The following is a 57,671-nucleotide window of genomic DNA, read 5'->3' as shown; positions in this document are numbered from 1 at the left end:
GTCGTACATATAGGTGGTTATACTATTATTTTGGAGTTTTAAACAAAATAAAAAGGAAACTGTCCCCCTCTTATTTGCGTCTGTATATATGAGGTGATTTGATGAACAGAATTTTAGCGTTTTCCATTTTGGGAATGGGTTTAACTGGTGCCGTTTTAATCTTCTCTGTTGCTCTATGGTTTAATCCACCGATAGGAAATGTGTTAAAGATGGTTACTGCTGCTTCAACATTATCTTTTATTATATTTGCTGTCTCGGCTTTGGTATTTCGTCGGCGATTAGATCATGAAAAAAGAACTTAATATATTCACACTACTTTCTCCATCCAAGACAAATGGTTTTCAAGAGCAATGTCGTAAGTTTAGCTCACACGCAGAACTAACATAAAAATGAAATCTGAATCGTGAAGCGACATAGGAAAAGTCCTGTGCCGTTTCTTTTTTTGTGTATAAAGAGATTCTCACATATGACGCAAAAAAGACGAGGCAAAAAAATCTCTGCATCGTCTTTGTATCATATCTAGCGTATTGGTGACCTGTTCCAGTCCTCCATGTTCCTCGCCCTTGATTAAAATAGAGGGCTTTCAAAATTGCTTGTTTATATCTACTTCACTCATCACATATCGTACCTATCTACTTGCTACGCCGGGCTTTTGTCATACGGTTGAACATAATCAAAGCCACAATAATCATGGCAAGCATCGCAATATTGCTGGACACCTCTTGCGACAATCCAAACAGCATACACACGTTTGTTACTAGTCCTCGTACGATTAATGCCACGACAATCAGCAAAATCGGACTTAAATAATTGTATCTCTTCATCGTTACCACACCCCTGACTCCATTATTCTGTTTGACCACGATCCCGTAATTCGATCATAACAGCCTGCTCCGCTGGTGACAACAAAAGGACACTGCGCGCAGTGTCCTTCCTTATATCGCTACAATGATTTTATCACTGTATGGTTACACTTCTTCTTTCAAACCTCCAGCCAAACAACAGCCAATTCACATAAAAATTTTATCTCAATTGAGCTTAGAGAGTTAAACCCAATTTACTTAACCTAACCAATTACACTTGCTTGAATTCAATCCAATCAATCTGCAGACCTGGTTTAGTAAAGTCCAGCTTGAGTTCATACAGCCCAGCCTCCAGCTGCACTTTCACCAGCTTTTGTCTGATCCATTTGCCCTCTGTACCATTCGTTTGAATCGTCGTAGCGAGCTGACCATTCAGCAACACATTACATGCACTTTGTGCCAGTTCAGGCTCAGGTGACATGATCTGCACAATAATCCGGTATTGGCCTGCTTCATCCACTTTCATATATACAGGTTCGGCTACTTCAGGTTTCACCTTCGCATTCTCAGCCAGCACCTGAACATCTGCCGCAGACAAGGATGCATTCGCCTGGAATGAAGCCACACTCTCCACAATCTCATGTTTGCGTGAGGATACCGGCGCGTTCATGATGAATTTGCAGATGTTGATCGCGGAGCGTTGTAGTTCACCGCGGGTCAAGGTTCCATTTTCGAGCGATTCCATTGTATTGTCATCCCAGCCGTTGATCTCTGCGCCATAGTTTGGCACAACCATGTAGAGGTCGTTCTGAGCGCGAACCATCCAGTTCGTGAACTTGCGATCAGCTTCTCCGCCTTCAACCACATCGTTCATAATGGCCCACCAGTCGGTCATCACAATGCCGTCGAAGTTCCACTCTCCGCGCAGAATCGTTGTGTTCAGATCGTAATTGGATGCGGCCCAGTGTCCGTTAATCGGATTGTAAGAGGTCATGATGGAGTTCGCTCCACCCTCTTTCACCGCAATCTCGAATCCTTTCAGATAAATTTCACGAAGAGCACGTTCGGATACAACGGCATCGACTTTGCTACGGTGTTTCTCCTGATTGTTGCAGGCAAAGTGTTTCAGAGTGGCGTTAGAGCCGCCCTTCATAATGCCTTTCGTACATGCTGCGGCAAATACACCAGAAATCAGCGGATCTTCCGAGAAGTACTCGAAGTTACGACCATTCAGCGGACTGCGGCGGATATTAAGTCCAGGTCCGAGCAAGGTGTCCACCTGATTGCGAAGCAGCTCTTGTCCTTCCATCACATACAGTTCTTCTACCAAGTCTGCATTCCACGTTGCCGCCAGCAGCGTTCCGATAGATACTTGTGTTGCTTTTTCCCCACTATCCATACGGATACCGGACGGACCGTCTGCCGTACAGGCCACAGGAATGCCATAGTTAAACAGGCTGTCACTCACACCGCCAAACGCCGATGCGGTTCCCGAAGTGACCAGGGGACTGCTCATGCCTTCCCCACGCACAATTGCAGCCAGATCCTGATCGCTCAGTTGAGCTACAAAGGCTTCCAGACTGACTTTACCCGCCTTCACGTCGCTCAGCTTGTAACCCTGATTGCCCGTTTGCTCCAGCGTCTGTGGCAGGTTCTGCTTGATGCGATCCGCGATAGACACTTTACGTTTCGGCACGTCCACGTAAATCAGCTCATACGAACCATCTGCCTTGCGAATGCCCGGTTTCATGCGTGTGAAATCTTCCGTTGGTGCCATCGCTTCCTGCAATTGCTCCACCAGTTGAACCGTGTCCACAACATAGCCGTCTTGGCCATCGATGCCAACGTGTTCGACCTGCTTCACGCTTGTACCCACATGCAGGCGGTACGTTCCCGCTTCAAGCACATAGGCAGAAGCATATCCAGTTACACCCGCATCATCATACGAAGCCATGCGATTTACGGGGAAACGGATCGTTAGCAGCTCGGAATCGCCGGGCTGTAGCAGTCCTGTTTTGCCAAAAGCGGCCAGTGCCTTCACGGGTTGTCCCAGTTCCCCTTGCGGTGCTTCATAATACACCTGTACCACTTCTTTACCTGCATAGGTTGTACCGGAGTTGGTCACGTTCACACGAACCTCGATCGATGTCTCACCGTTCTCGTTCACCGTGCGAGCTTCCTCGGTTTGAATCGCAAATGTCGTATAAGACAGACCATAACCGAACTCAAATTGCACCTTTTCAGGTCGAAACGTTTCGAAAAAACGATAACCCACATAAATATCTTCCTGATACAGGTTCTTAAACTCATTTCCGTAGTTGCTTGTAGAAGGGTAATCTTCAATCGAATAAGCAATCGTATCCGTCAGTTTACCGCTTGGTGTCACGTCTCCAGCCAGTACGTCTGCAATCGCATTACCGCCTTCCATGCCCCCGTGCCAGGAGTAGATCACACCTTGAATCGGATGTAGAACCGTTTCGTTCAACCAGCTCATATCCATAATATTAGAGACGTTAAGTACCACAATCGTATGTTCAAAATGGTTCGTGACATGCTTCAGCATTGCCTTTTCATCGTCTGTGAGACGATAACTTCCGGGTGCATCTGCATTATCCTGATCTTCCCCTGCAGTACGTCCAATGACCACAATGGCTTTGCTGGATTTACTTCTAGCCTGTGCAACCAGTTCGTCTGTAAGCGGCATTTCCCTCTGGTTCCATGGCTCGGCTGCCCAGACTTTCCCACCATCGTCAAACGGATTTTCCTCGATCCATTTCTCATAAACGGCTGCCAGGTCTTCGTTAACGTTGATGTTCTTTTTGCTACGTAGTCCATCCAGCAGATTGGTTGTGTACGCGACATGAACACTCCCGCCTGAACCTGTACCACTGCGATAATAATCCACTTGAATTCGGCCAAAAACTGAAACGTTTTCGGAATGACCAAGTGGAAGCACCTGTCCTTCATTTTTAAGTAAAACTGCTCCTTCGGCAGCCACTGTACGGCTAAACTCTGCAAACCCTTCCAATGGAACACCAATTAGATTTGTACTCAAGTGATTTCCCTCCTGAAATGTCATCTCCATATCTGTGAACCGGCTATTTATAAAACAAGATTAGATCGTACCCCAATTTACTACGATGGCAAAATAACCTTAATATCGTTTTTTTCCCGACTAAGCTCATTTAAAAATAGAACTAACTTCATGGATATGGCAGATTTACTTGTACCTATTCCCATCTTAACAGATTGCAGACATGAAAATATATGAGAAATATTCATGTTCAGATAACAAATATTAAAGCCACGAACAAGGGCTGTTCGTGGCTCTCTTTTTATATAAAAAAACACAGGTCAGGTCGTCAGCTTCGCATACACCAGAAAGAACAGCATATTCTCACCCATAATCACATATCCGGGAACATGGTAGATCAGATCCACCACTACAAAAGCAACTAACAACCCTACCATAATTATCAGATGGAGCGGCCCGAGGCGAAGATGCGGATGTCTGTAGCGATGAAACACAAGTGTTGTCGACAGGAAGTACAGCAACACCGAGCCAAATACAAACGCGAGCATAAACTCATAGCTCAGCAAATTTTGGTATAGCAGTTGGATCGAAGCGGCGATCATACTTAGGGAGATGTAGATAAATAGATGCCCGTAGATAATAGCCTGCCCGGCGGTCTGCATCTCTTTGCTCACTTTTTTCTCCACGTTATCGAAGTACTGCCACCACATAGCGATCACAAACAAGGATGTGAAGACAGCAAACAGGATTGATTCCAGATCCCAGTGATCGGCTGACAACACCGCGATGATGCTGACAACAGATTCACCGAGTAGGATGAGTGTAAAGAGAGCAAAACGTTCCAGCAGATGATGGGTCTGCACAGGCACTTTCACCAGATTTTTACGACCTAGTAGTGGCAAAATAATATCGATGGCGATCCCGGCATACAGAATCACATAACGCACCCAAGAATCAAAGAACAGGGAACCCGATGAGATTACGATGCCAAGGATAAATGAGTAACCCAGGAAACGGGCAGCCTGCTGTTGATGCTTGCTTTTCGACTTGTGGATCGTCAGGTACTGAATTGCGGTAAACGCTCTGGAACCGATGTAACCTATGAAGAAGGACAGATAGTGTTCATCAAAATGAGTAGAAAGACTCGCCGTCATGATGAGAACGGACAGCAGTTGAAGGATGAGAAAAATCCGATGGCTCAGAATATCCTGACCGTAACGGTTGATAAATAAGGTCTGACCGACCCATGCCCACCATACCGGGATGAAGATTAACACGAATTTCAATAGATATTCGAACGTAACGACACCATGCTCGGCATGTAACAAGACATGGCCTGCTTTGGAGACTGCCGCGACGAAAAGTAAATCATAGAACAGCTCCAGCCAGGTGACCTTTTTCTCCATCATCCCTCAATGCTCCTCTGGTTTAGTCTCATATTAGTTGAAACAAATGTGTTTACACATACACTTCGAGGACAGAATAACCTTCTCATATCCTTTGTATATCTCTACCTCACTCCATCACAGTTGCTGCAGCAGTAAGTGTTCTTACCTGAATCGGTTGCAGATTATTTTCGATCTGAGTGCGGTACTGTTCAAACCACTCTGGCAGCATCAGTTTCTGCCCAAGTGCTTCGGCTGGTTCGTCTTTGGCAAAGCCTGGAGGATCAGTCGCAATTTCGAACAAAATGCCGCCAGCTTCTCTGAAGTAAATCGCGTTGAAATATTGGCGATCTCGGACTGGCGTCGGCTGATACCCGTATTCACGTACAGCTTCGCTCCACTGTGCATGTTGTGCATCATCGACTGCGCGCCATGCAATATGGTGCACTGTTCCTGCACCACCCATACCCAGCGGTACACGGGTAACAGGCACATCCACGATGTTGCCGATATCACCGATCGAACGGAAGCGGGCATATTCTTCATTTTCGTCCACTTTCACAAATCCGAGAATACGCTCAAGTGCATCCATCGTACGCTGTGGGTTCACACTGAACAGCACTGCCCCACCAAAACCTTTAATTGCATGTTCAGTCGGAATGCCTTCCTGCACCCAAGTGTTCGCAGCGCCCTCTTCCCGCTCAACAAGCTCCAGACGCAAGCCTTCGCTATCTTCGAATTGTAGCAATTCTTCATCGAAGCGGCGGGTTCTGGTCACTTCGATATTAAACCCTTCCAGACGGTTCTGCCAGAAGTTTATAGAGCCCGGTGGAATTACATATGAGGTGATGCCGACTTGACCGCCGCCAATCTGGCCTCGTGGTGAACCTGCCGCCGGGAAAAAGGTGATGATGGTTCCCGGACTGCCGTGCTCATCTCCGAAGTACAGATGGTATACATCCGGTGCGTCGAAGTTTACTGTTTTTTTCACCAGACGAAGTCCGAGAACTCCGGCGTAAAAGTCAACGTTAGCCTGTGGATCTCCAGCAAAAGCAGTAATGTGGTGGATGCCTGTCGTTTGAATGTTCATGATTATTTCCTCCTTGGATTGAAAAACTCATTTATTTTTTATGTTTAAATTTCTATTATCTTTAAATTAAGATATATGATCTGTACCACTCATGCAGAATCGTAATTCAAACCTGCACTAATGGTACAGTAGTTGTATTAGCCCTCTCATTCAGGGAACGTTTGGTGCCCCTACTGCTTCTGCACAAACCCTATGGATTCTGTCTGGATGCCTGCTCTTGTTTCAATTTATCTGGAGTCACGTCATCGCCGTTTGGATCGTAGATGGTGGCATTCAGTAAAATGTCGTTGACCGAACCACGGAAAGTCTGCAAATATTCTTGGCGAAGGCGAGTCTGTTCTGCTTGCTCCATCTCCGTCAGTCCACCCGTTTTAGCTTTTCTCGCGAGTTCATTAATTCGTGTCAATGTTGGAATCATCATCTGGATCTCTCCTCCTATCAATCAACTGTAGATATTTATTTGAGTATATTCTTCAGCTCGTGTTGCTGTCAATTTCATTCAAATTAAATATCTTAATATAAAGATAATTTATTTTATTTCGCTTGTCAACACTTTGTTTCTGTAAAAATAGAGCTTACCTTTCGCTAAATCATGAGCTTACATGTCGTTAAAATCAAAAAGGTCAGTCCCACAGGTGTTATCATTCCTGTAGAACCAACCTTTAAACTACTCCTCTATTCCATCCTGACGTTGCTCGAGTCATAACTATCACACACTACAGATGATCTACACGGACGTACCGATAACAGATATACTCCCAATCATCTGTATGCTCTATGCCAGCTTTTGTCCGCAGTTCGGACAGAAATTGGCTCCTTCGTTTTTGGCACCACAGTTCGGACAGAAGTTTGGCTTTTTGCCATCACCACCAGAAGACTGAGATGCACCCGCATTACTATGCTGCTGCTGACCTTGGCTATTTGAGCTTTGATTATTTGAATTCTGGCTATTCTGGTTCATGTTTTTCATCATCTCATTTGCCATGTTCATACCCATCATCATACCTGCCATATCCGAGGCAGCACCGCCGCCCTGTACCTTACCAGAGGAGATACCGTCCGTCATACTCACCTGCTGGTACTTTTGCAGATTGCCAATCATCTCGTGAGAGGCCGTTTTGGTGATCATATCCTGAATCTCCTGCGGATAGTTGAAACTCATCACCTGGAAACCGGTAATACCAATCCCGATATCCATCATCTGCATATCCAGATCCTCTTGAATACCGCGTGCAATATCCGAAGCATTCGCTTGTAGATTGAACATGTCCTTGCCTTCACGGCTGATCCACTTCATCAGCAACTGATCCAGCACAGATGTGATGCGGATTTTGACATCATCGACCAGGTAGCTCTGTTTGATGCCTGCAATTTTATCAATCAGAGTCACATAGTCACTCACTTTAAAGTTAAACGTTCCGTTCGCCCGAATCGGCATGCCGCCTGGGAGCTGTGGTGTTGGAATCAAGACCGGACTTTTCGTGCCCCAGCGTACGGTGAACTCTTTGGTATTCACAAACAATACCTCAACCCGCATACCGCTGTTGAATCCGAACTTGAACCCTTTTAACGTGGACAGAAACGGAATAATCTCCGAGTCGATATTAAACGAACCTTCGTCCTCAAAAATACCTTCCACCTTGCCGTTATTCAGGAAAATGGCATCCTGCCCTGAGCGGATAATCAGCTTACTGCCTTTCTTGATCTCACGATTACTCCACTTCCAGAAGATCATATCATCTCTGAATTCTTCCCATTCCACCACGTTAGAGAACTGATTTTTAAAAAATCCCATGTTTAATCCCGTCCCTTCTATAATAAACCTGTCAGGCTTTATCTACGTTGTGCCTTCTTTCAATACATGTTGACGATGTATCTGGTGATTAAAGTTAGAACGACCGACTGCTACCGCTGTGTGAATGTCCACCTGCGGTCGTACCTCCACCGCCGCCTCCGCCATTATTGTTGTTATTCTTCTCAATTTTGGTCTTCGTGACCGTTGTACGAATATATCGATCCTGACGATCAATCACATGCGAGTTCTCCGAATCCTCATAGGTTGCACGATTTACCGTGACACGCCCACCCGAACGATACATCATGACACCAACAACAATACCACCAATAGCTACGGATGCAGCAAGTTGAAACCATGTTTTGAATAAAATATTATCCGGGTTCACCCCAGGCTTAAGGTCCAAATATTCGTAAGACAGATTCAAAAACTTTTCAAAAGCCATCCGATAATTTCCATCCGACAGATCTGGAGCAATTTTTTCTGTAATTTTATCTACCCTGCTGTTATCAACGTATTCTTCACCTTTGTAGTATCCAGCTGCGTATACTTCACGATGATACATATCCATGGTCAGGATAACAGCATTCCCATGCGGCTTATCGTATCCCGGTGCCCGGTTATCATAGAACTCTTCGGCAAGCAGTTTGTCACTCTTCTGTTCCTCATTGTTAGAGGTGTAGATAATCAAGTCCGTCTGCCGCTCGGCCGAATACTGATTCGCCAGTGCGTTCAATTCAGTCCGATCCTGTTCACTTAACAGGTTAGCCTCATCGTAGATGAGGTTTTTGTTCTCTGCTGCGGATACCGATGATACTGGGAAGATCGGAGCGAGCATGGTCACTAGAAGTACGATTAGCGCTGCTATCGCAACTAAGGGTCTCTTTTTGCTCACAGGAATCCGCCTCCCATCATCCACGACACCAGCTTCAGCGACAACAGTGAAACGGCGGCGACACCCGTGAACCATCCGGCCACTTTAGCTTTACTGATTGGCGGTTTGCCGACCACTTTTCCCGTCTGTCCATTCATGGCAAAGGTATATTGTTTGCGGTTGTAATCATAGTTGACCATCCATACAGGTAACAGCACATAGTCTGCATTTTTGAGCTTGGTATCGATCTCTTTATTGGTGTAGCTCACGCTGGTATATCCCGATACGGTAGAGGCGATGTACGAATCAATGTAGGATTTCGTTTTATCCTTGGCCCGTGGAAAAAGCTCATCTTCGGTATAACTATATTTTTCCGCAATATATCCCGCCAGATACGGGGTTTTGAACAATTTCAGCTCATTGTAGGGAAAAGGCTCCAGCTTATCCATCAGCTCGTCATTCATTTTTTCAGATGCATCGATGGGCAGATTCACGTATTCCAACCGAATTTTACGATAAATATCAAAATGCTGCGTCTCCGTATATCGGTAGTCACCCTGCGTATAGGAGCGTACCTTAGTGCCTTGAGCATGAACCTCAATTCGGTTATGTAGATCATACAGCCAGAACGGCACGTATATACCGGTAACGCTCTGGATGCGATCAGCGGTCATGAAGCCACCAGGAGTGAGCAGACCGTTTCTGCACCATTTTTTAAATGCCTGTTTCGCTTGCTCTTTATTGATGGAAAAAGGAATTACCATCGCCGGGGCCAAATTGCCCGTCAGCCGGTCACTCAGTACCACCGCCGCACCGCAGAAACTGCATGTCGTTGCACTTGTCTCCGGCTCGGTTACGATATCTGCTCCGCAGCTGTTACAGTGATATTCCTTCACTTCCCCCTCGGTGAATACCTGCTTCTTCAAAGGATCAGGAAGCTGTTCAATGTTGTCCTGACGTCCGCAGCTCGGACAGGATAATGCACCGGACACACTATCAAAAATCATGCCGCTGCCGCAGTTCGGACATTTATACTCTAATACCGGCATCTGTTCACCTCCGTGCTAAATCGGATGTCTTACTTCCCTAGTTTCTCCTGAATCGCAGCCAGTTCCTCGTCCGCACTTGGAGCCTGATTCTCTCTCTCCCTATTACCCGCATCTGCGTTCATATCCCGCTCCAGCTGTGCAATAAGTTCATCCAGATCATCTTCCTGTGCGCCTGCGCGAAGCTCTGCAAGTGCTTCCGCTTCGTTCAGTGCCTGATTCGCTTGATCTTCCATTGCTTTAAACGCGGATTCCGCGCGGCTTGCAGAGGAATTTTGTTCATTCAACTGCTGCTTTGCCTTCGCATCAGCCATTCGGCCTTTCAGTTCTGCGTGTCTTGCTTCCAATTTCCCCAAATCTGCAACAAGTTTATCGTTCATATGTTTCATCATCTGTGCTTTGGCGGAAGCCCGGTCATATGCCGCTTGCAATTCATTGCGTTTACCCGTCAGTTTCACTTTTTTCTCCAAAAAGCTGCGTGCCTTATCCACATCACCTGACTCCGCCGATTTCTCAGCATAACGATGCAGCTTGTTCACCTCAGCCTGGCACTCATCCAGTGCCCGCTTAGCCCGATTTTCATCCGCCAGCACCGCAGCTGTCTCGGCCTTTACCTGACCCAAGTCACTACTCAAGCTGCGCATATACTCATTCACCGTTTTCTCCGGGTCGTCTGCCCGGTCCAACATATGATTGACATTGGCCTTCATCACGTCTCTAAACCTCGATAAGATTCCCACCATTTGTTCCTCCTTCGGGTATGTTCATATGAATATAATACATGAATAACACCGCATGCGTTTCAGTTTTCATAATGAACTCTTTATAACTCTGCAATATACTTCGCACTTTCCTCCGCTATTTGCTCGGTATTCGTATTATGTAGATAATGTCCGCCGTCAATGATCAGGTATCTGCCATTATGCAGTTTCTCGCTATACTTTATAAGATCAGCCTGCCAATGATCTACGGGCAATTCGTCACCACTCGATATAAAAAAGTACATTGGCACGTCCGGGGTTCCTTGTTTATCGACTTTTTCGGCGTTCGCCTTAATCATCTTTATTTCCTCATTCATGTTAACCGTTTGGGTGTTTTTATAAAATAATGCCCGGTACAGCTTCACATCATGGGTAGATAACCGATTCTCTTGAATGGCTGCAGAAGATTCTGCAATTCCCGGAAAAAAACGAGTAACTCCTGCTCTTGCAGCCAAAGTTGTGACATTCATCATCAGTTTCGAGGGAAGCGGGTACGTCTCATACACTTCTGGAACCGTAGAATCTAGTCCAATGATAGCTTTTACTTCATCAGGATACTTCTGCGCCCAATATAATGCCTCAATACCCGACATGGAATGTGGAAATAATATGTACGGCGGGTTCTGACCAGCTTTAGTTAGTGCTGTACGGGTCTCTTCTAATATCGTGTCGATATCCCTTGGAATGTCAGCTGTTTCGCTAAAACCATAACCCGCTTTCTCTACTACAGCAATTCGGTGTTGTATGGCTAATTTCGAATAAAGTGCTTTGAAATCCAGTACTGGTGCCGATGTGCCCCCACCTGAAAGAAAGACCAGTGTCTGTGGGCCAGAGCCCTCGGTGTAGACATGCATTTTATGGTTATGTACATTAACTAAGACACCCGGTGAGGCCAAGAGCGCGGATTCCTTCTTCAATTGGATAAGATGGTTAACAAAGCTGATGACTATAAACAATAACAAGGCTCCAACTATGACGGATGCTGTATATGCTATTCTCTTTAACGCTGTTTTCATATCATCTCCTCTGGCAAGCTCTCCACCGCCGTAAAAAAGACATCCAGCAGTTCTACACCGTATGCATTTCTCACGTATTCCGTTATCATCGCGACATCCTCTTCCTTCTGATACTCCAGGCAAGGACGCCCCTCACTCCACAATACTCTGCAGGGAAATCGCTCTATCACACACTGGATAATGTGGTCTGGGTCGGCGGCTTTATGTATGTTGGGCATATGTCTGCACTTCCTTTCCTCCATTACTTGATCATGACGGACTTATTCTATCTTAATCGTTTAAACGCTTTGCTTCCATAATGCTTTAATTTTGAAATAGATGATCATTCGATTCAGTGCAGTTCGTCACATCGTTCTTCAAACCTCGCTTCACTCCCCCTTCAAGGATGCCTTTCTTCTTCAAATTAGCTATAATAAAGGGATCAATGATTTTATAAAAGGCAGGAAAATTATGCGTACACGAGTTCATTTCATCGCTCCTTATGAATCGATGGTTCCTATTATAGAAGAATGCATCCCGCGCTACCCTGAGCTATCCATCCAGACCGATGTAGGTGACTTGGCAAAAGGTGCCGAGCTGGCGATTCAGGCCGAAAAAAACGGTGCAGAAATTATCATTAGCCGCGGCGGAACCGCGCAACTCATTAAACAAGCGGTGACCGTGCCGGTCATTGATGTGCAGCTATCTGGCTACGATATGATTCGTTCCCTCACACTGGCAAGCCAGTTCAACGGACATACGGCCATCGTTGGTTTCTCCAACATCACGTCTGGCGCGCAGTCCATTATCGACCTCATGGATCTGCCGCTCAAAGTGTATACGATACATAGCTCAGAAGATGTAGCTAGGCTACTGCTGGAGTTGAAAGCGTCTGGCTACCAGCAAATTGTAGGTGACGTGATCACAGTGAGCACCGCTAAGGCCTACGGTCTGGACGGTTTGTTGATCCAATCGGGTACGGAGTCCATTCTCAGAGCTATGGAGGATGCACAGCTAGTCTATCGGTATTTAAGCAAAAATCAGACCGTGTCCGTCTTACTCCATGATCTCGTGACCCAAGAGCATCCGAATCTGCTGATTTTGGGAGAGCAGGATGAAGTGGTGTTTGAAAACTGGGCCGACTTTAACCATAATCCACTCACCGAAAATCATCTATATCTAATGAACACAAGCCTGGAGTTCCATCAATCCAAAATTCAGAACGTCTTCATGGTCGATGAATATCAATTGACAGTGCAAGCTTATGAAACCAAGCTGGATAACAAGAGCTACAAGGTGTATATGCTTGAAAAAGGAGAGCCTTATGCCTTTGCACAATTCGGCATCACTACGTTTACCGATTCCTCGATGGAACCCATCGTTGCCGAATCACCTGCCATGCAGGCTGTATTAAAGAACATCCGCACACTGTATGCTCATCATGAACCCATATACTTGTTGGGTGAAGCCGATTCAGGGAAATCCTTCTTGGTCAAACATATGCATCAGATGCACGCTGGCAGCGGACTTTTGCTACAGATTGACCTCTCTCAGGTTCCTTCTGGTCATTTGCACAAAATTCCGCTAAACAAGGTGAAAACAGTGGAGCTCAATCAAATTGAATCACGTCTGCAAGATCCCGAGCTGCTGACTTTCATCGAGACTTGTCTCCAGAACAGCATCGGCCTGTTTATTCTAAGCGAGCATGTGCCTGATCCGAATTGGACACTTAAGCTGAAGCTGAACACACTTATCATGCCAAGCCTTGCCGACCGTACGGAGGATCTTGAACCGTTGATGCAGCACTTCCTGACGAGTTATTATCACAAATACGGCACGACAGCTGTACGAATTAAAGAGGATGCACTACAGCTAATCCGGGATCAAGCTGCATATATGAACATCAATCAACTGAAACATCTGATCAAACAAGCCGCGCTGAACGAACCGGATTATGTCATTACGAGCGGAACTTTAACTCGCTTACTACATCAGCAGTCTGCGGCAAATACAAGTGCAATGAAGCTAAACGGCACATTGAAGGAAATAGAGAAAGAAGTTATCCAATTGGTGCTTCAGGAAGAAAACAACAATCAATCCAAAGCCGCTGAGCGTCTGGGGATTAACCGAGCCACATTATGGCGTAAACTTAAAGATTAACTTTAAGTTTACGCCTTTTTTTGTGGTCTTTTTTATGGGCTGTTTTATGGAGTTTATGGGCGTTTTTTCATTTGCCATGTATTCGTTTCATGTATTCATTTCTCATTGTTATTTCCTTGGATTTCACCAGTTCATTTTCAACTCTTTTAGTTCTTTATGAAGCAAAATAGGAATTCCTTCTACTCGTTCAATGGATGATCTACTGATCCGATAGATAATGTGTTGCATTTTTAAACATTTATATACTTATTTAAAATTAAAATAATTTTATGTTGCTAAATTAAACGATATAAGATAACATAATCCCTGCAAGCGCTTCAAGAAAACGATTACTTCATAAGGAGCTATGACTATGAACATTAAAGCTACTCTCGATCGCATCCCTGGCGGCATGATGGTTGTTCCTCTCTTGCTGGGTGCAACAATCAATACATTTTTCCCGAATGCCCTGCGCATCGGCGGATTTACAGAAGCTCTTTTTGTGAACAGTGCGAGTACACTCATTGCATTATTCCTGTTAATTGCAGGTACACAGATTACGTTCAAAACAGCTGGTTCCTCTGTCGGCAAAGGTTTGACCCTGCTTACGTTCAAGTGGGTAATCGGTGCTGCTCTTGGTTTCATCGCTATTCTACTCGCCGACTCAAACGGCTTATTTCTAGGACTTGCTCCGCTTGCCATTATCGCAGCCATGACCAACTCCAATGGTGGCCTGTACATCGCACTTGCGGGTCAATACGGTAAGGAAGACGACAAAGCAGCCTACCCGTTCCTCGCACTTAGTGACGGACCGTTTCTAACGATGGTAGCGCTCTCGATCTTTGGTGCAATGGGGTTTGCGAACGGCATGTTCTCCCCCATGTCCTTTGTTGCGGTATTGCTTCCACTGATTGTTGGTGTCATTATTGGTAATCTGGATCGTAATATGGCTGAATGGCTGCACAAAGGCAGTGACAAGCTCGTTCCGTTTTTTGCCTTTGCGCTCGGTATGGGAATCAACTTCTCCTCCATTATCCAAGGTGGACTCGGCGGAATTCTACTCGGCGTGCTGACTGTGCTTCTTACAGGCGGGGTTGGATACTTGCTCTTCAAAGCCATCGGCTGGAATCCCATTGTCGGAGCATCCGAAGGTTCCACAGCGGGTAATGCGGTAGGTACACCAGCTGCCATCGTAGCTGCCAACGCGTCATTTGGCCCCATTGCGGAGATCGCTACAGTGCAGATTGCGGCAAGTGTTGTGACCACGGCGATTCTACTGCCGATCTTTATCGGCTTCCTCTCCAAACGACTGGAGAAATCAGGCGGCATCGCCAAATATAATGAACGACCGACCACATAATTAAATGGGTATTAATACTGAATAATTTCATTTTTAAATTTTTTAACCATCTAAATTGAATTATTTTTTACACATTATCGGAGAGGACAGAAAAAACCTGGAAAAGCAAAGCTAAAAGCTTTCTGAAAGAAAGCTACATCGGAAGCATAAGCTTCGGCCTTTATCACCGGATTTTCCCCTTTGGAAAAGGGACTCTAAAAAAATCTGGGGATAACAGCGCTTGGAAGGTTATTCTGTCATCGGAGTGGCCTGTGTAAACACCTTTGGTTCAATTTATATGGGTGATGTAACAAAAGAATTATAAAGGAGGGATGACTGCATGAAACTGGCCATTATTGCAGATGATCTGACCGGAGCCAATGACAGCGGGGTGCAGCTAGCCCGGCATGGCCTGAAGACAAGTGTTCTATTTAATATGGATGAGGCATCACTGGCCTCTTATGATACCATTGTTTTTGATACAGACAGCCGCTCTGTTGCGGCGGAGGAAGCTTATGATCGCGTATATCGTGCAGCCAAGCTGCTGACTGAGAACGGGTTCGATACCCTTTTCAAAAAGATGGACTCCACCATGCGCGGCAATATTGGCATCGAGATTGATGCCGTATACGATGTGGTGAAACCCGATTTCATGATGATCGCTCCGGGTTATCCGAAAAACAACCGCACTATTCTGGAGGGCATTCATTACCTGGGCGGCGTGCCTCTCGCAGAGACGGAGATTGCTCTTGATCCGAAGACACCCGTGACGGTCTCCTACCTGCCCGATCTGCTCAAGCAGCAGACGAAATATAGCGTGGGTGAGATTACCGTTGGTGATCTGGAAGCCGGACAACAACAAGTACACGCCAAACTGGAGCAGTTCAAACAAAACAACATCCCGTATGTACTGGTGGATTCCACGGAGGAAGCGCATTTGGAGCAGATTTTGCAGATGACACGGAACATGCCCTATACATTTGCCTGGACGGGTTCAGCAGGGATTGCTAACTATCTCCCGRCTCACTATGAACTGCAATCCAAATCTGCTGTACTAACGATCCCCGAGAGTACTGGTCCAATTCTGACCGTCGTCGGCAGCGTGAACAAAAACTCTCGTGAGCAGTTGTATCGTTTGCTCCGTCAGTCTCGGATTGCATCCGTATCGTTTCATTCGTTCAAAGCCGTATCAGCAGAGGCAGACCGTACAGCGGAGATGGAACGAGTCTACGATGAGGTCAGAACCAAAGCTCTGGAGGGGGAAGATGTTGTGCTCTACTCCACTGCTGAATCCATCGATATTGAGCTGGCGCGGGCTACAGGTGARAATCGCGGATTGAATCACACCCAAGTCAGCAACGAAATCGTACGTGCGATAGGCGAAATTTGTGCCAGACTGCTCGAAGAAGGCCTCTTCAAAGGGGTATCCATGACAGGCGGCGATACAGCCAAACAGATTTGTCTGAAATGGAATATCAGCGGCTTCGAACTGTTGGACGAGCTTGAAATCGGCGTGCCGATCTCCAGATTTATGGGTATTGAAGATTTATATGTGATTACCAAAGCAGGCGGATTCGGCAAACCGGACGTCTTTATCCGAGCGATTCAAAAATTAAAAGGGGGCATTCTCGTATGAAACCCACAGTAGGTATTACGATAGGCGATGCCGCAGGCATTGGACCCGAGATTATTATGAAAGCACTGGGACATCAAGAGGTGTATGATCAATGCAACCCGCTTGTGATCGGTGATGCAAAGATTTTAGAGCGTGTACTACCCGTAATCGGTTCCAATTTGAAAGTGAATGCTATTCAGGAGCCAGAAGAAGCAAAATATGAATTCGGTACTGTCGACGTCATCGACCTGAACCTTGTTCCTGCTGATCTGGAGTACGGTAAAGTATCTGCTGTAGCGGGAGATGCGGCGTTCCAGTTTCTTGCGAAAGCCATTGATTTGGCGAAAAAGAAACAGATTCACTCGATCTGCACAGCACCGCTGAACAAAGAAGCACTGCATCTGGGCGGCCATCTGTATCCAGGGCATACGGAGATTTTGGCAGACCTGACGGACACGGAGGACTTCTCCATGATGCTCACTACGCCTAACCTGCGCGTCATTCACCTAACCACTCATATGGGCCTGATTGATGCTATTGCGAGCATTAACCCCGAAAGAACTTATACGGTCGTGAAGCTGGCTCATGATACGTTGAAAAAAGCAGGCTTTGACAATCCACGCGTCGCGGTGTGCGGGATTAACCCTCATGCCGGAGAGAACGGCTTGTTCGGCAACGGGGAAGAAGAAGAGAAGTTGCAGCCCGGCATTGAGCGCGCGCAGCAGGAAGGCATTAACGTCGTTGGCCCACTGCCAGCGGACACACTATTCTTCCGTGCAGGCCGTGGCGACTTCGACATCGTTGTAGCCTGTTACCACGACCAAGGTCATGCCCCAATCAAGGTGATGGGCATTGAGGAAGGCGTTAATATCACGGTAGGCCTGAAAGGCGGCATCATCCGTACATCCGTGGACCACGGGACTGCCTTTGATATCGCTGGCAAAAACATCGCTGATGATAAAAGCATGCTGGCAGCTGTTCGTTCCGCCATTGAGCTTGCACCGAAAGAATTGGTGTAAAGAGAGTACTGTTTTGAAGTATGCCTAAACAGTCACAGTAAAGTTAGAAAAAAGCAAACCCGTTGTTTAGCGGGTTTGCTTTTGCTGGATAAAATCTATGTATGACTCAGATGTCTACAAAAACGTACGTATTTTGTTCAGACATTCTCTTACAACTTCATCGGGGGCCTTACCAACGATATCGATTTGACGAGCTTTCCAGTCCAGATTCTTAATTTGATCTGTTAAAATGACCCCATCAAAATATGACCCTTCTGGCAGCAATACTTCAAACCCCCAGCCTCTTACCGTATGCGTTATAGGACAAACCGAGACAAATCCTGTTGCTTCATTAAATGCTGCTGGCGACAGCACAATAGCAGGCCTTCTGCCTGCCTGTTCGTGTCCGGTTTGTGGATTAAAATTGATCCAGACTAAATCTCCCCGTTCAGCACTCATTTAGATTAATTCTTTCCCTTCTCTGCCAAAATCAATTTCATCATGGCGATTTTCTGGTTTGCACTGTGCCAGCAATTCTTCCAAGGTCGGCTTTTTCTTCTGAGGTACCACGATAAGTGTGTTATCATCACTTACAATCAAATCAACTTCCGTTCCTTGGTATACCTCAATTTTTTCGGCAATATGGCTTGGAATTCGAATCCCTAAACTATTTCCCCATTTCTGCACAGTAGTCGACATAGAAAACCCTCCTTGATTCCGAGATTTTGGACTCATTATATCACGCCCCCGCTCTTTCGTATACACATAGTATATACACTCGAAGCAACAATGATACGGATGAAACATCATATAGATAAAATAAGGCAAACCTACTTCATTCGTAGGCTTGCCTATCTTTTTTATATCATTACGCCTCTAACTAATACAGTTGCGATCCTGTTGTTGCCTATTTTTTAACCAACATGGGCAACGGCTCGAATCTCCACCCACTGTTCAGGGAATGCCAGATCATTTACCCCAATCATACTTCCCGCTGGTCGATGCTCACCCATATATTGTTTAAACATTTCAATAGCAATCTCCCCGTGCTCCTTCGCCTGGGTCAAGTAAATTTCAACATAAGCGAGATTAGACTTTGTTACATCAAACTGTGCTAATACGGTATCCAAGTTCTCCAATGTCTGTAACACTTGTGCCTGAATATCCCCCTCACCAACAAAGCTACCTTCTGCATTGTGAGAAAATTGTCCAGAGATGTACAGCGTATTGTTGACGCAGTAGCCTTGAGAGATGCCATGATCCCAGAGATCATGGTTATAGGTTTGTATTGTAGTCATATTACTAACCCCTTTACTTTAAATTAAGGCTAGTATAGACTGGGCAAAAAGATTAGGATAGTACGCACAATAAAGATAGGTACTATCTGAAAGGATAGTGTATACATGGGCATATCCGACTTTGACAGCGAAAATATGGCTATTCAAGATACACCTTTTGGCTACACGATGTCAGTCATCGGTGGAAAGTGGAAGATGATTATTTTATATCTGCTCGCTGCCAAGCAACCGATTCGTTTCAATGAAATGCAGCGGCAGATTGGAGCAATTACGTACAAAGTTTTAAGTGCACAGCTCAAGGAGCTGGAGGCTGATGGATTAGTTAAGCGTAAGGAGTTCCCGCAGATCCCGCCTAAAGTAGAATATTCACTGACACCCAAAGCGCAAACCCTCTTACCTGTGCTGGAACAGCTGTGCGAGTGGGGCGAAAAGAATCGTTAACGCGGTAATGCTTTTAGGGACAACTAATAAAGATGGATTCCCTGTCATTTTCATTGGTCTATATTCGGCATTCGGGTATCTTATGCTAAACTGAATATAATCAGTAAAATGGGTGGTAGTACAGTGCACCATTGTATCACCACAAGACACGTTTTAAATCAGACGAAAGAAGAGATTGTTCATGGGAAGAAAGCAATCGTTTACAGAGACAGAGCTGCTGGATATGACCAAAAAGTTGATGCTTGAGCATGGGTACGACGGTTTCCACCTCAAGCTGCTTTCGCAGCATCTCTCTGGAGCTCGAAGTACTATCTATCAATACTACTCCAATAAAGAAGAGATTGTGGCTGCTTGCATGAAGCGAGTCATCGCTAATGTATTAGAACATGCATCAGCCGTTGATGAGTCCGATCCAATGAAAGCACTTGAAGAACTGCTTCTTATTTACGTTGAAGAAGCTGCGCTCCATCAGCTTCTAGGGGATGCGAATAAAATTAATACCTCCAACTCTCCTGCGGCAGCGAGAGATCTTGAATTTATTGAAGATGCGCATCAAACGCTCAAAATTCAATTATCACGTTTGTTTGAACGTGCTCAGCAGGATAAATCTCTCCGCCAAGATATCCCTCTACCTGTACTTATTGGTGTCTTTTTTAACTTATTTAACACGCCTAACATGATGAATGTGCCTACAGCCGATTGGGGTAGACTGCTTTTTCAAACGTGGATTGGTGGAGCCAAGAGCTGAGTTTTCTTCTTGGTACTAATTTGACACATGTGTCATATATATTGTTTAATAAATGAGAACGTGTGTCGCGACACTTCAAATTTGACACAAGTGTCATAAAAAAATAGGGGGTGAGAAAGTGTTTTTAGCTGTAAAAGAACTAATGCACAGTAAATTGAAATTTCTAATGATCATCATTATTTTTGTGTTGATCGCTTGGCTGGTATTTATTTTATCTGGTCTAGGCAACGGACTGTCCACGCTGGCTGCATCTACCTTTAAAAATATGAAAGCAGACTATGTCATTTTTGAAGAGGGTTCCCAGTCTTCCATGAGCAAGTCTTTATTGTCTGGTCAACAGGTGACTGAGGCGGAAAAGTTGCCTAATGTTGAAGCTGCCGCACCCATGGGCAGTACGATGGCGACCGCAATGAAGGAGGAAAGTTCAAAGAACGAGGATAAGGTCGATATTGCGATCATTGGCATTCTTCCAGGAAGCTTCCTCGAACCGAAGGTAGTCGAAGGTCAACCTTTATCTTCGGATAACCCTACGGGTGTCGTGGTGAATACTTCCCTTAAAGATGAAGGCTTTAAACTCGGGGACACGTTTCAGTTAGATGGTACGACCGAATCCCTAACCATTATCGGATTTGTCGAGAATGAGACGTATAACCACGTTGCATCCGTATTTACACCGATGGATCAATGGCGGAAGATTGCCTTTGCTGCTCCAGGTTCCGATAAAGGCTTGGCTGAACCTGTTAATGCCATCATGTTACAAGGCAAAAGTATAGATGCATCTGAAATCTCTAACAAGTTGTCTGGTACGGATACCGTTACTCGAAGCGAAGCGGTACAAGGCATGCCCGGATACAAAGAAGAGAACGGTACAATTCTGATGATGCTTGCGTTTTTGCTCGCTATATCTGCCTTTGTACTGGGTGTATTCTTTTATGTTATCACGATGCAAAAAACAAATCAGTTCGGCATTATGAAGGCTATAGGTGCCAGCAACAAATTTCTCAGTAAAACGATTGTATCGCAAGTATTTGTGCTTTCGGTAACAAGTATTCTGGTCGGTATCTTACTGACTTACGGAACTGCTGCGATTATGCCGAAAGGTATGCCATTCAAGCTGGAGACTAGTCTTGTCGTGACCTATTCCATCATCTTGCTCGTGATTGCGATGTTAAGCTCGTTGGTATCTGTTCGCAAAATTACAAAGATTGATCCGCTCAAAGCGCTCGGGAGGGTTGAATAATGACGAAAGGTCTGCAGATGAAAGAAGTCACGATGATTTACGGTGAAGGAAGTAATCAGATGAAGGCTCTTGATCATGTGTCCTTATCCGTAGAGCCAGGAGAATTTGCTGCTGTCGTTGGACCATCCGGTTCTGGTAAAAGTACATTTTTGTCGATCGCTGGGGCGATGCTTAAAGCATCTGAGGGAGAAGTCAGACTGAATGGAAATCTGATCTCGACGCTTACGGAGAAACAGTTGTCCACCATACGGTTGAAGGAAATCGGTTTTATTATGCAATCATCTAATCTAGTTCCTTATCTGCATGTTCTAGATCAACTTCTCGTCGTCAAAAGAATGTCTGGAACCATCAACAAGGAAGATCAGCAATTTGCCATGAAGCTATTGGAAGAGCTAGGACTCGGACAAAAGCTGCGGAAATTCCCAGAGGAATTGTCAGGTGGCGAAAAACAACGGACAGCCATTGCTCGTGCTTTAATGAATGATCCTAACCTGATTCTGGCAGACGAGCCCACCGCAAGTTTGGATACCAAGCGAGCGCATGAAGTGGTCAGTCTCATGGCACAAGAGGTAAAATCACGCCAAAAAGCAGCCATTATGGTCACGCATGACGAGCGTATGCTTGCCTACTGTGATAAGGTATACCGAATGAATGACGGGATTTTAACGCTCGCTGCAACGTCTTAGAATGAACTTTAACCCGATTATGTATTGAAATGAATTAACTCCCCTATGTGGTGAAGAGTCAGCCCCCTAATTGGGCTGACTCTTCCTATTTTGATACTAAGATTTCGTTTACCGCTCATACCTCACATTTCAGACATTCGATCTAACTTTCACTCATGCCTGCCTTGATTGATGCGGTTAGCATAGTGCTCCTTACTACTCCCTCAATTCACCTTATGCCCTTTACCCTCCCCTACAAACACCATCTCACGCTCATCCTGTGCTGGTCTGCTTCGTCGATAGGCGCTAGGCGACATTCCATTCTGCTTATTAAAAATGCGATTGAACTGCGAAAAGCTGGTGAAGCCGCATTGGGCAGCAATATCCGTAATTTTCTCACTCGAATGCAGTAGTAATTGTTGGGCATTTCGAATCCGGGCCATCTGCACATATTCCGTAAACGTGAAGCCTGTGACTTTGTTGAACTGGCGCGATAAATGATGTGCACTTACATAAAATCGTCTGGACACGTCATCCAGCGACATCTCCTGCTGATAGTGGCTGTGAATATAGGAAGCAATAGCATACATTCGCTGGGTCATGGAAGATCCTTTTTCCTCACGAACATAACTATTCTCCGCCGCATAACGATGAAGACCACATAGAAATTCGACAAATTTATGATGAATAGCCACCGATTGAATAGGAGATAACTGCTGTGATATCGCAAAAATGTCGTTGAGGGGCGCAAAAACTTCCTTACGCCGTTCTTCCGAGAAGCGGAAAATAGGAACCTGTGCATTGAATATTGTAAACAGCTCGCTGTAACCGTTCTCAAGTCCAGACACACTGCGAGGCATAGCAAAATTAATCATTAACCGCTTGGGCGGCACGCCCTTCGGATATTGGGTTTTATGAAGCAGAGCAGGCCGAAGCAACACAATATCATAGGGCTGAATCTCATATAAACTTCCTTCAATAATATGCGCAGCGGTGCGATCCAGCAGAATACAAATTTCATAGAAATCGTGAAAATGCTGAAACTCCATATTGAGATCATGCGAACGCTCGTCATAGTCCAGGTAATAATAAAGGGAATCCCCGGGCTGATTCACATGGATCGCATATCCTTTCTCATATGTTAAAACCGATGATGTCATGGACATGCTCCTTCCCTAGGGCGTGTCTGAAAACGCTGAAGAAAGCAGATTTTGCCGAATTTTCGTTCCAAGCAAGGAAGTTTCCCGCAGGCGTGCCGGGGCACGTCAAGGGGAAGTGACGTAGCAGGGGACGAAAAGGGGGGAAAAGATGCACTTCAGTAGGTTTCAGGACACGCCCTAATCATTCATAATTTCATTTTAGCATGAAATGCAATAAAAAGACGGTGTTTTCAGCATACATTACGTAGTTTCTAGCATTTCTGATTTGATATGATAAAGTTAAAATGTCAGCGTTTCCATTATTACAGCTTTTGTTGATGTTGAAGTAAACCCTTACAGCTTGTACTTACTAAATACCAAGGTGGGAAACACATATGAAATTGAATTCCTTGTCTACTCGAATCCAAACGATTGTGAAACACTTGGAAAGTGCACGATTAACGTCAAAGACATATATACCTGAGCTTTATCATAAAGAGAGCGGATACCATACCTGGGATCTCGTGCATGAAGACCCTTCTTCATGGAACGTGTTCCGCAAAGGGGACGGCTGGGGCGGCAAAGATGTACACAGCTGCTTCAAAACCCGCATTCGCATTCCCGACCACCTGGAGGGAAAAAAGGTCGTCTGCGCCATCGTTACAGGTGCCACAGATATATGGAATTATGATAACCCGCAATTTTTGGCCTTCCTGAACGGAGAGCTGATCTGCGGCCTGGATGTGAACCATACCGAGATCGATCTGACTCCTGCTGCTGTCAAAGGGGAAGAGTTTGAGCTGGCGCTATATGCCTATTGCAGCACATCCGCGGCCGATGTTTTCCTGAACGTATATATTGCCGAGCATCATGAGCCTGTTTCGAATCTGTATTATGACCTGAAGGCTGCACTGGATGCGGCAGACCTTTTACGCGAGGACGATTTGGAGCGTTTGAAGCTGATCGAACAGTTGAACGAAGCTGTAAATTTGCTCGATTTACGCCAAGAGAACAGCGCAGCTTTTCACGCATCCGTACTGAAAGCACGCGAGTATCTGCAAAACCATATCTATGGAGAAACTCGCCCCGACAGTGATCATATCCCGACCGTTCATTGCATTGGTCACACTCATATTGACGTGGCTTGGCTCTGGACACTGGATCAGACACGGGAGAAGGTTATCCGTAGCTTCGCCAGCGTGCTCTATCTGATGGACAAATTTCCGGAGTACACATTCATGTCCTCCCAGCCACAACTCTATGCATATCTGAAAGCAGACTTCCCGTCTTTATATGAGAAAATTAAAGAAAAGGTTGCCGAAGGCCGCTGGGAAGCCGAAGGTTCGATGTGGCTGGAAGCGGATTGTAACCTGATTTCGGGTGAATCAATGATCCGTCAGATTATTTACGGCAAACGTTTCTTCAAGGAAGAATTCGGCGTAGAGAACCGTGTACTCTGGCTGCCTGATGTATTCGGTTATAGTGCAGCGATGCCGCAGATTATGCGCAAGAGCGGGATCGACTATTTTATGACGACTAAAATTGCCTGGAATGATACCAACCAGATTCCAAACGATACGATGTATTGGAGAGGCATTGACGGTTCTGAAGTTCTGACGCATTTCATTACGGCCAAAGACTATATCCCACACCCGGAATTCGGAAAGCATCGTTTCGAAACCACGTACAACGGACGGTTCAATGCTTCACAAGTGAAAGGTACATGGCAGCGATATCAGAACAAAGACATCAACACGGATGTACTGCAATGTTTCGGCTTCGGAGACGGCGGCGGTGGACCAACGGAGGAGATGCTGGAGCACGGAAGACGGCTTGAAAAAGGACTACCCGGCGTACCAACGGTGAAACGTACATTCGTGCGTGAATTTTTTGAAAAGTTAGAACAGAATCTTGACGGAGTACGCTCGGTTCCGCGCTGGTCAGGCGAGTTGTATCTGGAATATCACCGCGGTACGTACACGTCTATGGCTCGTAATAAAAAGTATAACCGTCACAGCGAATTTGCACTGTCCGATGCCGAGCTGTTCTCTATGATTCAACGTCAGGGGGATGCACAAGCCGTATATCCAACAGACGCATTAGAGCATGCATGGAAGCTAACGATGCTGAACCAGTTCCATGATATTTTGCCAGGCAGCTCGATTGAGCAAGTATACATCGATTCGCAGGAGCAGTATGAAGAGGTGCTGCGTGTCACGGACGAGTTGAAGAGCAGCGCTTTGAACGGCATTGTAAGCCAGATTACGTCGAACGGCGAAGCTATCGTTGTCTTTAACCCAACCGGCTTTGCACGTACCGATGTGGTGGAACTGCCTGCTTTTGCGAAAAAAGTAACGGTACACGATGGAGATCGTCCTGTATCAACTCAGTACACACCAGAAGGCGGACTGGTGTTCCTTGCCGAAAACGTGCCTGCATCAGGATACAAAACGTTCCGTATCACGCCGGATACCGCCGCTGATCTTGGCAGTGCAGGTGTATCGGTTGCCCAGTGGCAATCCGAACAGCAATCCATCGAGACCCCTTGGTATGATATTCGCCTGAATGAGAGTGCTGAATTTATTTCCGTGTGGGACAAGCTGGAGGGGCGTGAATTGCTTCAATCCGGCGAGCGCGGCAATGTGTTGCAAGTATTCGAGGATCGTCCTGCGGAGTATGAGGCATGGAACATTGACGATTATTATGAACAGCATATGTGGGAAGTCAATGACTTGCAATCTATGGAATGGGTAGAAAGCGGCCCGGTACGTTCCGTGCTTCAAGTGAAAAGAAAGTTCCTAGACTCTGTCGTTGAGCAGAATATCATTTTCTACGCACATACACGGCGAATCGACTTCCGTACCTTCATCGACTGGAAACAGGAGCATTTGTTGCTTAAAGTTGCCTTCCCACTTGATATTTGGAGTGAAAAAGCCGTCTATGAAATCCAGTATGGTAATGTGGAACGTGCAACACACCGCAATACCAGCTGGGATCAGGCACGGTTTGAGGTATGTGGTCAGAAGTGGGCCGATCTAGCCGAGAGCGGCTACGGTGCTGCCCTGCTGAATGACTGCAAATACGGATACGACATTCACAATTCGGTAATGCGTCTATCCCTGATCAAGAGCGCAACCTATCCGAATGAAAATGCCGACAAAGAGCAGCATGTGTTCACCTACTCCCTCTATCCGCATCAGGGTGATTTCCGTGAGGGACGTGTCATCCAGGCGGCTTATGATCTCAACCGTCCGCTGGTTGGTCTGGAAGTAGGATCACAAACCGGAACATTGCCGGGTACATGGTCGCTCGCTTCTGTGGATCAGGAGAATGTCGTGCTTGAGGTAATCAAAAAAGCCGAGGACAATGATGACATGATCATCCGTGTCTATGAAGCCCATGGCCGCCGTAGCCATGCCTCCCTGCAATTGCCTGAAGGAACAGGCGTCACAGCGTACGCATGTGATCTCTTGGAGAATATCGAAACCGAGTGCCGTGTGGAGAATGCTCGTATTGCTTTTGACATCAAGCCATATGAGATTCTAACGTTCCGTATCCCGCACGTATAAGGCATCTGGCTGAGCAGGCTTGTCATAAAGCGGCGCAGCCCAGATGATGTCTGAGTATAAACGAGTCCGAGAATCTGGTTAGATGCTAGCAAATAAATCGTTCAATTTATAAAAAGAGTGCCACTTGTCCTTACGGACGAGGGCACTCTTTTCTTCTATGCGATCTTCTTCAGATGATCGGTATTCTCTTAAAACTCTTCATACTCGCTCGGGTCTTGACTCCACAACCGTCCATCCGGACGATTAAACGAGGCAATCATTTGCATCTCCTCTTCGTTCAACTCAAAATCAAAAATATTAATGTTCTCCTGCTGATGCTGCAAGGAGCCTGCCTTCGGAATCGGAATTGAGCCGAGCTGGATATGCCAGCGCAATATGATCTGTGTTGGCGTTTTACCATGCGTCTCTGCAATTCGGACAATGTTCTCGTCCTTCAAAATATCCTGCAAAGCATCATTCCCACGTCCAATCGGACTCCATGACTCGTTCACAATGCCATGCTTCGCATCCTGCTCCCGCTGCTCTGCTTGATCGAAGAAGGGATGCAGTTCAATCTGGTTCAGGCTTGGTGCCACGCCCGTCTCCTGAATCAACCGTTCATTGTGCTCCGGCAGGAAGTTACTGACACCGATGGAACGGATGTATCCGCGTTTTTTCGCTTCAATCAGGGCTTGCCATGCCTCCACGTACATATCCTTCTTGGGATTAGGCCAGTGGATCAAGTATAGGTCATAATAGTCCAGATCGGCTCTGTACAGCGATTCCTGAATCGCTACCAGCGCTTTGTCATAGGCATGATATCTACCTGGCAGTTTGGAGGTAATGAGCAGTTCCTCGCGCGCGATGGAGCTTTGTTTGATTGCTCTACCAACGGTGGCTTCATTTTCATAGTTGTACGCCGTATCAATTAATCGATACCCTGCATCCAACGCAGACGCAACCGATTTAACCCCTGCTTCCCCCTTCAAACTGTACGTACCAAATCCAATTGCAGGCACTTTCAAGCCATCATTCAACGTGTACTCCGGGATATGATTCATTCGAGAGCTCTCCTTTGTAAAAGGTAGTATGATTTTTCCTGAGCAAGACTGGAAATATAAAGCATTCTCTCGTTATTCTACCCCTTCACGCCGGCTTGAATCAATCGAGGCAGCCCGTACTATTTTCCATCTCCTATAATTAGATCTGTAATAATATCTAGCTGTTTCTCTACCGCAATAGGATCACTCGGAAGGAACTGGTCAAAATCAATAGAGTACACATGGCCTGATTTCCCCGCTGGTGTGGCACCGATTAGCTTCTGTACATCCTTGAGCTTGTCCTCCGCTCCCTCATTCACCGCAAGGAATAGACGGTCACCGATAAATTCGGGAATGACTTCGGTGGAGACCTCCCACGTTTCGCCATGAATGACGTCCGACTCTACCTTGGCTGCCGGCTTCAGTCCAAGATATTTATAAATAATGTTGCCACCCATATTGGTATCTCCGTATACAAAAAGGGCATCTGGACGCACGTTTAATATAGAGAACGTTTCATCCACACGTACATAAGGGCTGATTTTCGCTTTGTACGCTGCGATTTTGGCTGTAAACTTTTCATTCCACTGCTTCGCTTCTTCCTGTTTTCCGAGGATATCCCCAAACATCTCTATATCTTTGATGGGTTCGTTATTCTGCTCGATCACAATGGTTGGGGCAATCTTGCTCAGTGCATCATACCCACCCTCCACAATCTCGGCTAATGCAGGTGTTGTTACAATCAGGTCTGGTTGCAAGGACAGAATCTTCTCCGCATCTGGCGGAATGCCGATATCGGTAATCCCTGTCTTATCGCTAATATGCGGGTTGTCCAAAACATATGTCGTTGTGCCCACAGGCTTCACGCCAAGTGAGATCAGCTCACCCAGATGAAAGAAACTGACGACACGCTGTGGTTGCACAGGAATGTTGGTCTCACCTTTCAGGTGTTTATAAACTCTCGTTTCCGCGGCAGTGCTGTCTGATGCAGTCGTTGCGGCTGTCTGGCTCGTAGACTCTTGAGCCGCAGCCCCTCCTGTTGTATTACTTGCCTGACATGCACTAAGAATCAACGATGTACATAATACCATCATGGCTCCAAAAGCAGGTCTTGAAAATCGAAACATGGATGTATCCCCTTCCTTGATCCGTTGATAATAAGACTCATTCTCATTATGGGAATCAAAAGGAGGGGAGACAATGGACGATTCCAACCCACCTAATGGATTATTCTGAACCTGAGTAACCTGCTGATATTCCGCGCGAAACTGAAGCGGGGAACGACCGGTATGTTTTTTAAACAATCGACTGAAATAATATACATCTGCATACCCCACCTTGCTGGCAACGTCCTGGATTCGTGCATCCGACTTCAGAAGCAGCTGTTTGGCACGGTGAACACGCTCATGAATCAGATATTCGATCGGTCCCAGTCCAATCTGATTGCGGAATAAACGCGATAAATAACTCGTGCTGCAATCATATCTGCCCGCCAGTTTCTCCGCTGTAATGGACTCCCTATAGTTAGCTTTAATATATTTGATAGCGTCGGTCACGATGTTGATTTTAGCACTCTCTGTATGCGCAAGTTTCTGGAGATTTTGGCTCAAAACCTCGTATACCAAAGACAAAAAAATGGATTGGGCTTGTAGCTGATCTAACGACTCACTGCTTTTCAACAGAGTTCCCAAGGCTTCACATTTTTCCTGAATCGGCAGCATAGCATTGGGTGTAAACCCATATGACTGAGTTAGGTTCCCCTGATTCTCCGATGATGCAGGCGGTGCTGTATATAAAACCAAATAACCAGCCCATTCCAGATTATCATTGGGTACTTCAACACTCGTGTTCTTATCCGCTCCTCCATGGAAAATGTAAGGCGCGCGACATCGATATATTTTATCGGACATCCTGATTTCGATCTCTCCACGTGTAAGAATAAAGAAAAAACCTGTGTTTGCCTCAAGCCTGAGCTCGGACAAATTAGGGGCTGGATTACCCTTCACGTGATATGACTGAATAGACTTCAAATGCGCAGTCGCTCGACTCCACTGCTCGATATGATCATTCCAATCTATGATCCTCTCCATTAACATCCCCCCCTGTCTGTACGTGTACTGTATCCCGAACTCTAATAAGTGAGTGATCTCTTGCCTTTATAGCGAAGCAATAGAGATTTTCAGCAGAAACATCGCCATTCCTCATCATCTTCCCAGGCTCGCCTCATTCTATGCCCTTAAAATATGCCCTATTATATCACAGACAAAAAGCCATCAACCGGAGAGGTTAATGGCCCTTTCGTATATCGGAACTACAGACTGGTGTAATATTAGAGCTTTTTATTGAAAAAAGTTACATGAAATACTTGAACATCACTCCAAAGGTAACTTGATAAGTTAAAGTTAAGGCAGCCCATTAATATTCACGTACATATTCTTTATTTTCCTTAAGCTGCACAATGTCATGGCCCGTTGGATTCTGGAATGCACGCAGTCCAAACGTTGAGGCCACCGCAAAGATATGGTCAAAAATATCTGCCTGCACATTCTCATATACACCCCAGTTGGTGTCATTGCTGAATGCATAAATTTCGAGAGGCAGTCCGCGGTCCTCCGGAGCAAGCTGTCTCACAATCATCGTCATATCTTTATTGATCTTCGGATGATGTCGCAAATATTGATGAATATATTCACGGAACACACCAATATTGGTAAGTTGTCTGCCATTTACATTGCTTTCCCGATTCACTTGATGCTCTACGTTGTATGCTTCAATTTCCTTTAATTTCGACGTCACATATTCAGATAGATAGTGGATTTTTTCGAACTCGGCAACCATCTCTTCATTACAAAAACGAATACTGCTAATATCGATAAAAATACTTCGCTTAATCCTTCTGCCACCGGACACCTGCATGCCTCTCCAGTTGCGGAACGAGTCCGAGATCAACGCATAACTTGGGATCATCGTAATCGTCTTATCAAAGTTCATGACCTTCACCGTATTCAGGGTAATGTCGATCACATCACCGTCCGCATTATATTTCGGCATCTCAATCCAGTCGCCTACACGCACCATATCATTGGATGACAGCTGTACACCTGCGACCAGACCCAGGATCGAATCTTTGAAGATGAGCATCAATACGGCCGATAAAGCCCCGAGTCCACTGAGAATGATTAACGGATTCTGTCCCACCAGACTGGAGATGACGATAATACCGCCAATGATAAACAGGACAATTTTAGCCACCTGAATATAACTCTTGATCGGGCGAATTTTGGACACTTCATAGGTACGATAGATATCATCAAATACGTTGAGCAATGCATTCAGCACCGTAATCATGATAACAATCATGTAAGTCATGGCCGCTTTTTCAATCAAAGCCTGATACCCCGGGAAAATATAAGCAGTGTAATAGATGATAATCGCGGGCACGAGATGGGATAGTCGCTGGAACAGCTTTTTCTGAACGACAATGTGGCCCCATTTGAACCGGTTATGGCTCACAATCCGATGCACGGTCTTAAGTACAAGCCGTTTGGCAATATAATTGGCAATTATCGAGATCAGCGCGATACATATAATCATAATGACATTGGAAAAGTATCCAAGGGAGGGTTCAGTCATACCCAGTTCCGCTAGCTGGTTTTTGATAAAATCCATAGTTTCCTCCTGACGCAGTCTAGTTTAGCCTACTATTATAAAGTAGATTGGAGCATGAAGTAAAATTCATGAGAGATATTCTGCTTCGTTGCAACAAAAAGACCCTCTCATTCTATAGAATGATGGGTCTGCTCTATTTTATGACATTTCATTCATTGTACAGTTTACAACATGTTATTCGGCCATTCTCAACAATTCACTTACTGTAACGAACCGATACCCTTCCGCCGTCAGTTCTTCCACCAGCACACGCACTGCCTCCACCGTCTGGGAACGATCTCCGTACCCGTCATGGAAGATCAATACACTGCCGGGTTTCACCACGGAACGGGTATGCTCCAAAATGTGCTCAACCCCGGGATTATCCCAATCCTGTGCACCGCCATTCACCGCACCGATCGTCCGATAACCACGCTCCGCAGCCAGAGCCATAATGTCATCATTTACGCCAAAATAAGGTGGCCGAAAGCTGCGGGCAGCATTGCCCGTGACTTCTTGAACAAGACGTTCCGCTTGTTGCAGTTCCTCTCCGGCCTCCTCCAGCGTAAGCTCGGTCAGGTTCGGATGGGTATATGTATGATTGGCGATCTCATGCCCTTCACGGTGCACCTCTGCCGCAATATCCGGGTATGCCTCCATCTCCTTGCCAATCATAAAAAATGTCGCATGCCCGCCTGCGCGGCAGAAGATTTCCAGCACTTGATGGGTGTATACCGGATGTGGGCCATCATCAAATGTAAAAGCCACAACCTTTTCCTGTACAGATACCTGCTCAACTAACTGCTCCATCATGTAACCACATTCCCCTCTCTGACTGCTCGGATCAACTCATCCCTATTATTCCATGGCTGTAGGCCGGGGTCTAGTGCATATAAGTTGAATTCGATATGTTTACACCGATATTCCAATGACAGAATAAGCGTATGCTTCCGATGTGGCCTTCTTGCAGAAAGCTTTTAGGCAGATGCTTCGCTTTTCCGGTTTTTTCAAAAACTAACCTTTGATTGCACCCGCAATCATACTCTTCTGCACCTGTTTGTTCAGCAGCAGATAGATCACAACCGTTGGTACGGTCGTAATCATCAAACCCGCACCAATGATGCCCCACTGGGTAATGTACGTTCCAACCATGGACATCATGCCCACCGTCAATGTCTGGTACGCCGTGTTGTTAATAAACGTGACCGCAAACATCAGCTCATTCCAGCACGACAAAAACGTAAAAATCGCTACCGTGGAGATCGCCGGGGTTACGAGAGGCAGAATGATGGAGAAAAACGTCCGATATATCCCGCAACCATCAATGACTGCCGACTCCTCCATCTCTCTCGGGATCCCTTTGAAAAAACTACCCAGAATAAATACCGCCATCGGAATACCGAAAGCTACATACGGAATGATCAAGGCCCAGTAGCTGTTGAGCAGACCCAGGTTTTTTAAAATAATAAATAACGGCAGCAGCGCCGCATGAATCGGCACCATCATGCCCATGAGAATCATCGTCATGGTCAGCCCGCTAAGCTTCCAGTTCATTCTAGTAATTGCGTACCCCGTCATCGAGGACAGGATAAGCACCAGCACGATCGAGACTACCGTAACCAGCACGCTATTCATAAAATAGTTCAGTACATGCCCGTCAGAGAGTGCCTTGGTATAGTTGCTCCACAGAAAGGCTTTAGGTAGCCCTGCCACATCTCCGCTGAAAATCTCACTATTATCCTTCAGGGAGAAGAGTGCCAGCCAGATCAGCGGATAGATCTGAATGACGGCGATGAGGATCAGAAACGCCTGCAGTGATATTTTTCCAACAGCTCCCGTGATGGAGCGCTTGGACCGGGGTCTTTTTTGCAACATAATATTATTAACGGTACTCATGCTTCTTCCCTCCCTCTACTCTGTCTTGAACAACGAATTAATAAGGATCGTACATACCAGACATTCCACAATGATAAAAACGGAAATGGCACTGCCGTATCCGTACCGGAACGTGTCAAAAATGGTGGCGTACATCAGCGTGCTCGGCACCTCTGTGCTGTAAAAAGGCCCGCCGCCCGTCAGTACGTAGATCAGGTCAAACACCTTGAACGCCCCGATGACCGAAAATACAAGACACACCTTCAGAATTGGCTTCATTAAGGGGATCATAATGGACCAGGCCACGCGCATACGGGAAGCACCATCGATTCGCGCTGCCTCCAGCACATCCTGGGAAACGGATTTTGCCCCCGCATACATCAGTAGCATGTGGTATCCCATGTACTGCCATAGCGTTGGAATGAAGGAGGCCGTCAGAGCCGTTTCCTTCTGACCTAGCCAATCCTGCGCCCAGCTGGATAGACCGATGTTCTGCAGCATCACGTTGAGCAGACCGTAATCGGCGTTATAAATTTTCGACCACAACTGGGCAATAACGACCGTAGAGATTAGTACGGGAATGAAATACACCGTTCGGTAGAAGCCCTCTCCCTTGACGTTGGATGCCAAAATCAATGCGAGCACCAGAGAGATTGGCAATTGAATGAATACCGAAGCGCCTGCAAACAGCAGGGAGTTTTTGATGGAATTAATCACTCGGGTATCTTTGAACATCTCCACATAGTTGTCCAGGCCGATAAACGCGCCTTTCCCGACACCATTCCAATCGAGCAGACTGTAATAGCTGGAGACAAAGATCGGAATCAGCACGATGCCGCAGAACAGGATTAGCGTAGGCAGAACAAAGACGGCAATCGTACCTTTATTGGAAAATACAGAGTTCATGACTCTTCTCCTCTCAAAGGCGTGACCGGAAACTCCCGGATCACGCCTCGTTTGGGCATTATTTTGATGGTTATATAAGTTGAACCAATGATTTTACACAATCCACTCCGATGACAGAATAACCTTACAATCGCTGTTATCCCCAGATTTTTTCGATTCCCTTCTCCAAAGGGGAAAATCCGGTGATAAAGGCGAGGCGTATGCTTCCGATGTAGCTTTCTTTCAGAAAGCTTTTAGCTCCGCTTTTCCAGTTTTTTTCTGTCCTCTCCGTTCAAGTGTAAATGAATAGTTCAATTTATATAGAAGGTGGCAGGGAGGGCTAGTTTACAAGTGTATATATGTTCAAACTTCGAAAGGTGCGCACGTAGCATAAGCCTATAATTGCTTGCCTGTTTAACCTACAGACTTAGCTCCGTTGGTTTCAGCTGTGCCATCTGTTTACAGAACTCCTCTGGCGTCACGTCACCGGCCAGCAGCTGTGCGATCAGATTTTTGTGTGCTTCCGCAGACTCGGCTGGCAGAATGTTATCCCACCAAGCAATAAATGAGGTGGCCGTTTTCATAATGTCCGCGGCGGACAGATCGAGTGAAGACAAGCTGGAGGTGTCGAGTGAATCGGTTTTCCAGCTTGGCAGTCCCGCTCCCGCCAGGAAACCTTGTGTGCCGAGTTGCTCGCTCAGATACATGAGGAATTCCGTAGCTTCCTTCGGATGTTTGGTCGTCTGGCTGATGTAAAAACCGTCCACGGCTCCGCCGAAAATTTCAGTGCTGGTGCCTTTGCCATCCTCAAATACCGGGAATGGAATTACCTTTACTTTGCCCTTAACTGCCGAGGCAGACGGGTCTTCAATACCTGCATTCACCCAGTTGGCTTGGAACATCATCGCCCCTTTGCCTGCATTAAACGCCCCAAGCATCTCGTCATAGCTCATACTAAACATACTGCTGTTGAACGCTCCGGCCTGTGCCAGTTGCTGCATCTTGGTTGCCGCCGCGACAAAGTCTGGTGAATCCCACTTGGACGGATCTTTGAACGCTTCGATCACCGCCGCATTGCCCGCTTGACGCACCGCAATCATGTCATACCAGTACATGCCCGGCCAGCGGTCTTTCTCCCCAATGACAGCCGGAGTAATTCCTGCCGCTTTCAATTTGGCCACTGCATCCAGCAGCTCGTTATATGTAGTCGGAATTTTGGCACCCGCCTGCTCGAACAATTCGGTATTCACGTAAAGATTGGCGATGTGCGTGTACACAGGCAGTGTATAGATTTTGCCGTCCATATTGATTGCCTCAGCCATTCCTGGCCCCATGCGCTCCTTGATATCATCAGTCAGGTAACTTGTGATCTCCAGCACGTTACCGGATTTGATATATGGCTGCATGAAGCTGCCTCCACCCATTCCGTAGAACAGGTCTGGTGATTCGCCAGCTGCGATGGATGTTTTTACTTTGGTTTTGTACTGCTCTCCTGTTGTGCCTGTACGTTCAACCTGGATGTCGGGATGTTCGCTGTTCCATTTCTCCACGATCTCAGGCAGCAATTTAGCTGACGGATCAGTCGTACCCACCGATTGATCCCATAGCGTAAGCTTGATTTTGCCGTTGCTCTCCCCCTTTGCTCCGCCGGATGAATCGGACGAACATGCCGCCAGACTACCCGCAAGACCCAGAGCCAGAAACAGACTTAAAGATTTCTTTAATAGCGCTTTCATCATATGACCTCCCTGATTTTTTTGTTGGTTATATACATCGTTGAACTCAGATATTTACACGTACGCTCCGATGACAGAATAACCTTACGATCGCTGTTATCCCCAGATTTTTTGATTCCCTTTTGAAAAGGTGAAATCCAGTGATAAAGGCGAACTCTTCGCTTCTTCAGTTTTTTTCTGTCCTCTCCGTTTTTGAGTAAAAAGTAATTCAACTATGTACCCATATTTTAGTAATGGTGCGCGCTGTTCTCCATTTAGAAAACAGGCATCGACTTGTAATATTCGAACACATATGAAAGCGTGACCATTTTGAGTGTGAAGGGCTAACTCCTGACATTCCGATATTCGTTCATGGATCGGCCGAACTGTTTTTTGAATAATACGCTGAAATAATGCGGGTCCGGGATGCCTACCTGTTCCCCGATCTCATACCCCTTCAAATCGGTTTGCTTTAGCAGTGATTCGGCCTTTTTCATGCGAAGCTGCGTTAAATATTCGACAAACGTCTGCCCGGTTTCTTTTTTCATTAAACGTCCCAAGTGGCCTGGACTAACATAAAAAGCCGCTGCTGTACTCGACAGCCCCACCTCCGCATTGCCCATCTGCTCTTCGAGGTACGCCTTGACCTGATCGATCAGATTTCCTTCCTTCGCTTGACGCTTTTGCTGAATGGCGCCTGCTATGGTGCGGACATGCTGTTCCAGCATGATTTTCAGCTCTGGTAAATGCTCCGTCATCAGCATCGTAGCAACGGTTTTCTTGTTAAACACCTGTTCACCCTCAAGCTGCTGTTCCATTGCGGCACGCTGGCATTCAGTGATGACATCCATAGCTGCCATGCGAAACTGTGCCACGTTGGAGAAAGGGACAGACAGGATCTGTTCAAGCCGCGATGCAGCCTCTTCCCCCGCGCCTACACTAACGCAGAATTGCAGCTGCTGAAGTAGCTCTGTATCGGAATGATAAGGCTGGCTAGTGTGCTGACCGTCAATCGCAAGATCCTCAAAGTAGATCACCTGATTTTTCCCCGTAAACGCCTGGTACTCCAGAGCACGACAAGCTTCCCGATACGACGCACTGACTTCCCCCCACCCAAAATGCATCTGTCCAATTCCGACGGTAACACACACTTCAATGCCCTCGGCGGTAAGTAACTGCTGTAGTTTTTTCTGAATCTGCTCCGCTTGAGCAGCCAGATTAGCATCCTGAGCTGTAGCGAGAGCAACAATTCGGTTACGCGTATCTATCACAATGATTTTGTTCACATCCTCCTGATAAAAGTCCTGAACATGTTTCAAACCCTTCATCCGGAGCAGGATATGAGTCTCCTCTGTAAGATGTGGATACATCATTGGGTGAGCAGGAAGGGAAGGATCACTTTGAAGCTCAGCGCTTTGGAGTTCCGCTGCTTGTATATTGGATTGTTGTTCACGCTGCTGTGACTCTTGCGGTGCAGATGCTTCTATCTCCATCACGGCTACTTGAAAACTCAGACTGCCCGGTGGCATAGGAATCCCGAAGAAACCCACCTGCTCGCGCAGCTCCTCCTCATGCAACACGCCCTGCAACCACTGATTCACAAAACGTTCCTTAAGATACGGTAAACTACGCTTCATCTCTTCCCGCAACTTGATTAGCTCATGCTCCCGCCCTCTCTCCTGCTCTATAGCCGCTCGTAACTTGCCAGTAACCTGTAATAACTCAGACGCTCGAATCGGTTTCAAAATAAAATCGGATATGCCCAGCTTCACGCTCTGACGTGCATATTCAAATTCATCATGTCCTGTCACCACCACGATTTTGATACTTGGATAACGTTCCAGGATCAGACCACTTAACTCAATGCCGTCCATCTTGGGCATATAAATATCCGTGAATACGATGTCCGGATGCAGCAAATCAACTTGCTCTAACGCCTCCGCAGCATCGGAGGCTTCACCAACAATCCGCATGCCTTGTTCCTGCCAATCCATGCGCATACGAAGTAGATTTCGGATGAGATATTCGTCGTCCACGATTAATACTTTTAGCGGTTCCATGATGCACCTTCTCCCTTCGGGATCGAAATGGTTATGGTGGTTCCTTTTCCAGGTAGACTCTCCAGTTGCAGTACATCCTCTCGATCATAAAAAATACGCAGCCGCTCCATCGTTCCCCACAAGCCAAAGCTTGCATTCACACTAGAGGCAGACTGTGACTGCATTGGCACAGGCCGGATGGATTTTTGCTTTTCTGTGTGCTGAATCTGCTGCAATTGTTCCTCGGACATACCCACTCCATCATCCGTAAGTGTTAGTATGACTGCATCAGTCGTTTGTCGGGCTTGGATAGCTATAATACCTCGACCACCTTTGGCGCGAATGCCATGATATAGTGAATTTTCCACCAGTGGCTGAAGTACAAGTTTTGGAATCATTACCTGCTCGCAGCCTGAATCGATATCATACTGCACCTCGAATACACCCGGATAACGCACCTGCTGGATAGTTAGATAATGTTGCACAATCTCAACCTCTTCGCGAAGTGTGATGACCTCATTGCCTTTGCTCACACTCAGCCGATAGTAACTTCCAAGTGCCTCCAGCATCTCGCACACTTTGTCATTCATACCGGACATCGCCAGAGAATTGATCGAGTCGAGTGTGTTGTACAGAAAATGTGGTTTGATCTGTGCCTGAAGGGTATTCAGTTCAGCTCGGCGAATCATCTGCTGCTCCTGAATAATGCGCCTCAGCATCTGCTCGATCTGCTCAATCATCTGGTTGTACCCGCTGTAAAGCTGTTCGAATTCGTAACTGTTCAGCTCCACTTTGACTTTTCGGAAATTGCCGCTTGGTGCTTTCTGCATGGAACGGAGCAATTTGTGAATCGGCTTGATCACGCTGCGAGAAATGATGAAAGAACTGATGAAAAAGACCGACCCATTTACCGCCAGTAGCATAAAAGCAAGCAGAACCAAGGATTTATTACGGGTATCTGTTGCACGGTAAGGACTCATACTGATGTACTTCCATTGATCGTCACCAGCCGAGCTGTAGGTCACTGCGTAATCCTGTCCACCAGACTGCAACATCAATACGCCGGAGGGCTGTTCCTGAAATGCTTTTCGTAATTGAGCCTGATTGGCCTCCAGAATTTCGTGCATACCTGCCTGCTTATGAGCCGTGGGCGTGGATGCTTCGGATAAATCAGACCCTTCTGATTCTGGAGATACTAGAGTTGCTGTAAGTGCTGTAGATTTTGCAGATGTTGTAGAAGCCGCATGGGTTGAAATATGGGTTGTAGCGTTCGTTGCGGTATTTATAGCAGCGTTTGTGGCGATGATTCGCTGATGCTCGTCCAGAATGGCCACTTGGAATGAGTCGGATGCCGGTAGATTGGCATAAGCCTGAGCAATGGATTTCTCTTTGATATTCATAACAAGAAATCCCAGTGGAGAGGTATCATCCAGGTCTCGCATTAATCGAATAAAAGAGACCACTTTATCCTTGTCCCTCTCCTTATCCTTTTCGGAACTCTCTCCGGTGGTTAGGAGGTCACTACTTTGTTGACTATTATTATCGCCGCCATTCAGCCTGAGCAGGTATCGTCCTTTGTAATTCAAAGCCTGCTCATACCACGGTGCATCCTCCACATTCACTTCCAGAAAAGCAGGCCACTCCTGTGTTCCCACCGAGAAGCGATGCCCTGAGTTGTCGTAAATGTAAACCGAATCGATAACTGGAACCGCTTGCATAAGATTAGTCAAATACGAGCTAACCTTGGATTGTGTCTGTAAATTGGAATACACGTTGCCCTGACGAAGCAGATTTTGCAGGTTGGGATCGGAAAATATCATTTTAGAATAATTGTTCACATTCTCGATCATGAGATTCACATTCGTCTGGATCGACGTAATCGTCTGCAGAGACGCTTCGTTGATCTTCTGCTGCGCATCATTTTCTGAAATACGGCTAAGCACGAGCACACTGAATGCCACCGTTAGCAGAATAATTACAAAGTACGCAAAAGGGATTTTAAAGGCGAGTGTCTTCGGCTTGCGCCTCATAAACTCTCTCAAATGAAACTTTAGATAGAACTTCCTTTTCAACATCAGACCCTCCGATTAACTGAAATTTCCGGGGTGTTTACACTCTCGCGGATTTGATACAATTGTATGCCTGGATCTGGAAGGGGCTCAATACCTTTTATTGCTTTCTGCTGGCTTATGTTGGTTTAGCTAAGAAGTAATAGGCCAAAAACATGAGTTGGGAATATATCTGCTTTAGTCGCGCAAAAAAAACGACCTCCACGGTTAGCTGTGGAGATCGCTTATATTGAATACGTAGTTGAGATTATAGTGAGAACTCAGTGACACCCTTTTTGGAAGCAAACTTCAGCGTGTAGCTCCCTTCCGAACCGTAAGGCATGGTTGCAATTTGGATACGGGTATAGTCTAACCGGCCCTCTCGCAGTACTTTTTTGACCAACGCTATGCCCCGCTCTTCATCCGTCACTACACAGAAGATGTTCATCACATATTTCTTCGGATCGGTCACGCTGTTCCCCTGGTCACATCCATCGACTTCCCCCAGTTCGTGCTGGGTTAGAGCAGTTTCAAGATACTCCATGACCTTCTCCTTCAACCACTGATCGCGTTTACTGCCCGTGGCACTCTTCAGTGGATATTGCACGACAAGCCAGTGTTTTTCACTCATTTGAATTCACCAACTTTATGTAATATTTTTGTTCTTCTTCACTTAAACTGATCTGGATACACCGCTAGCTTCAACTGCTCATCTAAAGGAACTATATCACTAATGGGTTTAAAACTTAATCGAACAATTCGTTCATTTTCTTGAGTGGTATACGGGTTAAATGCAGTATTAACACACCCCGTCAATGCATTGTCTAATCGAAGACATAACGTTGGTTCCGTTTTTGAGAAATTCATTGAATTCAACTCAATCGTACGGATGTTCTTGTTGTTGTTATCTATATAATGTATCTCTGCATGTTTTAAATCAAATACAACGCTCCAAAAGGTTAACGTTGGCGGATTTTCGTCACCAACCCATTCCCAATCTTCGTTAGAAGATCGTAATACCGATAACTCTTTCAACACATAAAAAGCTTCATCAGCTAAGATAGGAGCTTGTTGCGCATCTGATATTATACGTTCAACATGACGGTAAGCCAGCGTGAATCGATCAAGAGAGTTCACTTCTTTGGAAAGCTTGGATATTGGAATTTGCGGGAACTGTTCAGCATATTGTTTAGATGTTTTGAAGCTACTATTAGATAAAGCAAAGTAACTCTCATCATGAATAACTTGAGCAGTACCATGAACAAACTCAATGAGAGCAACATTTCCTAGTGCATCAGCAACCGTATAATGCAGCGCATATAACGATTTTACAATTCTGATTTCCTCCAGGTGATCAACTACTTCTGCTACCGTTGAAAATTGGTCTAGTTGATATTGCATCCATTGCAATTCATTCATCACAGCCCTTTCATCTTCTTCAGGTAATTGTCCCTCATCATGATACATCATTGCAACAGTTAATCCCTTTTCATTCATCCCGCTGATCGGCAGCTCTCGGCCAAACTGTGTCAACGTAACACTTCCGTAATTTGAAGTCCACGTTTTACTTTTTTGCCCTTTCACTTTCAGTGACTCTTTTTGAATACCACGTTTGCCTATTACAATCAGCCCATGACCGTAATAAAAATCATAGTTTTGCCCCAGCAACATAGAATGGTCATTTTGAAGAATAAAAGTAGTACACATTCGAATCCCTCCGATATGAATTCTGCCTAATGGAGTCTAATTGACCCCTTCGACTTATCCTATCAGAGATATACTTGCTTCCATTTGATACTCCTTGCTACATTTCACTTTATAGAAAAAGAAATATGCATGACCGAATCTTGATGAAATGGACCTTTAAATTCAGTTCCATACTTCTCCAGGATGAAATCATTTGTTAAGTCATACTCTGCGAAAGGAATGCGATAGCGATATAAAAACTGATACGTATCTATAATTTTCTTTTCCTCTTCGTTAAACAAAAATCCATGATGTGTATAGGTGGCAACTTTCACACCATCAATATGTTTTATTTTCATTCCATCTGGAACGTGTGAAGCATCTCTTACCTCATAGGCAATTAGCTCTTTATAGGTCTCATTCTCATCTAATTCATGGATATCATAGCATAGACGATATATTGTTTGGTTGACTCGATTCGTGATCTCTTCAGCAATATTTAGAAAATGTAACATCGCTTCTGTAACGGTAGATCCTTCATCGTTAGTTGTCACCCGCTCTATACCAACCAAAGTTAAGTTTCTGATGTAATCCACATGTTCCAGAATGATTACCTTCCCGTTATATGCCTTGGTGTCTAGTCTCAATGCATCAACACGGATCTTTTTTGTAGCGAGCAATTGCCAATTCTCCGGCTTCAACTTTCTAAATTGAGCAGGAGGATACCCAAAATATTTCTTAAAATTACGTGTGAAAACTTCCTGTGAATGAAAACCATATGTGACTGCTGTTGTGAGCACGTCATCATTGGTGCGAAATAAATGTTCAGCAGCTTCGCTTAATTTTCTTCGTTTTATGTACTCATGGATTGTTACACCCACTACTGCTTTGAAGAGACGATAAAAATGGAATTTGGACATATGTGTTTTATTAATGGCTTCATTAACGTCCAAGTCCTGGTCTAGATGTATTTCTATATAATCAACGCATCTCTGAATATTCAGGAAATAGTCCATGGTAACCTCCCCACTCTTTTTATATGCTGAGAAATGTAGTCCCATTTCGCTTCCAGTCAAATATCGAACTTATTGAACAGTAAAGTCGGAAACGGATGAACTGGTTCTCCCAGTGAACTTCCCATTCACTTCACTTCCGCCTCCACTCCATTGAAGTGTATAGTCTCCTCCACGTAGTCCCATTTCGTAACCTTGTTCAAAATTTCTCCACGTCAATGCTCCCATTCCGGGTATTTCTCTAGAAAAATATACTTTCCCGGTATAGTTATGTGTCAGACTAACGGAGACGGCTTGGCTACTGTAGTTTTCCATAGTAAGTTCAATATGGCCATACCCCTTATCTATAGTAAAGTGCTTCTGCACAACTGCTCCTCCAGTTACGTTCTCCCCAATGGAGCCTCGAGTATGATTAATCGATGGACTTGTCGTCTGGTCTGCAATAACAGGACGAATAGCAGGATAACTAGATACTCCAGTTTCAAGGTTCTCGGTTTTCGTTTTTTGGATACCCATCCCTATCATTGCCACAGCAATACATAGAGCGGCGAAAAGAATGCTCCTCTTCTTCATAAAATATATTCCTCTCATTTTCTTTATTTATAACATGCAATCTTACCACACCTAATTTCAGAAAAATCTTCCCTTAACATCTGGCCCATGCATTCCAACTTCCTTCCTATTTTCTGTTAATTTAGGATAAGCGTCAAATAGCCCCCACCTAGCAGTCAGATGGGAGCAAACATACGATGAGGAAAGATTAGCGGAGAAGGCATGACCCCGGCACGTCCTAGTGAGGACGATCTCTTCCGTCTTTTATTTGTTCAAGACAAAGGAACATCTTTTCTGTGGACACTCCTCATTACAAAAGCTGCAAAGACAAGTAGATAAATGAACACAACCGTTATTGAGAACTGCACACTCATTCCATTAGCAAATGCACTGCCTTCAAAATACACATTCAAATCCGTATTGGCAAATAATAAGTATTTGGCCGCACTGAATCTGGCAGCTAATAGCCGGGTTACCAACTCTCCCGAGTAATACAGGAACAGCGAGATGGCTGTAACGACAGCTACACTTCTTATTATACAAGCTAACGTAAATGCACCTGCGCAGAACACGCCGATCCCTAAAGCTGTGAAAAAATAATAGCGGAGAGTAGCGAAGGCTACGTTTTGAACAACCACTTCGTCTCCCAACACCACTAGGGTTTCCGCAGGTCCAGAATTTCCGAATAAGACAAGCCCGGTTAAAAACGAAACGATAATTAAAAATCCGACGGTTAACACCAGCAAGAAGCAAATAATCAACCCTTTTGCTAACATAACAGACACACGCGACACTGGCTTTAAGAACAGAAATTTGATGGTGCCCTGCTGGTATTCAGAAGCTACTATATACGCAGACATCGTAATCAGATACAATCCGGAAATTGTCAGCAACAGTTTGTTATTGGAGAGGAACTTCCATGCGTTTTGGCTGTTGTCCGGCGGAATTTGATGCTCAAGCTGATATTGATACAGTAAGATTTTGTCTCGATTGACTTCATACATTAATGTCCCCGGATTCAACTCAGGCTGCTTTTCCTGCAATCGGATCAACTCACTCTGCAAAGCTGGCTGCCACGACTCCGGTGTCGGGTCAGCAGGTTGTTGAAACGCTTGAAATACCCCATGCGCAATCGTCAACACGAAAAGTCCTGCAAGCACCAGATATATAACTTTCTGTCGCCGAATCTTCAACCATTCACCCTGCAATAATGCCAACATCAGCTTCCACCCCATTCATCATCACGGGTCAATTCCAAATATGCTTCCTCTAAATCAAACGACTTTTCCTTTATAGATTGCACTCCCACCTGGCTTAGCAACATAAGCAGAGAAGAGTAGTGACTGCGATCCATCTTAAACATGATCTTATCTTGATGATACAACCTTGGCTCAAAGATGTAGCTCTGTTGTTGTAGCAGGGCATGGGCTTTATCAAGCTCTTTAGCTTCAATAACAAAAACAACACTATCGCTATTGCTATCGGCAGAACGGGAATTTTTACTGCCAAGCAAAGTTAACTCACCATCTTGCAACAGGCCAAATTGGTCACAAATCGGTTCAATTTCTTTAAGATGATGACTCGAAATTAGAACTGAAATTTGGAAGTTGGTCGTAATTCTCTGCACGATTTCTCGAAATTCAATCATCGCTCCCGGGTCCAGTCCATTGGTTGGTTCGTCCAAGATTAGTAACGATGGGCGATGCAGCAAGCATTGAGCTATCGCAAGTCGTTTTTTCATTCCCATTGAATAGTGTCCAACTTTTTTGTGAATGAAGTTCTTCATTTTCAATAAAGAAAGCACCTCATCCAGACGTTCGGTTGTAACCTTCCCGTACAGACGACTTCCGTATAACAGATGTTCCATCCCGGTCAGGTACTTGTAGAACTGAGGTTCTTCAATTAATGCACCAACATGTCTAAGCACCTGTTTCCGGCTTGAACCCACAGGGAGCCCTTCGATATAAATGGAGCCAGAGGTCGGTTTAATCAATCCACAGATCATTCCGAGGGTTGTTGTTTTTCCTGCACCGTTTTCCCCGATTAAACCGAATACCGCACCACGCTCAATGTTAAAAGAAACCGAGCGAATAATAGGATTATTGCCCCTTTTTTTGGTCATCTGATTAACAGCAAGAACTGGTTGCACACTCACCTCGTATCACCTACATCCTTTGATTTAGAATTATGGCCGTTAGTGTAAAGGCGAGATGTGCTGCAAGCAGATCGACCAGAATTGCCTCTGAAAAGTATTCATTTACAAATTCAAAATTCAGTAGTTTGGAAAAGATAAATGTTACAAGAAGCATAGCCATCAGAACATAGTACGCATACTTGAAAGAATGCATCATAATTAAGTTATAGCGTTCATCTTTTTCCCGAGGAAAAACAAACAAAAAGTATAGGCTGGACAAAAAGAAGATAAACAAAGCAGCTGGTAGCAAATAAGTCATAAACAAATCACTCATCCCCTTTCGGCTGTTGAGGGAGATATTGAAATACGTCCTCAATTCCCACCTCGAAAACCTCTGCAATACGAAATGCTAAAACTAAGGAAGGATTGTAGCGATTTGCTTCAAGTGAGAGGATAGTCTGTCTACTGACACCGACTAGATCGGCTAGATGCTTCTGTGACCATCTTCTTTCGGCACGCTGCATATAGATGTTGTTCGATAATAATTCTGTCAAGTCACTCCCTCCTTTACAACAATTGTAAATTATACCTCACCTAAAGTCAAGAATATATTACATTAGGTAAGAAATAATTTACTACCTGTTGCGCATTGCGTTTGCCGTCCAAGAGAAGTCTCCACCGGAAGTAACCACTCCTTTCGGCCCTTTTAGTTCTAAAGTCAGCAGGGAGGGAACGTGTTGAGGATCCGCTATTCTTAACAGGCCATATCCAATACTGGCCAAACCATTCATCACGCCTATGGCGTTAATATCCGCATGAATGACATCAGAATAGCGGAACAATTCATCCAATATTAAACATTGCTTTGCTCGAATCAGTGATTGTTGCTGCGAATCTAAACTTTGTGCAGCCTGCAATAATACATCGAGATTACCCAGGTTTCCATGACATAATGAAAAATTGCTCCCTAAAGATACATCAAGAGTCGTCGCCAAGGCAGCTTGACAGTCGCGTTCCAGTAACCCATGATCAATCTGATTGCGGATGGCTTCTATTCTTGAAAGCAAAATACCGGGCGCGCCATGACACCACGCAATGGAATGGTGATTCAAATGTTCACTGAACCAATTTTCAACCGATTCATCATAAAAGCGGTTTTCATAATCAATCGCAGCCTGAACAATCTTATGGATAGCTGCTTGTTGTCTAGACCAAGGCATAAAACGACATAGAGCAAAGATGATGCCCGCATTTCCATGAGAGAAACCGATATACGGACTTTCCGGAGAGTTCCCCGGCTTCCATGCTATCCCGGTTTCCATTGGAGTAGCATGTTGAATTAGATGCTTGACTAGCTGTTCTCCAATGTCAATTAACCAGGCATCTTCTTGATTCTGTTCAAGCATGCTTGCTATAACAGCCAAAGCCCCGGCACTTCCTCCAATCAAATCATACAATTGGTCTTGCGGAAGCACTCTGGGGATCTCCTTCAACAAACGGTTAGCGCTTTGCTTCATTGCTGGATCATCTAACACACTGCCCAGTTGCGCAAAACCGTATGCCATACCGCCTAAACCCAAAAATGCCCCCAGATTGATCTGATCTGGATGGATTAATTCTTCTAAAATCATTTCAATCGGTCGAATGGTAGCAAAACACGCATCTCGATATACTTCTTCTCTCGTCAAGTTCCAAAGTTGAGCAAAGAACAAAGCAATACCTGGATTTCCATCGTATATACCAGGTCCCGTCACGGAATACTGCCAAAAGTGCTTTCTTCCACCCTTGGTCACCATGCTGGTCCAGCAAAATTCTAAGCCTTGCTCTCCTTCATATTGAATGGCCTCACGGATTAACGTATCTCCAATAATCTTGGCCTTCTCAAGCAAATTAATCGGTTCAGATTCAGGCACTTTCCAATCTTTCAACTGAACAATCTTAATATCTTCCTTAGCATAAACCGCTGATATTGTCGCTTTAATAATCTGTATCTGTTGGACTAAATCACTTTCAGAAAACTGGGATAACTTTTGCAAACTTCTCGTTAACCCATCCTCAACAAATACATCATTAATCTTTAGGCTACGTGAATCCTGTATCCAAGTGCCGCAAGGCGTTGCTGAAAAGTATGGAATGTCGCCCTCTAATAAGTCTGCGATCTCAGCCCTAATTATTTGTTGATCCAAGTGATCCGCTGCGAGAGAAATTCGATTAAGCAAGAGCTCCCGATCCAACTGATTACGCATAAAATCAGGGTGATAGCTCAAATGAAGCAACTTGCTGTAAACCATTGTCGTTTTTAATATCTTTCGGATATCGCAATCCTTGAATGCTTCCAGTTGTCTTGCCGCTTCGTCCCTCTGGGAAAGAAATACGTTATACCCTGATCGAAAACCTTCCGACAGATCATCCAGATAGTTCATAATTTCATCGTCTTCCCCGTTTATATCATTTGTCGATAGAGGGGTATTATTCCCGGAAGTAAGCTTACCGAATTGCTTAACCAAGCGGATCTCATCCGTATTCTGGCCTTCTATCGTTTGAATTTGAAAGGGGCTTTGTTGCTCTCCTATTCCGCCGATTCCACTAATGTCAAAAGTCTGCTCTCGATTGATGTTGGTTGGCACTATGCCAGTTGATAAAACCGAATCCCGAATTAGGGTAAGCGCCCGATTAATAGCGCCACTCTTTGTATAATTATGATCTTGGCTGATCGTATGATGAAACAGCGATTCCAGATCAATTAATACAGGCTGATCCGAATTCGCAATAATATTTTCATAGTGAAAATCAGTAGCATTCATCGTATGTAGCACAGATAGCAGTTTACCTAGACGGTAATAAAACTGCTTGCGCTCTTCATTCGATACACAAGTTTGGTAAGGGATGAACTCCATCCAGCCGTACTTGTGTTTGTTCAACACGCCGACTGTCCGAAGTGGTCTCCCATCTTGCACCTGCTCATTCATCCATTGTAAAAACTGCTGAAATGTTTCATCAATTCCCATATGACGAGGCTTATAAACTAACTTTGTACCACAACCAAATTCAAGGATAACTACCGTTTTCCCTTGTTTATGGGCATCACCACTACCCAACATAAATCGAACAATTTCAGTTTCTTTCAGACCAAATTGTTGCTGTAATTCGTATCGATCCTGCTCCAGATGAGCGATGATCTCACGAACAAATTGTTTGAGATTTCGAGTTTTTTCTGCGATAAGTCTAAACATGACCGGATATTCTTCCACCAAGCCCTGGAGATAGTTGTTATCTTCAAGGAAATCTGTGACGTAGGCTAAATAGCGTTGCTCGGGGCTTTCCCCTTCCAGCTTGCCTTCCATCCGCAAGTAATTAATTTCTAACATAAGAGTCTTGTGTGTTACTGCATACAACAGATCCAGGTAATACTGAATAATATTATGCTTCGCTAACCGGGATATCGTCGTCTTCGTAGTTACACTTAAGTCTCTAAACAAATCAAAATATAACTCGCGAACAAAAATATCATAAAAGCGATGAAATGGAAAAGCCGATAAGTTCGTTCCTTCCATATCTCGCTTATAATCTGTTTCATCATCTTGTTGCAATAACCGATTATCAAAAATGTTTGTCATGTATTCAAGCCAGCTCGATGCTGTAGATTCGAGGGAAGTCACTTTACTGAAACCAGATGAGTCTGCAGAAAAGTGACGACGGAGAAAGGAAATATCGATTTGATAGTTACGCTCGATATGCGATTGGAAAGACTGCTCATTTTCAAAATCCAACAGTTGTTGCCAATATGGGATAACCAAAGACAGATCAGCATCAGACTCACTTGGTCCACATAATTTACGTTCATGAATATAAAGCGCATTGTATGCGATCGTTGAATTGAAGATGGACATAGAATCACCCCCAAAAATGATAATAGAGAGACGAGGTAAAAACCTTCGGTCTCTCTATTCTTTGCTTAATCAGTTACAAGACTTCTGACATTCAACTGTCAATGTGCACACATGCCCTGGATTACCAATGAAATAACTCGCAGCGGCACATGCTAAGCTCGTAATAATGACTTCTGCCCATTGCGGTTGTGCTGCACCGCCAGCTTTCAAGAGTTCATCCTCTTTCAATTCAACAAGAGGGTTTTCAATGGGAAGTACGTTATTATGAGTTCTGGAGTACGGGTTTTTCAACGCTTGATATGACATTTTTCTCACCTCCTTTCATATCCATGAAGCGATAGGCTTCGACAAGATCTTGATAATAGGCACTCGTTTGAATTAATTCATCATGTCTTCCCTTCTCTACGATGCTTCCATCTGACATCACAAAGATTTGATCGGCATCCATAATCGTTGATAGTCGATGAGCAATCACAATTCGTGTACATTGTAACTGCGACAAAAATTCATCAATTCTCTTCTCATTAATGCTATCTAATGCGTTAGTCGCTTCATCAAATACAATAACTTTTGGCATATGAACGAGTGCTCTGGCAATTGCCAATCGCTGTCTTTGCCCGCCGGACATATTTTGAGCATTCTCTGACAATAAGGTTTCGTATTTCATCGGCATGCTCATAATTTCTTCATGAATTTGCGCCACTTTGGCAGCCTGAACGATATCATCCATCGTGACTTGCTCATTATTGCCTTTAATATTGTCAACAATCGATTGATTGAACATAAATGGTTGCTGGTTGACGATTCCCATCTGTTGGCGGATATACGGTTTATCGAGCTCCTCCAAGCGATGCGGACCGTAGTAGATTTCGCCCTCACTCGGTCGATACAAACCTACAAGTAAATTCGCCAATGTACTTTTTCCAGATCCAGAAGCCCCGATAATTGCAATTTTCTGACCTGCTTGAATTTTAAAGTCTAAATCTTTTAACGTGGGTTCAGCATACAAAGTGTAGGCAAAGGATACCCGTTCAAAAATGATTTCACCTGTTAGCTCTGCCTGAAGCAGCTCAACGCCATCGGGAACCTCAGCCGGGGTATCCACCACATCTCGAATTCTCCGTAAATACACTTTTAGCTGATAAAATGTTTCCAGTGACAAAATTAGTGAATTTGCAGTGCTTATAAAGTAGACCGCAATTGTTTGAAAAGCGATCAGTTCACCTAAGGACAAGCCCCCCGCCGCTACATGGCCCGCACCAATCCAGATGATGAATAAAGGCATGTACATGGTCAAGCCCCCGGAAAATGCGCTTAAAACACCATACAGTCGTTCACGAGTGACAAATGCTTTAACAAACTGGTCATAGTACGATTTCCATCGCTGTGATACCGTCTCTTCCGCTCCAGTAATTTTTATGTTCAAAATTCCGGATACAGATTCGTTCTGATAGGAGAACAGTTTGGTATCTTTAGATAGTTCATTACGACTTGCTTCATGTAAATGCGGTCTTAGCAGTTGAATCCCAAGATAGAGCAATCCTGCAAACAAGAATACATAGACTGATAATAGTGGCGATTTCACAAGCATATAACTCACAATGACAATGAACAAAATCGCATCTAAAATACTTTTCATGACTTGGTTAGATAGGATTAACCGAATAGATCGCAAATTAGAGAAACGATACATCAGATCCCCTGTGCTGCGAATCTGAAAAAAGTTGTACGGAATAACAAGCAGGTGACGAAAATACTGCCAAGACATCGAACGATCTAAATATTTGAACACATGAATGGAAATTTCATTTTTAATTAGTGCAAAAACAAAGTATAGTCCCAACGAAACGATCATCCCGAGCAAGTATACGTTTATGTTCTTGCTATTATCCTGAATTGCGACATTATCAATCATCTGCTGCACAAAGATAGGAGAAATTAGCACAAACAATTGAAGCAGCAAATTAGTGAGTAGCATAAATGTGAGCAATTTCGGTTTTTTCCACAACATTTCCAAGTACGGCTTCCAGAGACTTTTAGGCTTTTGTTGTTGAAACATTGCACCCGGTTTACCATGCAAAACATAGTTGGAGAACGAAGCCATAAATTGTTCCTTATTTAATTTCATTCGCCCTTGGGCAGGGTCTAGAATGTAGTAATATTTAGGGCTAATCCTCTCTAATACGACATAATGTTTTTGTTCCCAGAAACAGATTAATGGCTCTTTCAACTGGGACAATAGATTTAAATCTTCAATTTTGTAGCATTTTGCCTCGAGCCCTAAATCTTCGCCTAATCGTTTTAAATCATATAATGTATTTCCATCCCTACCGCTACCGATGCGATCGCGTAATTCAAATAAGGTTACATGTTTTCCGTAGTAGGCACAAAGCATTGCCATACATGCAATGCCGCATTCCGTTTGGCTCATCTGTTCAATGAACGGAATGTTCCGTTTCCGAATCAACGCGCCCCCTCCTCAGCAAGTACGGGATTCGACTGTTCTGCTATTGTTACAACTTTGGCTGGAAATTGTAGCTTTAACACCGATGGGAGTTCTGAATTAGCAAGCCGCAAGCACGTCCAGCCAATTCCCGAAACGCCCAGCATTAAACCTACTAAACCGCGATCCTTCATGCCCTCCATTTGTGAGGAGATACTCGTCCGGTTTACCAAACGCCATATTGCATCATGTATCATCAAGCTTGACGTTTGCCAACCGGGATTGTTAGTTAGGCTCAGCAGAATTTCCACAATTCCAAAAACACCGTGGCATAAAGATAATCTGGGATTGGTTGTTGCGTGTTCAATCATATTGCCCAGCAGCTTTACTCTCTCAGCCTCATCTATTGTTTCCTCTAACTCACTGCGGCCTAGTAACACACCCGGTGCTCCATGGCACCAGTAATATGAGCCTAATGGATCCTCCACATGTCCCCTCAGATCCATCCAGTTAGCTCTCGTAGAGTCATAATGGCTTCGCTCGAATTGCAACAAGGTATCCAGCACGTCTTCATCAGGAGAAAGCAAACCGTATGCCTCTACCTTTCGAAGAGCATATATCATCCCCGAGGAACCATGGGCGAAGCCGATCAATTTTGCTGGATTCTGTTTTAAGTGCTGACAGAGTCTCGCCGTATAAATACGCGCTGTCTCAAGAGCCTCGGGCTCTTCAAACCTTTCCCAAATATGCATGCATAGCGTGATGATCCCCGCATATCCATCGAGAAAGTCCAGATTTGGTTGCAGTTCATCCACCGATGGAGTGAACAGCGATGACTCAGGATGTTGTTTTATCTTTGTTAACTGAAATTTGGCTGCATGGCGCGCTTCAGGAAAATCAAAGAGTGCATCCAAAAAAAATCCAGCATAGACAATAGAACCTCTGCCATTAAAAACGGATGGTGACAATTCATCCTCCGCCACCCGTTCAAAAACAGAAATGACATATCGAAAGCTCTCCATTGCGACATTTTTATAGCTGGCATTTCCAGTCTGCGCATACATGAGGCCAAGAAACATAGAAATCCCCAATGTTCCACTGTAGAGCGAGAAATCCAATAGGGTCAAACGGAATCGATTATCATGATTTCTGAGCCCTAACCAAGTCGAATTACCTTGTTCTGTCAATCGGTATTCAAGTAAATAATCCGCAATATCTATCGCCATGTCTGTCGGATTGAATTGGCTCGAAGTTAATTGAAGTCCATCCGTATAGTCCAAGGCTTCCATTTCGGGCAATTCCATATGTTCGACATGAGCGGAATGAATAGCGTATTGCAATATACGCAATTGGTAAGCTACATCATCTTCACTAAACTGATCAAGCCTTTCTTCAATCCATGTTAGGCACGTTTTTTTGAATATATTTGGAATTTTCTTTTGATCACTCGTATATAAACATGTATCTGCTATCGGAAAGGTATAGTACGGTATATCATTGTTGAGCAAATCATCGATTTCCGACGGTACAATCTGTTCGAACCGATGATCAACTTTCACGATATTCCATAGCATTTCAAGCAATTTCTCCCGATCTAACCCATTGCGTAAATACTTCGGATGCTGGGATGCCGTCAAGAAGCGGCCGTATAGAAAGGTCGGACGTAACAAGGCCCTCCCTGTTAAATGACCAAATCTGTCACGAATTTCCCTTTTCATTGTTTCCTTCTCATTCGCAATGATCCAATATACTTCCCTAAAACCTTCACTTATCTCTGCTAAATAGTGGACTGGCTCAATAATTTGGCCATCCAGTTGCACGAGATGTTGGAGCTGAGCAGTTGTAAAAGGTACTTCTACAAATTGAACTTCATCTGTAGCATCTTGCTTAAGCACCCAACCTTTCATATTTGTCGAGGTTTGGTCTGGCTTGCCTCCGATCCCGCTCAGATCAAAATCAATTTGGGAACGGAATACTTGTCCAACAGGGATTAATCCAGAAAGAAAGACACTTCGGTAAAGGCCGGACATCGGGAAATCCAATTTCTCTTCATCATATATATTATTCGCGAGTAGCGTCTCATAATCGATAATATAAGGCATGTCACCACAAGCAACGATGTTTTCGTAGTGCATGTCCGTAGATTGAAACGTATACAAAATTCCACAAAGCATACCCATTCGATAATAATACTGTCTCACTTCAGCTTCATTCTGGCATGGACGATGTTCTACAAACTCTTGCCAGCCATACTGCTGTTTAGATAAAGTAAGTGGTCCTTTTAACTCATAACGGAGTCCTTTATTCGCCAAAAAACGTAGCCATCCGGCGAAAGCAATATCTGTATCCAGTGAACGTGGTTTGTAAACCAACTTTTCGCTAGAATCGAATTCCATAATAGCGACTGTTCTTCCATTTTGATGAGCATCACCTGCACCGGTCTGTACTGACTTCAAGCAGATCTGTCTGCCATCAAAATACATCGTAGCAATCTCGTCATAATCGTTCAGAAAACGCTCAAGCATTTCAATCGTATTATTCGCCGCCCGAAGTGATATCTCTGTCAAAATTCTAGCCAACACAGGAAACTGCTCTAGCAGTTTTTGGATTTCAGTCATTCCCGAAGCTAGCCGTTTCACATAAGTGTCGAGCGTCAGACCAGCTTCCTGTTCCTTTGCCAAATGATACATATAGACACTCGTCCGGTCGGATACCATTCGCAAATCACGCAAGAAGCCGGACTGCAGAGAGATCAAGACAGGTTCCTGCGGGATTTTCACTGTGTTTGAGAGAGAGAGCCAACGCCGTACTTGTTCAGAATATTCGTATAAAAATGGAATGACTACGACACCGATTCCCATATGTAAATGCTCAGTCAACCATGAATCTGGTGTTTGGTTTAAGATCCGATCAAGATCACCCATCCACCCCGTAGGTAAGGTGGCGGGGATATCTTTGTTAGCGAGCAAGTGGTTGAATTCGTCAAGGTTCAAGCCTTTTAACTGTAACCTGGCTACGAATTCCTGCTCGGTTGCTTTGGATTGTCCCATCCATGATAAAAGCGTGTCTGAACGATCTTTCAGACGGAGATGAGTATCTCCAGCCGGAATTCGCTCCGATACATATGAGCCCTTCATATATGGATGACCCGAATGAAAAGTAACCATCTGATATCCCCACCTTCCTTTTTAAATCAATACAATTAGCATCTTGAAGAACATGATGTTGTCGGGCAAGAATTAGCAGAATCTGTGATCGTCCAAATGACTACTGGTGGTACAATGGCGCAAGGCCAAGAAGAAGCAACTTGTACTTCTGTGGCACCCGACAATTCCATCAATTCTTGTTCATTAATCTCACCTATCATTTCCAATGCCTTCATAGATTGTCACCTCCTTTCATCGATCTAACCATTGCTATCAGCAGCTTCCTGTTAAATTTATGTTATTCTAAAATGATTTTTCCGCCCATCCGTAAAAACCACATTTTCCCATGTGGTTATCCTTGTAATTATCCATGTGGTTTTCCTTATAATAGAATCTGCAATGAAAGAAAGCCGAAAACCAAGACAGTTCATGTCTCAGATTTCGGCTAATATTATGAATTAAAGTGAAGCAGTTTGAAAGTATTTGCAAACGGCTTCTGCTCGATTACGCACGTCAAGCTTTCGGTATATTTTGTTCAGATGTGTCTCTACCGTACGAACACTTAAATGAATGGTTTGTGCTATTTCTGTGTTTGTCTGCCCCTCTGCCACTAGCTTCAGTACTCGTTGTTCATTTTGAGTAAGTTTGGGCATTGATTTCTGCGACAACTGTCTTAATTCAATGTGCTCGGCAATATGAGCAGGCATAATAGAAAAACCACTTAATTGCCCTTCAAACGCAATCAGCAGTTGTTTGGCATCTGAGTAAAGTGGTAAGTAGCTAACAATCTGACATTTCCATAATTGATCCACCTTCAACTCACTATCTTTATCATATAAAACGATAATATGATCGACAATTCCATTACTTTTCCACTTCGCCAGTTTGGAGGCATGTCGATAGGCAATCGAATCTTGTAATAGTAAAATATCAGGCTTTATCCGTTCAACGGCATCTGTTTCTAATCCGTTGCTAATTGCTACATGCTCAATAAATTCAAACTGTTCAATGATATGCTTGAGACCAAATATAATGGAATCATAGTTCATGATAATTTTGACGACTTTTTTTTCCATCTGCAACGACATCTGTTGCACATCTATTGTCATAGGCCATGAAGTGAGGATGGGCAACAATTTAAATGGTTGCTTCCAATACTCACTTTGTTCCGCCCTATAGAATGATCCATACCATATACGTCATGAGATTCAGAAGATTTCGCAGTTACAAGGATAGAGGCGAGTAGTAGCAACAACTTATCCAAGCTGTTACCCCACACTAACGATAACTTTTTCAAGTTCATCTGTCATTCACTCCATTCAAATTATACTTCACTGCCTATCTATCTAACTGTACCTAGACAAATTACCCCCTATCCCCCTTTTTTATAGAAATATTTATGTTTTTTCTCACATTATACCATTAAAAGTTGTAATTTGTCATCTTTGTGAACGTTTTTTCTCACGACAATGAGTTGTTTCATGACTTTTAGCTAGAGTTTCGATATCTGTTATGCAAACTACTGTTAGTATTCCTTTGTCGAAATGGCAGCCTGATAGGTCAACGAAGAGCACATGAACATAAGTGAAGGTAGCATTAGAGCCTTAGTAACCCACCATGCAGTGTTTTCATTTCACGTAACTGTTAATGCCCCTTGATAGATGCCATCTTCGATAGCTTCGGCAAAGTTATCAACAAAGCCAAGAATCCGCAAGAATTCCCCTGTTCCAAGGACAGTGACCTGTTATCAATCGCATATAGCCGTCACTCCCTTATAGGCTTCTGCATAGAATGCAGAAAATGAACGAATCTAAATTGGAGGTCATGACCATGAACTTGCAACTGCAGGGGCAACAGGAACAAACATTGTTTCGAATGGATCCAACCACTATGAATAACTTAAAATCCATTCAAGACCATGTAACAAATATATGTAAAAACCATGTTAATGCACTTGTTCGGGTAGAGACAGCAGATGGCGATGTTTTTGAAGGGTTACTCATCCACTGCGAAAGAGGAATTTTATACTTAAAACTACCAAGCCCTATGACTAATCGAGGCTTTGTTCCCGGTTTCCAAAATGATGTCGTATTACCCCTAGTGCTATTCAATTTACTCGCCATTTCATTATTATAGGCCTGACCCAATCCCAATCCTATCAATAAGGAGTGAAATCTTATGGCATTCATGCCGCCTCAAGGACCACAAGGAACACAGCAGCCCCCATCCTCTCCTCCTCCACAATTCACACCACCGCAACCCGCTGCTACAGCATTCGCCATCGACCCCGGAGCTATTGCCGGTTGCTTGTTCCGCAACACATATGTTTGGCTGAGAAATGGGAACGCGTTCTGGTTCTTCCCAACCTTCGTAGGGCGTACATCCGTTGCAGGTTTTAGATGGACCGGTCGAAGATGGGTGTTTACTGGAGTCGATCTAAGAAGCATCGTGTCATTTACATGCTTTTAGAGAAGAAGATAGCAACCCCTTTTCAACTCATTAAAAACGAAAAAGCACCCTCTTGGGTGCTTTTTCTAATACTACTAATGGAGGCGCGAGGGGAGTCGAACCCCTGTCCGAAGATAACGACACATAAGCTTCTAC

At 44.7% G+C, this 57,671-nt stretch carries 49 protein-coding genes; 12 read left to right on the top strand and 37 right to left on the bottom strand.

The annotated features are described in order from the left end of the window. The first annotated feature begins 101 nt into the window (after positions 1–101). On the top strand, positions 102–302 hold the full coding sequence (locus AB4Z30_RS19505) for a hypothetical protein (protein WP_441929153.1): 201 nt from the start codon (positions 102–104) through the stop codon (positions 300–302). A gap of 330 nt (positions 303–632) precedes the next feature. Here AB4Z30_RS19505 and AB4Z30_RS19500 read toward each other — a convergent pair whose 3' ends face one another. The 11 genes from AB4Z30_RS19500 to AB4Z30_RS19450 all read right to left on the bottom strand — a co-directional run bounded on the left by AB4Z30_RS19500 (position 633) and on the right by AB4Z30_RS19450 (position 12,022). Continuing rightward, positions 633–824: a hypothetical protein gene (locus tag AB4Z30_RS19500; protein WP_441929152.1), complete on the bottom strand. Its 192-nt coding sequence runs from the start codon at positions 822–824 to the stop codon at positions 633–635. A gap of 250 nt (positions 825–1,074) precedes the next feature. After that, entirely contained in the window at positions 1,075–3,882 is a 2,808-nt protein-coding gene (locus AB4Z30_RS19495) for a glycoside hydrolase family 3 C-terminal domain-containing protein (protein ID WP_441929205.1), read from the bottom strand. Between the two features lie 275 nt (positions 3,883–4,157). Continuing rightward, entirely contained in the window at positions 4,158–5,246 is a 1,089-nt protein-coding gene (locus AB4Z30_RS19490) for a low temperature requirement protein A (RefSeq protein ID WP_441929151.1), read from the bottom strand. Between the two features lie 106 nt (positions 5,247–5,352). Continuing rightward, the gene (locus AB4Z30_RS19485) at positions 5,353–6,312 is read right to left on the bottom strand and encodes a ring-cleaving dioxygenase (protein WP_441929150.1); all 960 of its coding nucleotides are present in this window, start codon (positions 6,310–6,312) and stop codon (positions 5,353–5,355) included. A gap of 190 nt (positions 6,313–6,502) precedes the next feature. Beyond that, the gene (locus tag AB4Z30_RS19480) at positions 6,503–6,730 is read right to left on the bottom strand and encodes a DUF896 domain-containing protein (protein ID WP_441929204.1); all 228 of its coding nucleotides are present in this window, start codon (positions 6,728–6,730) and stop codon (positions 6,503–6,505) included. Positions 6,731–7,087: 357 nt separating this feature from the next. Beyond that, positions 7,088–8,107: an SPFH domain-containing protein gene (locus AB4Z30_RS19475; RefSeq protein ID WP_441929149.1), complete on the bottom strand. Its 1,020-nt coding sequence runs from the start codon at positions 8,105–8,107 to the stop codon at positions 7,088–7,090. Between the two features lie 94 nt (positions 8,108–8,201). Further along, positions 8,202–8,945 (bottom strand): TPM domain-containing protein, encoded by a 744-nt coding sequence (locus AB4Z30_RS19470; RefSeq protein WP_441929203.1) that lies wholly within the window; start codon positions 8,943–8,945, stop codon positions 8,202–8,204. Positions 8,946–8,998: 53 nt separating this feature from the next. Further along, the gene (locus AB4Z30_RS19465) at positions 8,999–10,030 is read right to left on the bottom strand and encodes a TFIIB-type zinc ribbon-containing protein (protein ID WP_441929148.1); all 1,032 of its coding nucleotides are present in this window, start codon (positions 10,028–10,030) and stop codon (positions 8,999–9,001) included. A gap of 29 nt (positions 10,031–10,059) precedes the next feature. Beyond that, positions 10,060–10,767: a PspA/IM30 family protein gene (locus AB4Z30_RS19460; RefSeq protein ID WP_441929202.1), complete on the bottom strand. Its 708-nt coding sequence runs from the start codon at positions 10,765–10,767 to the stop codon at positions 10,060–10,062. Between the two features lie 83 nt (positions 10,768–10,850). After that, positions 10,851–11,804 carry an alpha/beta fold hydrolase gene (locus tag AB4Z30_RS19455; protein ID WP_441929147.1) on the bottom strand — a complete coding sequence of 318 codons (954 nt, stop codon included), beginning with the start codon at positions 11,802–11,804 and terminating at the stop codon, positions 10,851–10,853. Beyond that, a complete protein-coding gene (locus tag AB4Z30_RS19450; protein ID WP_441929146.1) occupies positions 11,801–12,022 on the bottom strand; it encodes a hypothetical protein in 222 nt (73 codons plus the stop codon). Before AB4Z30_RS19450 ends, AB4Z30_RS19455 begins: the two co-directional genes overlap by 4 nt. A gap of 232 nt (positions 12,023–12,254) precedes the next feature. On the opposite strand from AB4Z30_RS19450, the gene AB4Z30_RS19445 reads away from it, so the two are divergent. From AB4Z30_RS19445 to pdxA, 4 genes are all read left to right on the top strand, one after another. Then, complete coding sequence (locus AB4Z30_RS19445) at positions 12,255–13,943, top strand: PrpR N-terminal domain-containing protein (RefSeq protein ID WP_441929145.1); 1,689 nt, start codon at positions 12,255–12,257, stop codon at positions 13,941–13,943. Positions 13,944–14,295: 352 nt separating this feature from the next. Beyond that, positions 14,296–15,282, top strand: a complete 987-nt coding sequence (locus AB4Z30_RS19440; RefSeq protein ID WP_441929144.1) for a 2-keto-3-deoxygluconate permease — start codon at positions 14,296–14,298, stop codon at positions 15,280–15,282. A gap of 319 nt (positions 15,283–15,601) precedes the next feature. After that, positions 15,602–16,897, top strand: a complete 1,296-nt coding sequence (locus AB4Z30_RS19435; protein WP_441929143.1) for a four-carbon acid sugar kinase family protein — start codon at positions 15,602–15,604, stop codon at positions 16,895–16,897. After that, positions 16,894–17,895: a 4-hydroxythreonine-4-phosphate dehydrogenase PdxA gene (pdxA, locus tag AB4Z30_RS19430; protein ID WP_441929142.1), complete on the top strand. Its 1,002-nt coding sequence runs from the start codon at positions 16,894–16,896 to the stop codon at positions 17,893–17,895. The genes AB4Z30_RS19435 and pdxA overlap by 4 nt, the downstream gene beginning before the upstream one ends. A 114-nt stretch (positions 17,896–18,009) precedes the next feature. Here the strand turns inward: pdxA and AB4Z30_RS19425 are convergent, their stop codons facing one another. From AB4Z30_RS19425 to AB4Z30_RS19415, 3 genes are all read right to left on the bottom strand, one after another. Beyond that, entirely contained in the window at positions 18,010–18,333 is a 324-nt protein-coding gene (locus AB4Z30_RS19425; protein WP_441929141.1) for a type II toxin-antitoxin system PemK/MazF family toxin, read from the bottom strand. Beyond that, positions 18,334–18,573 (bottom strand): AbrB/MazE/SpoVT family DNA-binding domain-containing protein, encoded by a 240-nt coding sequence (locus AB4Z30_RS19420; protein WP_240037094.1) that lies wholly within the window; start codon positions 18,571–18,573, stop codon positions 18,334–18,336. It lies immediately after the preceding gene. Between the two features lie 215 nt (positions 18,574–18,788). Continuing rightward, positions 18,789–19,172, bottom strand: coding sequence for a RidA family protein (locus tag AB4Z30_RS19415; protein ID WP_441929140.1), 384 nt, complete (start codon positions 19,170–19,172; stop codon positions 18,789–18,791). A gap of 105 nt (positions 19,173–19,277) precedes the next feature. On the opposite strand from AB4Z30_RS19415, the gene AB4Z30_RS19410 reads away from it, so the two are divergent. The 4 genes from AB4Z30_RS19410 to AB4Z30_RS19395 all read left to right on the top strand — a co-directional run bounded on the left by AB4Z30_RS19410 (position 19,278) and on the right by AB4Z30_RS19395 (position 22,287). Next, positions 19,278–19,613, top strand: a complete 336-nt coding sequence (locus AB4Z30_RS19410) for a winged helix-turn-helix transcriptional regulator (protein WP_441929139.1) — start codon at positions 19,278–19,280, stop codon at positions 19,611–19,613. 181 nt (positions 19,614–19,794) lie between these two features. Beyond that, positions 19,795–20,361, top strand: coding sequence for a TetR/AcrR family transcriptional regulator (locus tag AB4Z30_RS19405; RefSeq protein WP_441929138.1), 567 nt, complete (start codon positions 19,795–19,797; stop codon positions 20,359–20,361). A gap of 118 nt (positions 20,362–20,479) precedes the next feature. Next, positions 20,480–21,601, top strand: coding sequence for an ABC transporter permease (locus AB4Z30_RS19400; RefSeq protein WP_441929137.1), 1,122 nt, complete (start codon positions 20,480–20,482; stop codon positions 21,599–21,601). After that, a complete protein-coding gene (locus AB4Z30_RS19395; RefSeq protein WP_441929136.1) occupies positions 21,601–22,287 on the top strand; it encodes an ABC transporter ATP-binding protein in 687 nt (228 codons plus the stop codon). Before AB4Z30_RS19400 ends, AB4Z30_RS19395 begins: the two co-directional genes overlap by 1 nt. Positions 22,288–22,490: 203 nt before the next feature. Here AB4Z30_RS19395 and AB4Z30_RS19390 read toward each other — a convergent pair whose 3' ends face one another. Then, positions 22,491–23,426, bottom strand: a complete 936-nt coding sequence (locus AB4Z30_RS19390) for a helix-turn-helix domain-containing protein (RefSeq protein ID WP_441929135.1) — start codon at positions 23,424–23,426, stop codon at positions 22,491–22,493. A gap of 374 nt (positions 23,427–23,800) precedes the next feature. On the opposite strand from AB4Z30_RS19390, the gene AB4Z30_RS19385 reads away from it, so the two are divergent. Then, complete coding sequence (locus AB4Z30_RS19385) at positions 23,801–26,974, top strand: alpha-mannosidase (protein ID WP_441929134.1); 3,174 nt, start codon at positions 23,801–23,803, stop codon at positions 26,972–26,974. Between the two features lie 188 nt (positions 26,975–27,162). Here AB4Z30_RS19385 and AB4Z30_RS19380 read toward each other — a convergent pair whose 3' ends face one another. The 22 genes from AB4Z30_RS19380 to AB4Z30_RS19275 all read right to left on the bottom strand — a co-directional run bounded on the left by AB4Z30_RS19380 (position 27,163) and on the right by AB4Z30_RS19275 (position 56,143). After that, positions 27,163–28,014 (bottom strand): aldo/keto reductase, encoded by an 852-nt coding sequence (locus AB4Z30_RS19380; protein WP_441929133.1) that lies wholly within the window; start codon positions 28,012–28,014, stop codon positions 27,163–27,165. A 119-nt stretch (positions 28,015–28,133) separates the two neighbouring features. Next, positions 28,134–30,083, bottom strand: a complete 1,950-nt coding sequence (locus tag AB4Z30_RS19375; protein WP_441929132.1) for an AraC family transcriptional regulator — start codon at positions 30,081–30,083, stop codon at positions 28,134–28,136. 325 nt (positions 30,084–30,408) lie between these two features. After that, positions 30,409–31,662, bottom strand: coding sequence for a mechanosensitive ion channel family protein (locus AB4Z30_RS19370; RefSeq protein WP_441929131.1), 1,254 nt, complete (start codon positions 31,660–31,662; stop codon positions 30,409–30,411). A 174-nt stretch (positions 31,663–31,836) separates the two neighbouring features. Further along, positions 31,837–32,454: a polysaccharide deacetylase family protein gene (locus AB4Z30_RS19365; RefSeq protein WP_441929130.1), complete on the bottom strand. Its 618-nt coding sequence runs from the start codon at positions 32,452–32,454 to the stop codon at positions 31,837–31,839. 201 nt (positions 32,455–32,655) lie between these two features. Next, entirely contained in the window at positions 32,656–33,537 is an 882-nt protein-coding gene (locus AB4Z30_RS19360) for a carbohydrate ABC transporter permease (protein ID WP_441929129.1), read from the bottom strand. A 15-nt stretch (positions 33,538–33,552) separates the two neighbouring features. Next, positions 33,553–34,422: a carbohydrate ABC transporter permease gene (locus tag AB4Z30_RS19355; RefSeq protein ID WP_154984848.1), complete on the bottom strand. Its 870-nt coding sequence runs from the start codon at positions 34,420–34,422 to the stop codon at positions 33,553–33,555. Positions 34,423–34,820: 398 nt separating this feature from the next. Then, positions 34,821–36,140 (bottom strand): extracellular solute-binding protein, encoded by a 1,320-nt coding sequence (locus tag AB4Z30_RS19350; protein WP_441929128.1) that lies wholly within the window; start codon positions 36,138–36,140, stop codon positions 34,821–34,823. A gap of 320 nt (positions 36,141–36,460) precedes the next feature. Further along, complete coding sequence (locus tag AB4Z30_RS19345) at positions 36,461–38,176, bottom strand: response regulator (protein WP_441929127.1); 1,716 nt, start codon at positions 38,174–38,176, stop codon at positions 36,461–36,463. Continuing rightward, positions 38,164–40,230 (bottom strand): histidine kinase, encoded by a 2,067-nt coding sequence (locus AB4Z30_RS19340; protein ID WP_441929126.1) that lies wholly within the window; start codon positions 40,228–40,230, stop codon positions 38,164–38,166. The genes AB4Z30_RS19345 and AB4Z30_RS19340 overlap by 13 nt, the downstream gene beginning before the upstream one ends. 241 nt (positions 40,231–40,471) lie before the next feature. Continuing rightward, complete coding sequence (locus AB4Z30_RS19335) at positions 40,472–40,834, bottom strand: hypothetical protein (protein WP_441929125.1); 363 nt, start codon at positions 40,832–40,834, stop codon at positions 40,472–40,474. A gap of 38 nt (positions 40,835–40,872) precedes the next feature. Then, a complete protein-coding gene (locus AB4Z30_RS19330) occupies positions 40,873–41,910 on the bottom strand; it encodes a linear amide C-N hydrolase (protein WP_441929124.1) in 1,038 nt (345 codons plus the stop codon). A 104-nt stretch (positions 41,911–42,014) separates the two neighbouring features. Further along, positions 42,015–42,905 (bottom strand): AraC family transcriptional regulator, encoded by an 891-nt coding sequence (locus AB4Z30_RS19325; protein WP_441929123.1) that lies wholly within the window; start codon positions 42,903–42,905, stop codon positions 42,015–42,017. 69 nt (positions 42,906–42,974) lie between these two features. Then, positions 42,975–43,475 carry a hypothetical protein gene (locus tag AB4Z30_RS19320; RefSeq protein WP_441929122.1) on the bottom strand — a complete coding sequence of 167 codons (501 nt, stop codon included), beginning with the start codon at positions 43,473–43,475 and terminating at the stop codon, positions 42,975–42,977. 251 nt (positions 43,476–43,726) lie between these two features. Further along, a complete protein-coding gene (locus AB4Z30_RS19315) occupies positions 43,727–44,674 on the bottom strand; it encodes an ABC transporter permease subunit (protein ID WP_441929121.1) in 948 nt (315 codons plus the stop codon). Next, a complete protein-coding gene (locus tag AB4Z30_RS19310; RefSeq protein WP_441929120.1) occupies positions 44,674–45,609 on the bottom strand; it encodes an ABC transporter ATP-binding protein in 936 nt (311 codons plus the stop codon). Before AB4Z30_RS19310 ends, AB4Z30_RS19315 begins: the two co-directional genes overlap by 1 nt. 305 nt (positions 45,610–45,914) lie before the next feature. Next, complete coding sequence (locus tag AB4Z30_RS19305; protein ID WP_441929201.1) at positions 45,915–46,112, bottom strand: helix-turn-helix transcriptional regulator; 198 nt, start codon at positions 46,110–46,112, stop codon at positions 45,915–45,917. Positions 46,113–46,223: 111 nt separating this feature from the next. Next, a complete protein-coding gene (locus AB4Z30_RS19300; RefSeq protein WP_441929119.1) occupies positions 46,224–49,478 on the bottom strand; it encodes a type 2 lanthipeptide synthetase LanM family protein in 3,255 nt (1,084 codons plus the stop codon). A gap of 69 nt (positions 49,479–49,547) precedes the next feature. Beyond that, on the bottom strand, positions 49,548–49,784 hold the full coding sequence (locus AB4Z30_RS19295; RefSeq protein WP_441929118.1) for a plantaricin C family lantibiotic: 237 nt from the start codon (positions 49,782–49,784) through the stop codon (positions 49,548–49,550). Beyond that, complete coding sequence (locus tag AB4Z30_RS19290; RefSeq protein WP_441929117.1) at positions 49,741–51,945, bottom strand: peptidase domain-containing ABC transporter; 2,205 nt, start codon at positions 51,943–51,945, stop codon at positions 49,741–49,743. The genes AB4Z30_RS19295 and AB4Z30_RS19290 overlap by 44 nt, the downstream gene beginning before the upstream one ends. Beyond that, complete coding sequence (gene lanM / locus AB4Z30_RS19285; RefSeq protein ID WP_441929116.1) at positions 51,942–55,088, bottom strand: type 2 lanthipeptide synthetase LanM; 3,147 nt, start codon at positions 55,086–55,088, stop codon at positions 51,942–51,944. The genes AB4Z30_RS19290 and lanM overlap by 4 nt, the downstream gene beginning before the upstream one ends. Positions 55,089–55,123: 35 nt before the next feature. Next, a complete protein-coding gene (locus AB4Z30_RS19280; RefSeq protein WP_441929115.1) occupies positions 55,124–55,303 on the bottom strand; it encodes a class II lanthipeptide, LchA2/BrtA2 family in 180 nt (59 codons plus the stop codon). Between the two features lie 222 nt (positions 55,304–55,525). Beyond that, positions 55,526–56,143, bottom strand: a complete 618-nt coding sequence (locus tag AB4Z30_RS19275) for a response regulator transcription factor (protein ID WP_441929114.1) — start codon at positions 56,141–56,143, stop codon at positions 55,526–55,528. A 754-nt stretch (positions 56,144–56,897) separates the two neighbouring features. Here AB4Z30_RS19275 and AB4Z30_RS19270 point away from each other — a divergent pair. Beyond that, positions 56,898–57,203: a hypothetical protein gene (locus AB4Z30_RS19270; RefSeq protein WP_441929113.1), complete on the top strand. Its 306-nt coding sequence runs from the start codon at positions 56,898–56,900 to the stop codon at positions 57,201–57,203. Between the two features lie 42 nt (positions 57,204–57,245). Beyond that, on the top strand, positions 57,246–57,536 hold the full coding sequence (locus AB4Z30_RS19265; protein WP_441929112.1) for a transporter: 291 nt from the start codon (positions 57,246–57,248) through the stop codon (positions 57,534–57,536). The last annotated feature ends 135 nt before the right edge of the window (positions 57,537–57,671 follow it).

This window comes from Paenibacillus sp. 2TAF8 (genome assembly GCF_052114825.1).
Classification (GTDB): Bacteria; Bacillota; Bacilli; order Paenibacillales; family Paenibacillaceae; genus Paenibacillus.
Note: the sequence above shows the minus strand (reverse complement) of the source record. Positions and strands in the feature narration are given on the sequence as shown.

Excerpts from the sequence above, each read along its gene's own strand:
- AB4Z30_RS19505 (WP_441929153.1), top strand. The coding sequence starts at position 102 with ATGAACAGAATTTTAGCGTTTTCCATTTTGGGAATGGGTTTAACTGGT.
- AB4Z30_RS19500 (WP_441929152.1), bottom strand. The coding sequence starts at position 824 with ATGAAGAGATACAATTATTTAAGTCCGATTTTGCTGATTGTCGTGGCA.
- AB4Z30_RS19495 (WP_441929205.1), bottom strand. The coding sequence starts at position 3,882 with ATGACATTTCAGGAGGGAAATCACTTGAGTACAAATCTAATTGGTGTT.
- AB4Z30_RS19490 (WP_441929151.1), bottom strand. The coding sequence starts at position 5,246 with ATGATGGAGAAAAAGGTCACCTGGCTGGAGCTGTTCTATGATTTACTT.
- AB4Z30_RS19485 (WP_441929150.1), bottom strand. The coding sequence starts at position 6,312 with ATGAACATTCAAACGACAGGCATCCACCACATTACTGCTTTTGCTGGA.
- AB4Z30_RS19480 (WP_441929204.1), bottom strand. The coding sequence starts at position 6,730 with ATGATTCCAACATTGACACGAATTAATGAACTCGCGAGAAAAGCTAAA.
- AB4Z30_RS19475 (WP_441929149.1), bottom strand. The coding sequence starts at position 8,107 with ATGGGATTTTTTAAAAATCAGTTCTCTAACGTGGTGGAATGGGAAGAA.
- AB4Z30_RS19470 (WP_441929203.1), bottom strand. The coding sequence starts at position 8,945 with ATGCTCGCTCCGATCTTCCCAGTATCATCGGTATCCGCAGCAGAGAAC.
- AB4Z30_RS19465 (WP_441929148.1), bottom strand. The coding sequence starts at position 10,030 with ATGCCGGTATTAGAGTATAAATGTCCGAACTGCGGCAGCGGCATGATT.
- AB4Z30_RS19455 (WP_441929147.1), bottom strand. The coding sequence starts at position 11,804 with ATGAAAACAGCGTTAAAGAGAATAGCATATACAGCATCCGTCATAGTT.
- AB4Z30_RS19450 (WP_441929146.1), bottom strand. The coding sequence starts at position 12,022 with ATGCCCAACATACATAAAGCCGCCGACCCAGACCACATTATCCAGTGT.
- AB4Z30_RS19445 (WP_441929145.1), top strand. The coding sequence starts at position 12,255 with ATGCGTACACGAGTTCATTTCATCGCTCCTTATGAATCGATGGTTCCT.
- AB4Z30_RS19440 (WP_441929144.1), top strand. The coding sequence starts at position 14,296 with ATGAACATTAAAGCTACTCTCGATCGCATCCCTGGCGGCATGATGGTT.
- pdxA (WP_441929142.1), top strand. The coding sequence starts at position 16,894 with ATGAAACCCACAGTAGGTATTACGATAGGCGATGCCGCAGGCATTGGA.
- AB4Z30_RS19425 (WP_441929141.1), bottom strand. The coding sequence starts at position 18,333 with ATGAGTGCTGAACGGGGAGATTTAGTCTGGATCAATTTTAATCCACAA.
- AB4Z30_RS19420 (WP_240037094.1), bottom strand. The coding sequence starts at position 18,573 with ATGTCGACTACTGTGCAGAAATGGGGAAATAGTTTAGGGATTCGAATT.
- AB4Z30_RS19415 (WP_441929140.1), bottom strand. The coding sequence starts at position 19,172 with ATGACTACAATACAAACCTATAACCATGATCTCTGGGATCATGGCATC.
- AB4Z30_RS19410 (WP_441929139.1), top strand. The coding sequence starts at position 19,278 with ATGGGCATATCCGACTTTGACAGCGAAAATATGGCTATTCAAGATACA.
- AB4Z30_RS19405 (WP_441929138.1), top strand. The coding sequence starts at position 19,795 with ATGGGAAGAAAGCAATCGTTTACAGAGACAGAGCTGCTGGATATGACC.
- AB4Z30_RS19395 (WP_441929136.1), top strand. The coding sequence starts at position 21,601 with ATGACGAAAGGTCTGCAGATGAAAGAAGTCACGATGATTTACGGTGAA.
- AB4Z30_RS19390 (WP_441929135.1), bottom strand. The coding sequence starts at position 23,426 with ATGACATCATCGGTTTTAACATATGAGAAAGGATATGCGATCCATGTG.
- AB4Z30_RS19385 (WP_441929134.1), top strand. The coding sequence starts at position 23,801 with ATGAAATTGAATTCCTTGTCTACTCGAATCCAAACGATTGTGAAACAC.
- AB4Z30_RS19380 (WP_441929133.1), bottom strand. The coding sequence starts at position 28,014 with ATGAATCATATCCCGGAGTACACGTTGAATGATGGCTTGAAAGTGCCT.
- AB4Z30_RS19375 (WP_441929132.1), bottom strand. The coding sequence starts at position 30,083 with ATGGAGAGGATCATAGATTGGAATGATCATATCGAGCAGTGGAGTCGA.
- AB4Z30_RS19370 (WP_441929131.1), bottom strand. The coding sequence starts at position 31,662 with ATGGATTTTATCAAAAACCAGCTAGCGGAACTGGGTATGACTGAACCC.
- AB4Z30_RS19365 (WP_441929130.1), bottom strand. The coding sequence starts at position 32,454 with ATGATGGAGCAGTTAGTTGAGCAGGTATCTGTACAGGAAAAGGTTGTG.
- AB4Z30_RS19360 (WP_441929129.1), bottom strand. The coding sequence starts at position 33,537 with ATGAGTACCGTTAATAATATTATGTTGCAAAAAAGACCCCGGTCCAAG.
- AB4Z30_RS19355 (WP_154984848.1), bottom strand. The coding sequence starts at position 34,422 with ATGAACTCTGTATTTTCCAATAAAGGTACGATTGCCGTCTTTGTTCTG.
- AB4Z30_RS19350 (WP_441929128.1), bottom strand. The coding sequence starts at position 36,140 with ATGATGAAAGCGCTATTAAAGAAATCTTTAAGTCTGTTTCTGGCTCTG.
- AB4Z30_RS19345 (WP_441929127.1), bottom strand. The coding sequence starts at position 38,176 with ATGGAACCGCTAAAAGTATTAATCGTGGACGACGAATATCTCATCCGA.
- AB4Z30_RS19340 (WP_441929126.1), bottom strand. The coding sequence starts at position 40,230 with ATGTTGAAAAGGAAGTTCTATCTAAAGTTTCATTTGAGAGAGTTTATG.
- AB4Z30_RS19335 (WP_441929125.1), bottom strand. The coding sequence starts at position 40,834 with ATGAGTGAAAAACACTGGCTTGTCGTGCAATATCCACTGAAGAGTGCC.
- AB4Z30_RS19330 (WP_441929124.1), bottom strand. The coding sequence starts at position 41,910 with ATGTGTACTACTTTTATTCTTCAAAATGACCATTCTATGTTGCTGGGG.
- AB4Z30_RS19325 (WP_441929123.1), bottom strand. The coding sequence starts at position 42,905 with ATGGACTATTTCCTGAATATTCAGAGATGCGTTGATTATATAGAAATA.
- AB4Z30_RS19320 (WP_441929122.1), bottom strand. The coding sequence starts at position 43,475 with ATGAAGAAGAGGAGCATTCTTTTCGCCGCTCTATGTATTGCTGTGGCA.
- AB4Z30_RS19315 (WP_441929121.1), bottom strand. The coding sequence starts at position 44,674 with ATGTTGGCATTATTGCAGGGTGAATGGTTGAAGATTCGGCGACAGAAA.
- AB4Z30_RS19305 (WP_441929201.1), bottom strand. The coding sequence starts at position 46,112 with ATGCAGCGTGCCGAAAGAAGATGGTCACAGAAGCATCTAGCCGATCTA.
- AB4Z30_RS19300 (WP_441929119.1), bottom strand. The coding sequence starts at position 49,478 with ATGTCCATCTTCAATTCAACGATCGCATACAATGCGCTTTATATTCAT.
- AB4Z30_RS19295 (WP_441929118.1), bottom strand. The coding sequence starts at position 49,784 with ATGTCATATCAAGCGTTGAAAAACCCGTACTCCAGAACTCATAATAAC.
- lanM (WP_441929116.1), bottom strand. The coding sequence starts at position 55,088 with ATGGTTACTTTTCATTCGGGTCATCCATATATGAAGGGCTCATATGTA.
- AB4Z30_RS19280 (WP_441929115.1), bottom strand. The coding sequence starts at position 55,303 with ATGAAGGCATTGGAAATGATAGGTGAGATTAATGAACAAGAATTGATG.
- AB4Z30_RS19275 (WP_441929114.1), bottom strand. The coding sequence starts at position 56,143 with ATGGAAAAAAAAGTCGTCAAAATTATCATGAACTATGATTCCATTATA.
- AB4Z30_RS19270 (WP_441929113.1), top strand. The coding sequence starts at position 56,898 with ATGAACTTGCAACTGCAGGGGCAACAGGAACAAACATTGTTTCGAATG.
- AB4Z30_RS19265 (WP_441929112.1), top strand. The coding sequence starts at position 57,246 with ATGGCATTCATGCCGCCTCAAGGACCACAAGGAACACAGCAGCCCCCA.